Annotated in this window: 48 protein-coding genes (2 of these 48 cut by a window edge); 30 read left to right on the top strand and 18 right to left on the bottom strand. The window is 41.2% G+C overall.

What is annotated here, in order from left to right; genetic code table 11:
- From apf to AC6UDG_RS05590, 8 genes are all read left to right on the top strand, one after another.
- Window positions 1-464, top strand: partial view of an aggregation-promoting factor gene (gene apf, locus AC6UDG_RS05625; RefSeq protein ID WP_500706761.1) — the 3' portion only. 373 nt of this gene lie to the left of the window's left edge; the window shows 464 of its 837 coding nt (coding positions 374-837); the start codon falls outside the window, past its left edge; it ends in the stop codon at window positions 462-464.
- Between the two features lie 329 nt (window positions 465-793).
- Window positions 794-1,474, top strand: a complete 681-nt coding sequence (locus AC6UDG_RS05620) for a WxL domain-containing protein (RefSeq protein WP_500694122.1) — start codon at window positions 794-796, stop codon at window positions 1,472-1,474.
- A gap of 96 nt (window positions 1,475-1,570) precedes the next feature.
- The gene (locus AC6UDG_RS05615; protein ID WP_500697010.1) at window positions 1,571-2,659 is read left to right on the top strand and encodes a DUF916 domain-containing protein; all 1,089 of its coding nucleotides are present in this window, start codon (window positions 1,571-1,573) and stop codon (window positions 2,657-2,659) included.
- Window positions 2,660-2,679: 20 nt separating this feature from the next.
- On the top strand, window positions 2,680-3,081 hold the full coding sequence (locus tag AC6UDG_RS05610; protein WP_500706760.1) for an LPXTG cell wall anchor domain-containing protein: 402 nt from the start codon (window positions 2,680-2,682) through the stop codon (window positions 3,079-3,081).
- A 46-nt stretch (window positions 3,082-3,127) separates the two neighbouring features.
- A complete protein-coding gene (locus AC6UDG_RS05605; RefSeq protein WP_500706759.1) occupies window positions 3,128-4,057 on the top strand; it encodes a WxL protein host-binding domain-containing protein in 930 nt (309 codons plus the stop codon).
- Between the two features lie 87 nt (window positions 4,058-4,144).
- Window positions 4,145-6,511 carry a hypothetical protein gene (locus AC6UDG_RS05600; protein WP_500706758.1) on the top strand — a complete coding sequence of 789 codons (2,367 nt, stop codon included), beginning with the start codon at window positions 4,145-4,147 and terminating at the stop codon, window positions 6,509-6,511.
- A 191-nt stretch (window positions 6,512-6,702) separates the two neighbouring features.
- Window positions 6,703-7,488, top strand: coding sequence for a TMEM175 family protein (locus AC6UDG_RS05595; RefSeq protein ID WP_500706757.1), 786 nt, complete (start codon window positions 6,703-6,705; stop codon window positions 7,486-7,488).
- Between the two features lie 133 nt (window positions 7,489-7,621).
- On the top strand, window positions 7,622-8,002 hold the full coding sequence (locus tag AC6UDG_RS05590) for a hypothetical protein (RefSeq protein WP_500706756.1): 381 nt from the start codon (window positions 7,622-7,624) through the stop codon (window positions 8,000-8,002).
- A 71-nt stretch (window positions 8,003-8,073) separates the two neighbouring features.
- Here the strand turns inward: AC6UDG_RS05590 and AC6UDG_RS05585 are convergent, their stop codons facing one another.
- From AC6UDG_RS05585 to AC6UDG_RS05575, 3 genes are all read right to left on the bottom strand, one after another.
- Complete coding sequence (locus AC6UDG_RS05585) at window positions 8,074-9,660, bottom strand: L-lactate permease (protein WP_500706755.1); 1,587 nt, start codon at window positions 9,658-9,660, stop codon at window positions 8,074-8,076.
- Between the two features lie 143 nt (window positions 9,661-9,803).
- Window positions 9,804-11,288 carry a glutamate/gamma-aminobutyrate family transporter YjeM gene (gene yjeM, locus AC6UDG_RS05580; protein WP_500706754.1) on the bottom strand — a complete coding sequence of 495 codons (1,485 nt, stop codon included), beginning with the start codon at window positions 11,286-11,288 and terminating at the stop codon, window positions 9,804-9,806.
- Window positions 11,289-11,380: 92 nt separating this feature from the next.
- Window positions 11,381-13,126, bottom strand: coding sequence for an ABC transporter ATP-binding protein (locus AC6UDG_RS05575; RefSeq protein ID WP_500706753.1), 1,746 nt, complete (start codon window positions 13,124-13,126; stop codon window positions 11,381-11,383).
- Window positions 13,127-13,237: 111 nt separating this feature from the next.
- Here AC6UDG_RS05575 and AC6UDG_RS05570 point away from each other — a divergent pair, with 111 nt between their 5' ends.
- On the top strand, window positions 13,238-14,074 hold the full coding sequence (locus AC6UDG_RS05570; protein WP_500695847.1) for an aldo/keto reductase: 837 nt from the start codon (window positions 13,238-13,240) through the stop codon (window positions 14,072-14,074).
- A gap of 68 nt (window positions 14,075-14,142) precedes the next feature.
- Here the strand turns inward: AC6UDG_RS05570 and AC6UDG_RS05565 are convergent, their stop codons facing one another.
- Both AC6UDG_RS05565 and AC6UDG_RS05560 read right to left on the bottom strand, forming a co-directional pair.
- Complete coding sequence (locus tag AC6UDG_RS05565; RefSeq protein WP_500706752.1) at window positions 14,143-14,646, bottom strand: TetR/AcrR family transcriptional regulator; 504 nt, start codon at window positions 14,644-14,646, stop codon at window positions 14,143-14,145.
- Between the two features lie 180 nt (window positions 14,647-14,826).
- The gene (locus tag AC6UDG_RS05560) at window positions 14,827-15,663 is read right to left on the bottom strand and encodes a DegV family protein (protein WP_500694108.1); all 837 of its coding nucleotides are present in this window, start codon (window positions 15,661-15,663) and stop codon (window positions 14,827-14,829) included.
- 279 nt (window positions 15,664-15,942) lie between these two features.
- On the opposite strand from AC6UDG_RS05560, the gene AC6UDG_RS05555 reads away from it, so the two are divergent.
- From AC6UDG_RS05555 to AC6UDG_RS05545, 3 genes are all read left to right on the top strand, one after another.
- Window positions 15,943-16,065, top strand: a complete 123-nt coding sequence (locus AC6UDG_RS05555; protein WP_500694107.1) for a hypothetical protein — start codon at window positions 15,943-15,945, stop codon at window positions 16,063-16,065.
- Window positions 16,066-16,185: 120 nt separating this feature from the next.
- The gene (locus tag AC6UDG_RS05550) at window positions 16,186-17,379 is read left to right on the top strand and encodes an MDR family MFS transporter (RefSeq protein WP_500696997.1); all 1,194 of its coding nucleotides are present in this window, start codon (window positions 16,186-16,188) and stop codon (window positions 17,377-17,379) included.
- An 11-nt stretch (window positions 17,380-17,390) separates the two neighbouring features.
- Window positions 17,391-19,664 (top strand): ATP-binding cassette domain-containing protein, encoded by a 2,274-nt coding sequence (locus AC6UDG_RS05545; protein WP_500706751.1) that lies wholly within the window; start codon window positions 17,391-17,393, stop codon window positions 19,662-19,664.
- Between the two features lie 45 nt (window positions 19,665-19,709).
- On the opposite strand, the gene AC6UDG_RS05540 is transcribed toward AC6UDG_RS05545, so the two are convergent.
- A complete protein-coding gene (locus AC6UDG_RS05540) occupies window positions 19,710-20,471 on the bottom strand; it encodes a hypothetical protein (protein ID WP_500706750.1) in 762 nt (253 codons plus the stop codon).
- 194 nt (window positions 20,472-20,665) lie between these two features.
- Between AC6UDG_RS05540 and AC6UDG_RS05535 the strand changes: the two genes are divergently transcribed.
- On the top strand, window positions 20,666-21,082 hold the full coding sequence (locus tag AC6UDG_RS05535) for a hypothetical protein (RefSeq protein WP_500694103.1): 417 nt from the start codon (window positions 20,666-20,668) through the stop codon (window positions 21,080-21,082).
- A gap of 366 nt (window positions 21,083-21,448) precedes the next feature.
- A complete protein-coding gene (locus tag AC6UDG_RS05530) occupies window positions 21,449-22,627 on the top strand; it encodes an aminotransferase class I/II-fold pyridoxal phosphate-dependent enzyme (RefSeq protein ID WP_500706749.1) in 1,179 nt (392 codons plus the stop codon).
- Window positions 22,628-22,700: 73 nt separating this feature from the next.
- On the opposite strand, the gene AC6UDG_RS05525 is transcribed toward AC6UDG_RS05530, so the two are convergent.
- The 4 genes from AC6UDG_RS05525 to AC6UDG_RS05510 all read right to left on the bottom strand — a co-directional run bounded on the left by AC6UDG_RS05525 (window position 22,701) and on the right by AC6UDG_RS05510 (window position 29,247).
- On the bottom strand, window positions 22,701-24,047 hold the full coding sequence (locus tag AC6UDG_RS05525; protein ID WP_500706748.1) for an FAD-dependent oxidoreductase: 1,347 nt from the start codon (window positions 24,045-24,047) through the stop codon (window positions 22,701-22,703).
- Between the two features lie 108 nt (window positions 24,048-24,155).
- The gene (gene nrdI / locus AC6UDG_RS05520; RefSeq protein WP_500699661.1) at window positions 24,156-24,641 is read right to left on the bottom strand and encodes a class Ib ribonucleoside-diphosphate reductase assembly flavoprotein NrdI; all 486 of its coding nucleotides are present in this window, start codon (window positions 24,639-24,641) and stop codon (window positions 24,156-24,158) included.
- A gap of 129 nt (window positions 24,642-24,770) precedes the next feature.
- The gene (locus AC6UDG_RS05515; protein ID WP_500706747.1) at window positions 24,771-27,806 is read right to left on the bottom strand and encodes a YfhO family protein; all 3,036 of its coding nucleotides are present in this window, start codon (window positions 27,804-27,806) and stop codon (window positions 24,771-24,773) included.
- A 58-nt stretch (window positions 27,807-27,864) separates the two neighbouring features.
- Complete coding sequence (locus AC6UDG_RS05510) at window positions 27,865-29,247, bottom strand: hemolysin family protein (RefSeq protein WP_500706746.1); 1,383 nt, start codon at window positions 29,245-29,247, stop codon at window positions 27,865-27,867.
- 335 nt (window positions 29,248-29,582) lie between these two features.
- Between AC6UDG_RS05510 and AC6UDG_RS05505 the strand changes: the two genes are divergently transcribed.
- The 3 genes from AC6UDG_RS05505 to adhE all read left to right on the top strand — a co-directional run bounded on the left by AC6UDG_RS05505 (window position 29,583) and on the right by adhE (window position 35,363).
- A complete protein-coding gene (locus AC6UDG_RS05505; protein WP_500694098.1) occupies window positions 29,583-30,005 on the top strand; it encodes an Hsp20/alpha crystallin family protein in 423 nt (140 codons plus the stop codon).
- A gap of 160 nt (window positions 30,006-30,165) precedes the next feature.
- Complete coding sequence (locus AC6UDG_RS05500) at window positions 30,166-32,517, top strand: HAD-IC family P-type ATPase (RefSeq protein WP_500706745.1); 2,352 nt, start codon at window positions 30,166-30,168, stop codon at window positions 32,515-32,517.
- Between the two features lie 227 nt (window positions 32,518-32,744).
- Window positions 32,745-35,363 carry a bifunctional acetaldehyde-CoA/alcohol dehydrogenase gene (adhE, locus tag AC6UDG_RS05495; protein ID WP_500694096.1) on the top strand — a complete coding sequence of 873 codons (2,619 nt, stop codon included), beginning with the start codon at window positions 32,745-32,747 and terminating at the stop codon, window positions 35,361-35,363.
- Window positions 35,364-35,410: 47 nt separating this feature from the next.
- Here adhE and AC6UDG_RS05490 read toward each other — a convergent pair whose 3' ends face one another.
- Window positions 35,411-36,301 carry a LysR family transcriptional regulator gene (locus tag AC6UDG_RS05490; RefSeq protein WP_500706744.1) on the bottom strand — a complete coding sequence of 297 codons (891 nt, stop codon included), beginning with the start codon at window positions 36,299-36,301 and terminating at the stop codon, window positions 35,411-35,413.
- 119 nt (window positions 36,302-36,420) lie between these two features.
- Here AC6UDG_RS05490 and AC6UDG_RS05485 point away from each other — a divergent pair, with 119 nt between their 5' ends.
- From AC6UDG_RS05485 to AC6UDG_RS05470, 4 genes are all read left to right on the top strand, one after another.
- Window positions 36,421-38,076, top strand: coding sequence for a malolactic enzyme (locus AC6UDG_RS05485; RefSeq protein WP_500706743.1), 1,656 nt, complete (start codon window positions 36,421-36,423; stop codon window positions 38,074-38,076).
- Window positions 38,077-38,092: 16 nt separating this feature from the next.
- On the top strand, window positions 38,093-39,064 hold the full coding sequence (locus AC6UDG_RS05480) for an AEC family transporter (protein ID WP_500696983.1): 972 nt from the start codon (window positions 38,093-38,095) through the stop codon (window positions 39,062-39,064).
- A 133-nt stretch (window positions 39,065-39,197) separates the two neighbouring features.
- The gene (locus AC6UDG_RS05475) at window positions 39,198-40,169 is read left to right on the top strand and encodes an AEC family transporter (protein ID WP_500706742.1); all 972 of its coding nucleotides are present in this window, start codon (window positions 39,198-39,200) and stop codon (window positions 40,167-40,169) included.
- 79 nt (window positions 40,170-40,248) lie between these two features.
- The gene (locus AC6UDG_RS05470) at window positions 40,249-40,890 is read left to right on the top strand and encodes an HD domain-containing protein (protein ID WP_500695835.1); all 642 of its coding nucleotides are present in this window, start codon (window positions 40,249-40,251) and stop codon (window positions 40,888-40,890) included.
- Window positions 40,891-40,924: 34 nt separating this feature from the next.
- Here AC6UDG_RS05470 and AC6UDG_RS05465 read toward each other — a convergent pair whose 3' ends face one another.
- Window positions 40,925-41,425: an aminoacyl-tRNA deacylase gene (locus AC6UDG_RS05465; protein ID WP_500696981.1), complete on the bottom strand. Its 501-nt coding sequence runs from the start codon at window positions 41,423-41,425 to the stop codon at window positions 40,925-40,927.
- Window positions 41,426-41,537: 112 nt separating this feature from the next.
- Here AC6UDG_RS05465 and AC6UDG_RS05460 point away from each other — a divergent pair, with 112 nt between their 5' ends.
- The 4 genes from AC6UDG_RS05460 to AC6UDG_RS05445 all read left to right on the top strand — a co-directional run bounded on the left by AC6UDG_RS05460 (window position 41,538) and on the right by AC6UDG_RS05445 (window position 48,281).
- A complete protein-coding gene (locus tag AC6UDG_RS05460; protein WP_500694089.1) occupies window positions 41,538-43,142 on the top strand; it encodes an Nramp family divalent metal transporter in 1,605 nt (534 codons plus the stop codon).
- 113 nt (window positions 43,143-43,255) lie between these two features.
- Window positions 43,256-43,981: a GntR family transcriptional regulator gene (locus tag AC6UDG_RS05455; protein ID WP_500694088.1), complete on the top strand. Its 726-nt coding sequence runs from the start codon at window positions 43,256-43,258 to the stop codon at window positions 43,979-43,981.
- Window positions 43,982-44,131: 150 nt separating this feature from the next.
- Entirely contained in the window at window positions 44,132-45,637 is a 1,506-nt protein-coding gene (gltX, locus tag AC6UDG_RS05450; RefSeq protein WP_500699589.1) for a glutamate--tRNA ligase, read from the top strand.
- 235 nt (window positions 45,638-45,872) lie between these two features.
- A complete protein-coding gene (locus AC6UDG_RS05445; protein ID WP_500695833.1) occupies window positions 45,873-48,281 on the top strand; it encodes a phosphoketolase family protein in 2,409 nt (802 codons plus the stop codon).
- 56 nt (window positions 48,282-48,337) lie between these two features.
- On the opposite strand, the gene AC6UDG_RS05440 is transcribed toward AC6UDG_RS05445, so the two are convergent.
- Together AC6UDG_RS05440 and AC6UDG_RS05435 are read right to left on the bottom strand one after the other, a co-directional pair.
- A complete protein-coding gene (locus tag AC6UDG_RS05440; RefSeq protein WP_500706741.1) occupies window positions 48,338-49,222 on the bottom strand; it encodes an RluA family pseudouridine synthase in 885 nt (294 codons plus the stop codon).
- Window positions 49,223-49,275: 53 nt separating this feature from the next.
- Window positions 49,276-49,716, bottom strand: coding sequence for a universal stress protein (locus AC6UDG_RS05435; protein WP_500694084.1), 441 nt, complete (start codon window positions 49,714-49,716; stop codon window positions 49,276-49,278).
- 136 nt (window positions 49,717-49,852) lie between these two features.
- Here AC6UDG_RS05435 and AC6UDG_RS05430 point away from each other — a divergent pair, with 136 nt between their 5' ends.
- Window positions 49,853-50,272, top strand: coding sequence for a hypothetical protein (locus tag AC6UDG_RS05430; RefSeq protein ID WP_500706740.1), 420 nt, complete (start codon window positions 49,853-49,855; stop codon window positions 50,270-50,272).
- Between the two features lie 15 nt (window positions 50,273-50,287).
- Window positions 50,288-50,761 (top strand): hypothetical protein, encoded by a 474-nt coding sequence (locus AC6UDG_RS05425; protein ID WP_500706739.1) that lies wholly within the window; start codon window positions 50,288-50,290, stop codon window positions 50,759-50,761.
- A 190-nt stretch (window positions 50,762-50,951) separates the two neighbouring features.
- On the opposite strand, the gene AC6UDG_RS05420 is transcribed toward AC6UDG_RS05425, so the two are convergent.
- Both AC6UDG_RS05420 and AC6UDG_RS05415 read right to left on the bottom strand, forming a co-directional pair.
- Entirely contained in the window at window positions 50,952-51,797 is an 846-nt protein-coding gene (locus AC6UDG_RS05420) for an SAM-dependent methyltransferase (protein ID WP_500706738.1), read from the bottom strand.
- 9 nt (window positions 51,798-51,806) lie between these two features.
- Window positions 51,807-52,214, bottom strand: a complete 408-nt coding sequence (locus AC6UDG_RS05415; RefSeq protein ID WP_500694080.1) for a helix-turn-helix domain-containing protein — start codon at window positions 52,212-52,214, stop codon at window positions 51,807-51,809.
- 130 nt (window positions 52,215-52,344) lie between these two features.
- Between AC6UDG_RS05415 and rny the strand changes: the two genes are divergently transcribed.
- On the top strand, window positions 52,345-53,937 hold the full coding sequence (gene rny, locus AC6UDG_RS05410) for a ribonuclease Y (protein WP_500706737.1): 1,593 nt from the start codon (window positions 52,345-52,347) through the stop codon (window positions 53,935-53,937).
- 43 nt (window positions 53,938-53,980) lie between these two features.
- On the opposite strand, the gene AC6UDG_RS05405 is transcribed toward rny, so the two are convergent.
- The gene (locus tag AC6UDG_RS05405; RefSeq protein ID WP_500706736.1) at window positions 53,981-55,525 is read right to left on the bottom strand and encodes a bifunctional metallophosphatase/5'-nucleotidase; all 1,545 of its coding nucleotides are present in this window, start codon (window positions 55,523-55,525) and stop codon (window positions 53,981-53,983) included.
- 202 nt (window positions 55,526-55,727) lie between these two features.
- Here AC6UDG_RS05405 and spx point away from each other — a divergent pair, with 202 nt between their 5' ends.
- Together spx and AC6UDG_RS05395 are read left to right on the top strand one after the other, a co-directional pair.
- A complete protein-coding gene (spx, locus tag AC6UDG_RS05400) occupies window positions 55,728-56,126 on the top strand; it encodes a transcriptional regulator Spx (RefSeq protein WP_010022968.1) in 399 nt (132 codons plus the stop codon).
- A 61-nt stretch (window positions 56,127-56,187) separates the two neighbouring features.
- The gene (locus AC6UDG_RS05395) at window positions 56,188-56,997 is read left to right on the top strand and encodes a Cof-type HAD-IIB family hydrolase (protein WP_500706735.1); all 810 of its coding nucleotides are present in this window, start codon (window positions 56,188-56,190) and stop codon (window positions 56,995-56,997) included.
- A gap of 64 nt (window positions 56,998-57,061) precedes the next feature.
- Here the strand turns inward: AC6UDG_RS05395 and AC6UDG_RS05390 are convergent, their stop codons facing one another.
- Window positions 57,062-57,671, bottom strand: partial view of a nucleoside hydrolase gene (locus AC6UDG_RS05390; protein WP_500706734.1) — the 3' portion only. Its footprint extends 350 nt past the window's final position; only the last 610 of its 960 coding nucleotides appear in the window; its start codon lies beyond the right edge, outside the window; its stop codon occupies window positions 57,062-57,064.

Here is a 57,671-nt window from a genome sequence, read left to right as displayed (position 1 = left end):
CACCAAAGGCTAATGTACAAGCCCCAGCCCCAGCAGCACCAAAAGCTCAAGCTCCCGTACAACAAGCTCCAGCTGCACAACAACAAGCTAATACTCAACCAACCCAATCACCAAAGGCTAATGTACAAGCATCAGCTCAAAAGAGTACTCCAGCTCCAGCAGCACCACGAACTAACCAAAGAACTTACGCTGTACAAACTAACACTGTTAAACCATCTAACGTTAACTACTCAAGCAACGGTGGTGATGATGCAGCCAAAGCTTGGATCACTGCACGTGAATCAGGTGGTTCATACACTGCTTCAAATGGTAACTACTACGGTAAGTACCAATTATCTAAGTCATACTTAAATGGTGACTACTCAGCTGCTAACCAAGATCGAGTTGCTAACCAATACGTAACTTCACGTTATGGTTCATGGTCAGGCGCCCAATCATTCTGGCAATCACACGGTTGGTACTAAGATAAATTTATACTAACTAATTAATAAGAATTAATTGAAGTCACGGTGATCAAATTGGTCACCGTGACTTTTTTTAGCTTGAAAAATAATCCATTTATAAGTTATACTAATAGTAGACTTTTGCATGAAGCCAGGATTATATTAGGATATTGTGAAAAGAAGTGGGTGTTGTGAAATTTTTCCTATTTTTATTGCACAAGGATTTTATTCTATGGTATAATGTCTTTGTGAAAGATGTTATTAGATTGCGTGTCTGTGGTGCTTTATCACCATTACAAACATACAATTTATTAGCAATAAAATAATATATTTTTTGGAGGTAGTTTTTTATGGAAGCAAATATTGGTAAGAAATTAGTTTTAGGTGTGGCATCATTAGCAGCCGTTTTAGGTTTGTCAATGGCCATTGAGAACATTAATGTAAACGCTGCTCCTGTTCATCTTCCAGCAGACACTAGTGCAACTCCTAATGACACTACTGGTTCAGTACAAGGACAATCAAAAGCTCACGTTCAAGTAAGAACCGGATACTTAACTTTACAAGAAGTTCCAGATTTAAACTTCGGTGAAGCAGCCAACAACAGTAACCCACAATTTGGGATTCCGTTGCATGATAACCAAACCGGTAATGGTAAACCACAATTAGTTGTTGTTGATGGTCGTACCGTCAAAGATCAACCAAATGGTGCTGGTTGGACTGTTTCAGCTGCTTTAGGTCAATTCAATGATCAACCAGGTAATGGTTGGGGTGTTCAATTGAACCAAACCGCTGTTAAAAACAGTATTGGAAGTGCCGCTCAAGTAAATACTCCATTGTTGAATGCTGGCGCTGATAATTCTTCCCAAGTTCTTTCAGCTAATGCTGGTCAAGGTTTAGGAACGACTTCAGTTGACTACTCAAAGAGTACTGACGCTAGTTTGAATATGCCAGCTAACGTTACTCCAGCTGATTACAACGCACCAATTATTTGGACTCTTAACGCACAAGGCCCACAAAACCCAACTAACTAATAGTTCTCTTTACGGGTGTGTATTGTATAACCAAGAAGACAGACCACGTACGGTTTGTCTTCTTTTTAGTAAATTAGAAAATTAATTAAGTAGGACGTGATTGTAATTTTATCAAGGTTGAAGAAATTCTGGTTACCGTTTTTACTTGCCGTTGCAACCATTCTTTTGATGATTCCGATACTTGGAACCTTAAAAACAAATGCAGCCCAAGGTCCATCAATTGCGGTTAAACCGAATTACACTAAGAATCAAATTAAGCAAGATGGAGTGATCTTTGTTCAAACCAAGCCGGGTCAAACCCAACAAATTAGTTTGAGCATCGTTAATTTATCCAAGTCACCCCAGTCCTTTAGCATTGAACCAACAACTGCTTTTACTTCCGGTGGTGGTGCCATTGCGCTCAATCCGACTAATAAGTTTCCAACTGATAAAACTTTGAAGTATAAATTCAAGGATTTAGTCCAAGGAGACAAGAAGCAGACGATTAACTTAGCTCCTAATAAGGGAACCAACGTTAACTTTAACGTAAAAGCTCCTGACAAGACTTATCAAGGTGTCATCATGGGTGGACTGTACGTTAGTCCACAATTGCCACCTTCTGCAGCTAAATTAAGGGGGGTCAGCGTTAATAATAAGTTTGCTTTAGCAATGCCCGTCTATCTTCGTGACAACACTAATCAAACCATTAAACCAAAGCTTACGGCTCAAGGCATTAAACCGGGGAAGGTAGCTAGTGAACCGGTGATTTATACCAAGTTGGCAAACGAAAAGCCCACGACGGTTAGTCAAATGCATTTAAAAGACAAGATTTACCGAAAGAGTAATCCAAAGAAAGTCTTGAGTAAGGCCAACCAGAGTGGCTTAAGTATGGCGCCTAATTCCAACTTTAATTTTATGAATAATTTTGGCAAAAATGCGTTGTTACCCGGTAATTATCATTTGAGTTTGCAGGCTTCAGACATTAACGGAAACAAGTGGGATATTGAAAAAGATTTCCATATTTCAATTGCTCAGGCAGCAATTAATAATGCTAATAAAAACTGGTGGTGGATCATCCTATTGATTATCTTGTTAATCTTAATCTTGATCTTATGCTACGTTTTGTACCGTCAACACAAAAAACAAAAGGATTTGATTGCCGCACAGCAAGCAGAACTTGATAAAAGAAACGATCAATCTAAATAACTAGGTTGGGAGATGTACAAATGCGAATACAATGTTCTAAGTTTTTAAGGATGGTACTGTTAACTGGATTAACTATTTTAATAGCCGTTGGGTTAGAAGCGAATGCATCTTCGTTTGCGAAGAGTGAATCTAATTCAAATACCACAATTCGAATTGGTAGAAACGTAACCCCAGCACCCAATGGACAGGGTGGTCAACCTGAAGATATGTCTAATAAAACCCCAGGTCCCTCTGAATCAGAAGGCACTAAAATTCCGCCAACCATTGCTGTTAGTGGGGAGCAACAAGGTACGTTACCTCAAACAGGACAAATGCTTCAATGGGGCACAATGGTAGCCGGAGTGATTTTTCTCTTTATCGCTTTTCTGATTATATTAAACCGTCATTTTATTAAAAAATTAGAATTGAAGAATTCGAAATAAAATTCAAATGCGAAAACTAATTAAAATTATAATTTTAGTTGGAGTTTTGTTGATTGAACTGTTTGTGCCAATGACTTCCCAGGCCAATTCGGATGATTATCCGTCATTTTCTGCCACGCCGGTTTTGGGTGGACTTCCACTTCAAAAGGGCAAAGAGTATTTTGCGATTCAAGCTAAACCGAATCGGGAATACCAGCTCCCGCTTCTTTTGAAAAATCACGGAGACCGTCCCATTAAAATTAGGTTAACGCTGAATAATGCAACGACCACGTCGAGTGGCAGTATTTCATACGCTAATCCAAGCGTGCTTAAAAATGATCAGAATTCGGTTTCTAGACAAGTTGTTGGAAAACTTAAAAGAGAAGTGAATTTGGCTCCGGATGCAAGTAAGGTAGTCAATTACCAAATCAGGACAAATTCACGAGTTATGGGAACAGAACTTGCTGGCATCACTGCTACTGGAGTGGTTCCTTCCGTTTCAAACGAGAAGGTTAACAGTTTAGCCAGTTACGTTATTGGAGTTTCGTTAAGTGGACAGGATGGATTGAAATTAGATCGTTTAAAAATTTCAAACATTGAGAGTGGAAATTATGATGGATTAAATGCGTTTAAAGTTACGATTAAGAATAATTACCCACAGCTGATTCAACATGCGAGGGTGCGAGTCAAAGTTTTTCATAACGAAAAATTGGATACGATAAAGGAATATTCGGATGTCAGTATTGCCCCGAATACTCCTTTGGTGTGGACAATTCCCTATCAAAAATTGCAGCCTGGTAGGTATCGGATGGATGTTATGATCCATTCTGACAAGCAAACGGTTCGATTGCACAAGACGTTTACCCCACTAAAGTTATCAAACCAAGTAGAGTCATACGTACCGGTTTTAATTGCGGTATTTTTGACCATCGAAATTTGGATTATTTTTTGGATTTGTCGGATGTTCTATCACAAAAAGAAAAATAAAAAGAATTGAGAAAAAATGAGAATAAAAAGAGAAGTACTTTATAAGCTATTAATAGGAGTGGTTTGTACTGCTGTATTTATGATTTGTGGCGCAATGATGAGTGTTAGGGCGGATCCAGATAATCCGTATAACATTCCTGCACCACCAGAATCAGGTCCGTCAATGGATGAATTTATGTTTGCTGGGGTTCAACCGAATGAAAGCGTTCAAAAAAGATATCCCAACGTTCAGGTGGTAACTGATAATACTGGTGATGATCATTCTGCTCAAACCATGTGGTGGAAGAACCAAGTTGATTTACAAAAACCGTTTACAATTAAGTTTTACGTTTATATGAAAAACCCGAAAAAAGTTAAAACATTAGCTGATGGACTGACCTTTACCCTGCAAAATGACAATCCAAATGCCATCGGATCATCGGGTGAATCACTCGGTTCATATGGAAATGTCCGAACCGCTTCAAAGGCAATTGACAATGATCATGTTAATCCTAAAAAGGCATATTTGAGGACCCAATTTATTCACAATGCTTTATCGTTTGAGTTTGATCCATACTACAACGGAGATTATAGTGACCATAAATTGCCGCGAAAGATTCCGCATACGGCGTTCATTTATCCAAATGAATTCACTGGTCCATTTGACTGGCACGATAAAGATCATATTGGAATCAATCACCATGATTATAGTCAGACGCCATCTTTAACGGCTAATCAGGGAACATGGATCCCGGTGACTTACAAGTGGATGCCTAATGACTGGCAACCAGATAGTAACGCCAGGTCGGATCATGCCACCGCAACGGTTACTTATAATGATCCCAAGTCTGGTCACTCAATTGACGGAATTGATCAGCATACCACTACTGAAAATGTTCCTTTGAGCCAATTTCAAGGTGACTACGCATGGTGGGGATTTACTGGTGCAACTGGTGCGTTGAACATGGTCAGTGCCATTGCCAATACCGAAATTCCTCAGATTCCTGGGGTTAAAAAATTAGTTTGTGATTTAAGTGCACTTCAACGTGAGGGGAAGTATAAGGATATTAATCCCTACGATAGTGATACCGGTGCCGCAAATGACATGATTAAGGAAATCGATCCAAGTGAATTTAAGGACCTTGTCACTAACGCTAAGGTTGGAGACGTGATGCTTTATAAGGTCGATACCTACAACTACAAAGATAATGGTTTAGGAAATACCTGGGATAACGTTAAGGTTACGGATGACATGACCAATCTAGGGATGCGTGGTCTGGACGATAACGATCAAATCGTGGCGGAATACCCCAACGGAATTGAACCCATCGACGATGATGGGAAACCTGACTCAGTTGGATTTCGAACGATTATTACTGATCCAGATCCTAATACTAAGCAGAATACGGTAACCGCTAAGGGAAGTAACTTTACGGCACCGGATGACGGAGTGGTTAAGTCAAGTCAGGCGACCGTCGAAATGTCGAATAACCCGTACGACAACGTTAAACCACGGGTTATTTTACAAAACCAGATGTCAAATGACGGTGGTAATACTTGGACCAATAATCTGACCGACGTCAAAGACGGAAGTGAGGTTCAGTACAAGATTTCCCTTCATAACATGATTGAAGGCACGCAGTTTAAAGATGGTTCGTATTCATTTGTGGTTCCAAGTATTAAAGACATCAAGAACATTGATGTTAACGGAGAACCAATTAGTAATAGTGATTATACGGTCAGTGACACCACCGATTATGAGATTAGTGGGAAAGACTCCAACTCTAACTTTAAGAATGCTAAGAAGATTACAATTAAGAATCTTCCAGACATGAATGGTCGAGAGGTAACTAATATTACCGCTGACCTTCAACTCGGTGACAATAATCCTGATAATATGAGTTCAATCCCTGAATTGACGGGAACCGATCGCAACCAGGATTCACTTAAGTTTCAAGGACGAAAAGAGACCTATAATTTCTACAATGGATCGGTTGTTTTGAATCAACCGCAGGATTTAGACTACGGCTTTCAAAATGACTACTTCTTTAAGGATCAGTACATGCAACCGAGAAACCTCGGTAAGAAAAAGACCCCGATTGACATCAACAAAGGATACGAGATTGCTAGTTTAACCGATGATCGTCGTGTTAAGAGTCCGTACAGTGTCTGGCTCTCTCAGGAGAATACTCCTGAAAATCCGCATGAGATTGGGAGACCCGGGTCACCATTTTCACTGGCTTACTTTGCCTTAAACAGCAAGCAACCAACCATTTTGAATCCAGGAACTGGCAACGTTCAGGTTTACAACTATCCTGGGAAAAAGGAAGATGGTAAGATTACGACTCCAATTAAATGGAATGCTAATCAAGGACTTGATTTAAGGATGAACCAGAGTGGAAGTGCCGTCGGTAGTACCGGAGGATATGACGCTACGCTTAACTGGAGCATCAAGTATGGTTCAAAAGATAGTGGAACACCATAAGGACGGTCAACAGTGATTGTAGTTATGATATGTTTTGTCAAATGAAAGGCTATCAATAATTTGATAGCCTTTTTTGTTGCATGTAAATTTAAACATGACGGTAGTAAATGTGAAACGCTTTTTTGATGTGCTTAAAATCTCCATAATGGCGTGCTATAATTAGCGTAAATCTATCAAAGTGAGGAAACGTTATGGGTGAAATCAAGAAAAAAATGAAAGATCGACTTGATGCCTTCAGTGACGCCATTATTGCCATCATCATTACCGTAATGGTGTTGGAACTGCCGATTGAGAAAATGGGTGGAAACGTTGAGTATCTGGTTCTATTTCGTGCCATTGGAATTTATGCCGTTAGTTTTTGTTTTGTTGGGAACTTGTGGTACCAGCATGCACAAGTATTCAACGATACCGAAAAAGTCGCCAACAAGACGGTTGTCATGGACCTGGTGTTTCTCTTTTTCATGTCGTTAATCCCAACTTTTACAAAGCTTATGACCGACGATACATCGCAAATCACGGTGATGCTTTATGGCGCTCTTTCACTAATTTTATTGGTGGTCTTTCGCATCATTGTGTCGCAAATTGCTGAAGTCAAGTACCGAAAGCACTCCAAGCAACATGAAGTTTTCAACTATATTTTTGCCAGAAACTTTAACTATTCAATTGCGGCGTACGTCATTTTGATTATTTTGGCGTTTTTCTTTCCTAGAATTGCTTTGACTTTATTTATCATTATCCCAATTTGGTCGTTTATTGAAAACAGCCACGAGCACGGGACCTTGAACTTGGCTAATCAAGGAATGGAAGAGAGCCAGCTTAATTTAACCGAGTCGGTTAAAAATTTGACAGCTGATCAGAAAAAATCCTTAAAAGCCAAGTTAGCTTCGACGATTAAGGCGTCAAAAGGTACTGATGATGAGGAAGAAAAGCATGAGATTTGGACCCAGTTTGCCAAGTGGGCCGCTGATCAGAGGTAAAACTTAAAGCATTGCTATAAAATATTTTTAGGGATTGACATCAATGAACAAATGATGTTAGTCCCTTTTTCTTCAACATTTTTCTTTCAAAGTTAAATATATGTTAAAATTTATCTAAAGGTAGGTGTTAAATATGAAGAAAAACGCATTTACTAGTCGTATCAGTTTACTGTGGACGGCCATGGCCATGATCTTGTTTGGAACCAGTGTGGTTGAAGGCATCCAAGAGATTATCTATGGTTTTCCCATTGGTTTCATTGACTGGATTTTAATTATTTTAAGTGCCCTCTGTATCATTATTTGGGTTGTCACTTTATTTATTAAGAATCCAGCAATGGAGATTGCGGGTGAAATTACTCCAAAGCAACGTATTTGGGGTGGGATTGTGACCCTGCTTGTGTTTCTTTTGGTAATAATTGGAATTTCTCATCTTTCCGTCATGTGGACTGATTTAATCCTGATTCTAGGGTTTATTGGCTTTTTACTTAACGAAGTATGGACGTTTAAAGATTAAAAATTTTGATAATTAAATCTGAAAAAAATCCATTCCAAAATTAGTTGGGATGGATTTTTGTTTACCTATAATTATTTGAATATGAAGATGGAGATAATGAGAAAAAAGAGATAAGCGGCTGCTGGAATGGCAGTCTTCCGCATTACCGTCCCCTCTTGTCCCTTCAGTCCAACTACGCCACTCACGGAAACAATGTTGTAGACACAAATCATGTTTCCAACGGCGGCGCCGATGACCTGACCGGCGAGGATGAGAAATTTATCTAAGCCAGCGTCCATGGCGACATCAGCCTGAATTGACGAGAAAGTCAAGGTGGAGACGGTCGTGCTTCCGGTGACAAATGATCCCACTGCGCCTAAGATTGGTGCGATTGCTAACCAGACGCCATGCAGGTGAGTAGCCATAAACGATGCCAAGTAACCGGGCATGCTGTCTAGTTTGGCGCCGTTAAAATTGGTGTTAGTAAATACCTGAACCATGATTAAAGTCACAATTAAGGTCAGAAGCGTGGTCTTCATTGACTTCACCACGTCCCACGCTTCGTGTGAAAACGAACGAAATGATTCTTCACGAAGAAGGACCGTTAGTAGGGCAACAATCAAGAGGACGGTTCCCGGTGAAGCTAAAAGGAGCCAGCTCGAGTCAATTGCCTTAAAGCCAAGAATGTTGGTTAATGATAGGTTGACGTGGCTGTTTAACCAGTTATGGACCGGTTTGACGAGTTTAGGGATTACCAGTAAAACGACCACGAGGACGTATGGTAACCACGCTCTAATTAGTGAAATGTCGGTTCGGGGCTCTTTGATGGTTACTTTTTCGGATTGTTTCCATGGATTTTTCTTGATATCTTTTGGTAGTAAAATGTTGAACTTAATACTTAAGATGGCAAAGATCAACGCAATGATGGGGCTGATGACGGATGTTAATTCGTATCCCAGTAATAATTGACTGATAATGGTTGAAATCGAGTAAATTAATCCAATGGCAATGCACCATGGTGTGACCTGTAAAACTGATTTGAAGCGGTTTTTGGTGTATTGGTTGGGAAGTAAAAAGACCAGCATCACGATTAAGATTATTGGAACAAGAGTTCCACTGATTAACTCGAGGTTAGCAATCTTTAACCCGACTTTGCCCATCTCAGCGGGACTAACGGTGTTACTTAGACCAACAGTTATTGGAGTTCCTACGGCTCCAAACGAAGCAGCCGTTGAGTCGGCGACAAGGGCTAAAACGATTGAAGAGAGGGGCTTAAAGCCCAACGCAATTAACAGTGGAGCGGTGACCATGGCTGGAGCACCGAAGCCCGAGACTCCCTCAATTAGGGACCCAAACAGAAAGACAATCAGGATGGCTTGCAGGCGCATGTCGGTGGTTAAATTGGTGAAGCCAGCGTTAATCCGGTCAACTGATCCGGTGTATTCCAGTGCTCTTAGTAATAACAGTGCCCCAAGGAGAATCCAAGCAATCGTCAGACTTTTGTGGACTCCCTGAATGGCTGAGGCTGCCAGAGCTTTCATTGGCATCTTCCAAACCAATAAACTAGCTAAAATAACAAGTATTGCCGTTACACTCATTCCCTTTAAAGCTGGCATGTTTAAAAAGCCCAGCAGAATTATTGGGACTAGTATCGGAAACATTGAAACTAATAATTCCATATAATGTTTTCTCCTCTTAGTGCTTTGCGGTAAACGATGTCTTGTAACTATTATACATGAGTCACCGAGTTCAAGCTAAGGGAGATCGAACAGTTCAAACGTAAAAAGAGACGCCCCTCACCAAAGGGACGTCTCATTTTTGCTTATTTACTTAGATATTTCTTTTCGTAGTGGTGGTACAAAAGATAACCTACAATACCAAACAAGACAGGCCCAACGACCATCCAGATACTGCTTACGTAGTTGCCACTCAAAGCGGGAGCGATAATCGTAAAAATAATGGCAAAACCGACCGTTAGCATTACGACACAGACCGCTAATTTGGCGACCAGTGAATTCTTGTAGAAGACAAAGGGCTTCTTGATTTTCTGGTTGGCTTTAAAACCAATGAACGAGAAGGCAATGAACAGGTACGGAATTACCATGGCCACGTTGGTCATCTGAACCAAAATGTTGAAGAAAGCTTTGGCACTTTGTCCTCCAAACGAGATTACGAGGATGAATAAGATGACTAAGAGTCCCTGAATCACCATGGCATTGCCTGGTACGTTGTGTCGGTTGATTTTGGTAAAGAACTTCGGCCAAATTTCCTTGGGAGTACCCTCCACGATCGTCTTGATTGGCGAAATAACGAGCGTAATGAATGCCCCACTTAACGCAAGAAAAATGGAAACCCCGACGTAACGACTGACCCACATCCCGATTTGAACGGAGACGCCGTGAGGAAAATTCAGGGCGGTCCCCAGTTGATAACCAAAGTTATTCATGATGACAAAGGGGATGTTGACTAGGTTAATGTTGTGTTTTGAACCCAAGACCTGTTTCCAGTTCGTAAAAGCTCCGACCATGAAAATCCCAATCGAATAGACGACGGAAATGGTGATGGCCGAGATGGTAATTCCTTTAGGAAAAGTCTTTTCGGGAGTCTTGGTTTGATCGACGAGGCCCCCAATGGTTTCTAGTCCACCGTAGGCAAAGATTGCGTATACGATAAATCCGAGGACGTTAATTAATGAATCGTATTGCGGATTGGGTGATACTAAGACGGCTTTCCAGGAGAGCGGCTGAAAGGTATGTCCGTTAATTAAAAGGATGATGGCTCCACCAACAATGAGGATCACGTTGGTCAGCATGGCAGCGAACCCACCGATGGAAGTGACCTTCTGAATTTGACTGATTCCACGTGTAGCAATGAACGTAATCACGATCATCAAAAGGACGGCTAAAAGGCCGATGGTTTCAACGCTTGAAAGCCCAAAGAGGTGAGCATCTGACGTTTTATCAACGCCGAAGATTGCATTTGAAAGTGGGACCCAGATGGCGGAACTGGTGTTGACCATCCAGATGATGGCGGAAGCATACCACATGGAGATTCCCGTGAAGGCGAATTTAGGGTTAACTGATTCGCTCATCCAGGTGTAGATGCCACCGTGCTTTTCTGAAAAAGCCGCACCAAACTCCGCAATCATGAACGCAAACGGGATGAAGAAGCAGAGCGCTGCCAGGATGTACCAGATGATTGAGGCATACCCCATTAGGTAGAACGCTCTGGAAATGTTCGCTGATCCGAAGACGGATGTAAAGATCATTAAGACTAACGCAAATAATGATAACTTTTTATTGTCCATCAAATGTAACCTCCAATTTCTTAAATAATTCTTAAAGTATAACAGGAAAATCCTGATTTGTGACACAAAAAAAGAATTCATTGCTGAATTCCTTATTTTTTGAATTGAATTTTAACGTATTCGCGATACTTGGGCAAAGTCTTGATTAACTCTTCGTGAGTCCCGTGTCCACTGATTTCACCATGGTCAACAAAGTAAATGTCGTCTGAATCAACGATGGTACTTAAGCGATGAGCAATAATGAGGGTAGTACGACCCTTCATGAGTTGATGAAGCGCTTTTTGAACCATGGCCTCTGATTGTGAATCAAGACTGGCCGTGGCTTCGTCAAGCATCAAGATTTTTGGATCTCGCAAAAAGGCCCGAGCGATCGCGAGTCGTTGCCTTTGGCCACCACTGACCTTGATTCCTCGTTCACCAACTTGAGTGGAAAGTCCGTCGGGCATCTCTTTCACAAAGCCCTCCGCGTACGCTAGGCTTAGGACGTGCCAGAGTTGGTCATCGGTAAACTGCTCGTCTAGTCCATAGGTCAAATTATGGCGAATCGTCCCCGCCATGATGGCTGAATCCTGACTAACCAGTCCGATTTGATGCCGCCAGTTGGAGAGGTTAATGTCCTCGATGTTTTCCTTGCCAATTGTAAGGGTGCCAGACGTTGGTTGGTAGTAACGTTCAATCAAACTGAAGATGGTTGATTTTCCACTTCCAGAAGGTCCAACGAAGGCCGTAGTTTGATTGGGCTTGGCGGCGACGTTGACTTTTTTTAAGACCGGTTCATCGGGGTCGTAGGCAAAACTAACGTCATTGAGGCGCAACGTTTTACCGCCAATATCATCCGAGAAGCCTGACGCAAAGTCTTCTTCGGGTTCAATGAGGAGTTCTCGGACGTGTTCAGTAGAACCATTGGCTTTAGAGAGGTCAGTGACAAAACGACCCAGCATGCTAACGGGACCAATGATTTGAAACAGGTACATTAGAAAGGCAAACATGGTTCCGATGGTCATAGCTCCAATGGCAACCCGATGAGCGCCATATGCCAAGATTCCAACAATCATAGCCATCATGACCGTGTTCAGAATTGGTCCCGCAATGGAGTCATAGACCGACTCTTTGAGGCCGATTCGATACAGATTGTGAATCAAGTTAGAACCAGCGTTGGTTTCGTACGGTTCGGCATTTGATGATTTAACTAAGCGAATTTCGTTTAAAGTTTCCTGCGCCTTTCCGCTGAAATCAGCCATTTGGTCCTGACGCGATTTCCCAATCTGACTCGACTTGTGAATGATTGGTCGCATCACGGTCATGACGATGGGAATGGCAATAAACATGATTAAGGCCATTCGCCAATCCATGATGAGCATGATGATTAAAGCCCCTATTAGTTGAAAGATCGACGTAATCGTGTTGGGAAATGAAACTGACAGTAAGTCTTTAATCTGATCTGTGTCACTCACGAGCCGCGAGGTCATTTTTCCGGTCTTCACGCTATCAAAATAGTGAACGTTTAACTTCACCATTTTCTCCCATAGTAGTTCTCGAAGGTTAGCCACTACGTCTTCACCGAAGAACCCCAGGAGCGTTCCTGAGCCCGCGTTAATTAGGGCACTCAAGACAAATAAAATAACCATAGCAAAAATCAGGACTAGACTCACGCCCTTGGCGAAGTCGTTCACCATGACCTGGGCAATCTTTGGGACCGTTAGTTGGGCTCCGGTAGCGATTAGTCCCAGGATCAGTCCGACCATTAGTTGCCAGTAGTGGGGTTTAGTTTGTCGAATTAAATGGAAGAATCCCCGAAAGTTAAAGGATCCGTTATTTTTTTGGTTTTTCTTTTTCACGTTATCACTCCTTAAATCGTAACTACTATCCTATCACAAATCGACTTGCTTGAAACGAATATTCATTCCGCTTATCCTAATCGTAGAAACACATTGAGAGGAGTTCTCATCATGGAATATGAGTATTATACGTTAAATAACGGAATGCAGGTTCCAAAGATTGGTTTTGGGACCTATCTTTTAAAGGGTTTTGAAGGTGCAATGGCGATTACTTCTGCCATTCATAAGGGTTATCGATTAATCGACACTGCCTACAATTACGAAAACGAAGGGGCAGTTGGTCGTGGAATTGAAAATTCGAACGTGCGCCGTTCTGATTTGTTGGTAACTTCAAAGTTGCCAGGCCGTTACTACGACCGAAAGAGCGCCATTAACGCCATTCAAGAGTCACTTTATCGGGCTGGCCTAGACTACTTTGATATCTACTTGTTGCACTGGCCTAATCCTAAAGAGGGTAACTACGTTGAAGCATGGCAAGCACTGATTGATGCTCAGCAGTACGGTTTGATTCGGACGATTGGTGTCTGCAACTTTCTACCAGACTACTTGGACAAGTTAGTTGATGAAACTGGTGTCATGCCATCAATTAATCAAATTGAACTTCATCCCTACTTTAATCAGGCTGATATGCGTCACTATGATGAAGAACACGGGATTTTAACCGAAGACTGGAGCCCACTTGGTCGTGCGAGTGAGATGTTAAAGAACCCAGTTCTGGTTGATATGGCCGCTAAGTACCATAAAAACGTTGGTCAATTGATTTTACGCTGGGAGATTCAGTTAGGAACCCTGCCAATTCCTAAGTCAGCTCATCCTGGTAGACAGAGTGGTAACCTGAACGTCTTTGACTTTGAGATTACTCCTGAAGATATGGAAACGATTGATTCGTTAACCAAACCAGATGGTCGAACTCACAACCAAGATCCAGCCACTTACGAAGAATTTTAGATTAATTAATGATTGAAATCAATTAATAAAGGAGACCCACTTCTGGGTCTCCTTTTTGTACGGATTAATTAATAAATAATTTCAAGAACTTTTTGAAGCCGATGAAGTAATTTTTCGGAATCACTGGGAGATTCCATGGCTTCTTTAATCGTCTGGTGGCACAGAACGGTAATGGCCCACCGTTTGGCTGGCAGCTTAATGATTGCCGAATCATCAATGTTTTTCTGATTATGCAGGATGTCCATCTGAATAAATTCAAAGTATTCACTTTCAGCACTATCTTCTAGAAAGGAACGGGCGGCATCAACGTAGTCGCTCGGTTTCAGTTCATCAAGCTTTTTATTTGTGAAAGGCCGGTGAATGGTTGATAAAACTAGTCTACGGGTGTAATCATAGCCACCCTTTAAGGTAATGAAGTATTTGTAGTAGGCTCCACGTGAGATTTTGGCATCCTTGATGATCCTGGCAACTTGGGCGTCAGCGAAGGGATGAGCGGAGAATTCATTTAAAAGGGCACTGTTGATGCGATCCTTTTTTGCCTGGGGGAGATTTACAAAAGTTGACGATGGCATAAAAAATCCTTCCTTCTATGTAATAATTTAATTATACCCACATGTTGACACGGTGTTAACCGCTAATTTACCATAATTGATTCATTAGAAGTCCGAATAAACAGGCGATGATTCCACGATTTCCTCTTTTCATAATAAAAGACCGAACATAAATGTCCGATCTTAATTGTTAGGATTAAGTTATGCGAAGATGTAGCCAAATCCACCGGGACCGACGTGGGTCATAACGATGGGACTTGTCAGACGGCAAGTGACGTCGATGTCAGGTCTAGCTTCCTTGATCTTAGCGGCAATTTTCTTTGGGGCCGTTCCGTCGTCAACGTATGAAAGACCAACTTCGGAAATATCCTTATTATTAATGATTTCATCGGTGACCTGATTGGCAATCTTGGTCATTTTCTTGATGCCACGGCACTTGTACTTCAGTTTTAAAGTTCCCTCAGTCAGTTGAATTACGGGCTTTAGTTGAATTAGTGAGGAAATAAAGCCAACCGCCCGGCTAGCACGCCCACCCTTGACCATGTAATCAAAACTGTTGATGAAAACGTAGGTCATGATGGTTGGTACAAAAGCCTTTAAATTGTCCATAATTTCGTTAACAGACTTGCCTTGATCGGCCAATTTTTTAGCGCGTATGACGGCAAAAGTAAGACCACTATCAGTGGAATCACTGTCTAGGACTGAGATGTCTCCGCCCACTTGTTTGGCAGCGGTCCTAGCCGTCTCAACCGTTCCGCTTAAAACCTTGGTTAAATGAATGGAGATGATTGAAGCGTCTGGATCTTCTTTTTGAATTTTTTCGTAGGCTTGAATGAATTGACCCAGAGAAGGTTGACTGGTCTTCGGAAATTCTTTGTCGTTTGCAAGATGATCGGAGAATTCTTTTCTGGTAATGTCAACACCATCTTCATAAGTTTTACCATCAATGGTAACCTGAAGTGGTACGACCGTGAGATTATTTTTTTGAATTTCATCTGGGGTTAATTGAGCAGTTGAATCAGTAACAATATGAATCATGTGTTTCTCCCTCCAATTAACGTTTCGTTAATTTGCCTTATGGACCTTAATTATAGTAGAAGGATCGGTTTTTTCCCAGTTAAAATTGGATTTAATTTTAGCCAGGGACGCTGTTTATTACAGTACTGGTAATTTGATGGTTACGAGTGCGGTTACACAGTGTGAATGGTGTAACCGGTTGGAAATCACATTATAAAAGTTATAAATTAGAGAAAGAAGTAGCTTTTTTGTTGCAAACAAGATATAACTATATTAGGGAGAAAAGCAGGGAGTTTCATCATGAAAAATAAAATGAAAATCCTGTTAACCAGTGTTGTTTCGGTGCTGGTAGCGGGTTCGATGGTAGCCGGATTGGTTGCCAAAAAGCGTGATAACGAAAAGAAGCATGCGACAAAAAAGTAAGCATTGCTGATTATTAGGGGGATTTCAACTACGGTTGAGTTTCCCCTTTTATTATGGTCGATCGTGTAAGCGTTGAAATTAAAGAAAAAATTAAAATGAATAATGAAGTGAGGCAAGCAAATGGTAAAAGGAAGAAAAAAAGAATTAAGGTTGAGTACCGTTTTAATCTATTCGTTACTATTAAATACCGGGTCATCCTTTATGTGGCCGCTAACCACGGTCTACATGCATAATTACCTTCATGAATCTCTGACAACGGCCGGCATCGTGCTGTTTGCCATGTCAATGTTCATGATTATTGGGAACTATCTGGGTGGTTATCTTTTCGATCGCTGGTCACCATATAAGACCGCCATCATCAGTGTCCTAATTACGATGACTTCGATTGTGACTTTGATCTTCTTTCACGGCTGGCCCATTTTTGGAATTATGTTACTGCTGTACGGACTGGGTAACGGCTCCAGCATGACGCTCTTAAATTCGTACGCATCGATGATCACCTCTAAAAGTACGCGATACGTTTTTAATTCGTTGTACGTGGGGCTTAATCTGGGGGTCGTTGTCGGAACCGCGTTGGTTGGTTTCTTGATGAAGTACGGGATTTCGATTGTTTTCATCGTGGCAACGGGTTTTTACATTGTGTTGTTGTTGATGACGATTTTTGAATTTAACATTAAATTACATCGACCAGAACCGACGGCCGTTAAGCGTTCACAAGATGACGACGATGTTTCTGAGAAAAAGAGTCGCGGTTTAAAACTGATTTGGCTAATCTGCATCATGGTTTTTTGTATTTATATGAGTTATACGCTCTGGGAAAGTGTCATGTCAGTCCACATGACTCAACTAGGGATCTCATTTGAAAATTACAGTTTCTTGTGGACGATTAATGGGTTATTGATTGTTTTCATTCAACCGATTATTAATAAAATTGGGGCTCGGTTTAAGATGAGTCGTCAGATTGCCTTTGGGGTAATCATTTTCGCGCTAAGCTTCTTTATGTTAATATTTGCTAGACAGTACGCCGTTTTCGTAATTATCATGGTTATTTTGACCTTTGGTGAGATGAACGGATTGCCGGGAATTCCGGCGTGGATTGATACGTTAGCGGACCCCAGACAAAAGGGGAAGTTTCAGGGACTATTTAATATTTTTATGTCACTTGGAAGGGCTGTGGGCCCACTCTTTGGTGGATTAATGGTTGAATTTTTCAACTATCCCGCTTTATTTATTGTATCCGGCGGACTGATTTTATTCGCATTGTTCTGTGTGATGAGCGAATCAAGAAAGTTAAGTAAAACACGTCAAGATTAGTGAGGTAAACCATGGTCGACACTTATTATAAGGATTCAATTGATGTGTCTGACGCACACCAAAATAATTTAAAGCACGTTAACGTCAAACTCCCTAAACACGAAATCACCGTTTTTGTCGGTGAGTCCGGATCGGGGAAATCGTCGTTAGTATTCGACACGATTGCGGCCATGTCACGTCGTGAACTAAACGAAACGTTTCCTAGTTTTTCCCAACAGTATCTCCCAAAGTACGGGCAGCCGCACGTTGGTGACATCAAAAATTTGCCAGTTGCCATTGCAATTGAACAGAAACAACTAACCGGCAACGCCCGGTCGACGCTTGCCACCTATACGGGAATCTACTCGTTATTACGGCTCCTGTTCTCACGGGTTGGAAAGCCGTTTGTGGGATACTCGGAGGTCTTTTCGTTTAACCTGCCACAGGGGATGTGTCCGTACTGTCAGGGGTTAGGATACGTCGATGAAGTTGATGAATCGAAGCTAATTGATCCAGAAAAGTCACTTAATGACGGAGCGATTACCTTCGTTAGTTTTGGACCCGGAACCTGGCGTTGGCGGGGATACGGTTACAGTGGTTTATTTGATAATGACAAACCAATTAAAGATTATACTCCCGAAGAGTATGACTTGTTGATGCACGCGCCACAACAAAAACTGTCCAATGCGCCCGCTTACTACAAAACGAGCCAGTACGAGGGGGTGGTTCCCAGAATCAAACGTTCAATCATCAACAGTCGTGAGGGTAAGCACCACAAAGAAGCCATTAGTGAGATTGTGACCCGGGAAGTTTGCCCGGTATGTAAGGGAGCTCGACTTAACCCCAGATCTTTGAGTGTTAAGATTAATGATTTTAACATTAACGACGTTTCTAAGATGGACCTGGTTCAGTTCTTGGACTTTTTGGAGTCCATTAAAGATAACCTTGGAGATGAAATCATCCGGGGTTTAGAGTCTAAGATTAAACCTTTAATCGACATTGGATTAGGGTACTTGACCCTCGATCGGACCACCAGCACCTTATCAGGTGGTGAAGTGCAACGTATTAAGATTGCTAAACATCTGACTAATTCATTATCAGATATTCTGTACGTTTTTGATGAACCAAGTGTGGGTCTTCATCCCCACGACATCGCTTTGATAAAAAAAGCCATGATTAACCTAAAGAAAAAGGGTAATACCATCTTTATCGTTGACCACAACCCAGAGATCATGTCGATTGCCGATCACGTGGTCGAAGTGGGACCAAAATCTGGTGCCGACGGTGGTAAAATCACCTTTACTGGAAGTTATCCAGAAGTGTTGGATTCTGACACCCTGACCGGAAAATGGTTAAGGGCACCCCATCACTTCGCCAAACCACTTCAACCTAAGGGATTTGTAGACTTGAAGCACGTTCACATGCATAACATTGACGACGTGAGTGTCAAGGTGCCAACCGGGATTATGACCGTTCTGTCGGGAGTTGCCGGTTCAGGTAAGAGTTCACTAGCGGAGGCCATGAAGGACCATCTAAACGGCGATTACGTTGATCTGACGCAAAAACAAGCCGGCATCAGCATTCGTTCCACTCCCGTGACCTATCTCAACATTTTAAACCCAATTCGAAGACTTTTTGCGAAGGCCAACAACGTTTCGACCCAACTCTTTAGTTACAACGGCAAGGGTGCTTGTCCGCGTTGTAAGGGGAAAGGAGTCACAATTACCAACATGGCCTTTATGGATCCGGTCGTTCAGACCTGTGAGTTGTGTCACGGAAAACGCTACAGTCAGGAAGCCTTAGGATATAAGTATCACGAACAAGACATCGCTGACGTTTTGTCAATGTCGGTTGCTCACGCGGCTGAGTTCTTCAAGGATGTCCCTGAAATCGCCAATCCGTTGAAACAGATGAGCGAAGTCGGATTGGATTATTTAGCGTTAAATCAGGCTTTGACCACGCTATCTGGTGGTGAACTGCAACGACTACGATTAGCCCAGATGCTAGAAGAGAAGGGCAAGATTTACTTTCTTGATGAACCCACGGCCGGTCTCCACATGAATGATACGCAACGATTGCTGAAGTTATTTAAACGAATGGTTGCTGATGGCGATTCTCTTATTATCGTTGAACACAACCTTGATGTAATCAGTCAGGCTGATTGGTTGATTGACATGGGACCTGGAGCCGGAACGTACGGTGGAAACGTCCTGTACAGTGGAATTACTGAGGGATCGGAAAAAGTTCCCCAATCATTTACCGGAAAAGCCCTTAAAAAGTACATGTTGCCTTATAAAGAAAGATAAACAAAAAGAGATCATCACTGATATCAGTGATGATCTCTTTTTGAATTAGAATCCGATGAAAGACTCAATGTTGGCTTTTATCATATTGATACCATCTTGGATGGTCATGATAATTTGTTGAAGAGCATTATTATCCCGTTCACTAGCATTTTGTTCGATTTCTTGTTTGGCTTTTTCAATGACATCTTGAGTTTTTTGGTTAGCTGCATTACTGCCATTGTTGCCACCATTATCAGCGTTGTTCTGGGGTTTATTGTTATAATTTTTAACCACCACGGGCGGATTTTGTTTAACCTGTTGCTGGGCACTCTTTCCTGAACGGTATAAGCCAAAGATTCCCAACAAAATGATAATTAAGAAAATAATGACGATCCAGCGGAACCAGTGGTGTGTCTTCTTTTTTAGAGCACTTTGGTACTGCGTTTGATTGGGTGCTGTTCTATCAACACCCAGGGAAACCACCTGTGCACTTGGTGCGTACACCAAGTTGTAAGTGAGCGTTCCTCTTGCAAAAGTTCCGTTGATATTCTCGTTCGGATTGACGGCCACAACCCTACCCATGTTTGCCGGATAATCAACGTTTCGTTTAAAGGTGACGTTAGTGAGGTAACTGACGGCATTCTGATCACCACTAAGTCCCTGAACGACGTATCCCTTTAGGTCAGGGACTTCGATTGAAAATGCTTCCCCGGGAGTTTGCGAATATTTTAATGGGTTAGTCAAATTTTGACCGTTTTTATCAACAACGTTAATAACTACGTTTCCGACATTGCGGTCCATTCGACTACCAACTGTTTCATTGTTCATTGATTGAGTGCTCCTTTAATCAGTTTATATGCATTATCTTACCATTATTTCTCAATCTCACAAAAAGAATCCAATCCAATTTCCCGCACCTTAATGGGGGATCAGGTGTCGATTAGTCGCTTCAAATGTGATATCATGATTACTGTAAGTGATAGTCATTAACTATCAGACTGAATATTGAGAGGAAGAATGACATGAGCGAAAAAAAGATTATTGAAAAACTCGATGACATTAAAGATTACGAAGACAAAATGGCTGATTTAGTATCAGCAATCTTGACTGACCAACCTTGGGAACAAACTGATGAAGTTCGAAACGTTTACTTCTTGGATGTAACTGATTTTGGGAAAGACCTTCAAGACGTTTTGGACCAAATGAACGTTTTGCGTGACCAATACGATGAAACATTACACTCATACTTGGGTGTTCCATTCATCCCTTACGTTCCACTATCAAAATTAACTGATGCCGCTTTTCAAACTTTAGTTGACGTTGACCCAACGGACAACATCACTAAGACTAAGAAGAACAGTGTCTTTGTTGATTCACGTGTTATTGATAGTAAAGATGGTAAGCACATTAGCTTGGACTTACAATTTAACGAACAATAAGATTAAGTGTAAAGAGAGTTGACACCTTGGTGTTAGCTCTCTTTTTTATGGCGTTTTTGAAATAAATATTTTAAAAATGATTGACAGAAAGTGATTTGAGTTGTTTAATTAGTGGCAATTAAAGAAGAGGAGGAATATTCCATGAATAATCATATTGATCATCAAAACGACCTTTATACTTACTTTACTTGGTACAAGTGCGTATCTAAGTAAGGTTGTTTTGAGGGCCTAATTAGATACCGTAAGGATACTAACTAGGCTAATTACAGATTATCGTTGGATATTCCTAATAACGAATGTGTTTTTAATCCCAGTTAGCATCGAATGTTAACTGGGATTTTTTTGTCTATCGAAAGGAGAATTAGAATGTCAAAAGCATTAATAAGTAAAATGAATCAAGAAATGCTGCAGCTATCACCATCGTCGATTTTAAAATTTAATGATGAGGTGAGTCAGATTCCTGATATTATTCCTCTAACGTTAGGTGAACCAGACTTTAACACCCCTGAACACGTTAAGGATGCCGCAATTAAAAGCATTCAACAAAATGAGAGTCACTACGCTCCCACGAAGGGAACTAAGCGACTTCGGGATGCAGCTGCGCACTTTTTACAAAGTAAATACGATTTAAACTACGACCCGGAGACGGATATCATTATGACCGCTGGAGCTACCGGCGGAATTTATACGGCGTTAACATCGGTTTTAAATCCCGGGGATGAGGTTTTAATTCCAACGCCGATTTTTCCACTCTACTTTCCGATTATTAAACTGCGGGGAGCCACCCCGATTTTTATGGACACCGCTAAAACTGACTTTGTCCTCACTCCAGAACAGTTAGAACAAAATTTAAAGGATCACCCCAAAACCAAGGCGATTGTCTTGAATTTTCCCACTAATCCCACTGGCAAAACTTATCATCCTGATGAACTTCAAAAACTGGCCGATGTGATTAAAAAGCATGATATTTTTGTGATTTCTGACGAAATTTACAGCGAACTGACTTATGATGGCAAACACGCCTCAATCGCTAAATATCTTCCCGAACAAACCATTTTATTGAATGGAGTTTCAAAGTCACACGCGATGACCGGATGGAGAATTGGAATCATGGCAGCGCCTAAAGACATCACCAGCCAACTTGAAAAAATCGATCAATTTACGATCACTTCAACCACCACAAATGCGCAAGCTGCGGCCGCCGAAGCACTTGGAAACGGAATGAATGATACTGATGCCATGAAGAAAGAGTACCGAAAGCGACGTGATTTTGTTTACGAGAAATTGAATGCGATGGGCTTTAAGATGGCCAATCCCGATGGCGCTTTTTACATTTTCGCTAAAATCCCAGCTGGCTTAATTCAAAATAGTATGGACTTTAGCTATGATTTAGCCCGTAAAGCTAAGATAGCCGTCATTCCCGGAAGTTCGTTTGGCCCAGGCGGCGAGGGTTACGTCCGCATTAGTTATGCTACTTCAATGGAAAATTTGAAAGAAGCAATGGACCGAATTAGTCAGTATGTCGAAAAAGAAAGAGAAAAATAATTGTGACACCAAAGCCCTTAACTACTTACGATAGTTAAGGGCTCTTTTGCGGTGTATTTTATTTTACTTACAATTACTTGTTTTGGGCTTCTTTTTCCTGAGCCGCTTGCCCCAAGATGTTGAGGTAGTTAAACGGACGGTCAAAGTTTGGTTGAAACAGCATGTCAACCATAGCCAGGTCGTCAATGGTGTTTTCGTTTTGAATGGCAACCGAAAGCACGTTAGCGGATTGTGAGATGTCGTAAAGACTGGTCAATGCGCCACCCAAGATTTTGCGGGTGTCAGGACTGTAAACCAGTGACATTAGCACAGGAGTCGTGGTGGGCATGAATTCAGGACGATAGTTGTCTTCAACAATTACTTGATGAGCGTTAATGCCTTGAGCCTTAGCGGCACTCATGGTTAAGCCAGTTGAGGCGAGGTTTCGGTCGTACAACTTCAGACCAGATGAGGATTGCGTTCCCATGTATTTTTCGGTGTCGTTTTTGATGTTCTTTCCAACCAAGATTCCTTGACGAACCGCATTGGTTGCCAGCGGAATGTAGGCGTTTTTGTGGGTTGGATTGTAGTGAACGGCGGCACTGTCACCAGCGGCAAAGATGTCCTTGTTAGAAGCATGCATGTAATCATCGGTGATGATTGCACCGTTTTCAAGCATGTCAACTTGACCCTTGAGTAGACTCGTGTTGGGTTTGAAACCAATGCACAAAATAGCTAGGTCAGCCGTAAATTCGTCACTGCTGGTCTTAATTGAGACCGTATCACCGTTATCAGTGAACTTTTGCACCATTTGGTTTCCTTCAAACTTAACGCCATGGTCCTTGTAGTCTTTTTCAACGATGTCAGTAAACTTAGGGTCATAGTATTTACTTAAAACCCGGTCAACTCCATCAATCAGAGTGACCACATGGCCAGTCTTGGAATAGGCTTCGGCTAGTTCGGCCCCGATGTATCCAGCCCCAATGACAGCGATTCGTTTAGCGTCCTTGGCGTCATCGAAAAGTACCTGAGCGTCGGTCCAGTTCTTACAAAGCTTGACGTGATCGCTATGAACGCCCTCGATTGGAGGAACAACCGGAAGGGAACCACTGGTCATTACAAGCTTGTCGTAATGTTCGGTCTTGCTTTCACTGGATTCTAAATCCTTAACGGTGATTTCCTTGTTATTCGAGTCGATGTTAGTGACTTCGTGCTTCATTTGCACGTCGGCGCCAAGTCCCTTTAATTCCTTTGGATCAGAATAGAACAGGCCTTTTGGATCCTTAACTTCGCCACCTAAATAAAGGGCGATTCCACATGATAGAAATGAGATATTGTCATTTTTTTCATAGACAGTTAAGTCATAATCGGGATGCTCTTTTAAGATTTGTTTAACCGCAAAAGTTCCCGCATGGGTACAACCAACAACAATAATTTTCATGATGCAACTTACCTCCTAGTGTGAAACAATATTCATGAATTATAGGTTATCCTACCAGATAAAATTGTGAAATGCTAATCAATACACTCATAAAATGGTTCTTATTTGTTATTTTTTGAAAGCGACTTCATTACTATATTCTCTGGCTCTTTCACACATGGTTTGATAAATGCGAACGACATCACGATCGGTGCCCCTTAATTCGTATTCTGCAATTTCAGGGACGCTAAAACGTTCCGCATATCTTCTGGCTGTGAGACAAAATTGGACGTTAAAATTGCGATTACCACTGCCGACGATTCCCATGCAGTAGTTAGCGTTATGGTCGTAAGCAACGTATTCGCCCATGGTGTTGGTCATGAGTTCTTTGACCCCGTTATCAATTCCGTTGCCACCGTCAAGATAGGTCGGCACGAAAACAAAGTACGGTGATGTTTCGTCAGCAAAGTCACTTTGATCTGAGATTTCGGTTGGTTCAATTAGTGGGTTACCAGCATCTTTTTGGTGCTGGGCTTCCGCGTAGTCCTCTAAATTTTGCACGAAGTTGCGGGTGTTACCGGCAATTGAGATGTATAAAATGCGAATCGGTTTGATGATTACTACCTCCTTAAATATGAAAAATAGTCACTATTAGTGTAACCTCTAACAAGTTTAAATGCACAGAATCTTAGAAGTCAAAGCAGCCAAAAAACGCACGGAATTAGTTATCCGTACGTTTTTAATTTAATTTCGTTTCTTTACGATCCAGATGACGATTCCACTGATAGCGAGGATTAAAATTCCGAAGGCACTCGCAATTGATCCTAATAGCAGTCCGGGAGTTTGGTATTTCAGTTTAATCCGATGTTTACCAGCTTGAATGGGTGCTCCGACAAAGCCAGTGTTGACCCGGGTAGTGGGTACCTGTTTACCGTCGACGAAGAGTTTCCATCCCGTTGAATAGGGAATGGAAGTGGTTAAGACGGACTTCTTCTTGTTATTACTGATTCCTTTGACTTCGTTCTTTTTAACCTGAAGTTTTTGGAGACGGTTGCGTTGAAGTTTTTGAATCTGTTGTTCATACGAATTGCCAAACGGAACGGCGATAACCTTTACGTGTTTAAAATTAATCTGGTGGACACCGTCAAACGTTAACTTAATTTGATTACGGCGTTTGGTGGAATACCCTAGGTTAATCAAAGCATTTTTCTTTTGCGTGTAGTTTGAAAGATTGTCGCGTCCATACTGTGAGTAACCGTTCTTCATTCCTTTCGTTGCGGCATTTAAGGAGTACTGACCGACAAACGGAGTGTGGAGGTTCTTTCGTTTCTCGTTTAGTTTCATCATCCGTGTGTACGGTTGATTTTTGATGGCGTGTTGGCGCTTGGTCATGCTTTCCTTTGAGGCCGACGAGTAATCGTGACTCTGAATGCCCTCTAATTGTAAATAAATTTCGGCATTTTTGGTGCGGTTAGGTTGCTTAATCTTAAGAAAATACGGGAATGATTTACCGAGGGCATCCTTAGTTACCACGTGGAGACCGTCTTGATTTTGCTTCTTGGTGTCATTTTCTAATTGGACGTTTTCGGAAAGGATCTTTAAGGCGGTCTTCTGAGACGTGTGATTAATGGTTGGTTCGTTGTACTCAATACTCTTAGAATTGTTAGTGAATGCCGTTAATTTATCGTAGTTATCAAGGGTCTTTTCGTAGTCCGGTTGCACCTCATAACTAAGTTGTTTTTGGTTCTGTTTTAGCTTGGCTGATTTGATGCCCTTAATTGGCGAATCAACGTGGACCCCACTGATCATTGCTTGTTCACGTGCGGTTGGGGATAGTTTTTGGTACTGCCGGTTTGAGATCGTTTGATCCTGGGTGTAAGCAATTGGAAGTGCGTTCTTGTTTTTTAAAACGTAGGTTCCATCGGGGTCCTTTTGGTTCACGAGCGGGTTGTCAGACGCAAACAGGAGCGGCTTTTTGTCCTTACCCTTGACCATCTTGAAGCCAAAGGGTTGTGATTTGTTTTGTTGGCCCGTGCGAATAAAGAGGTACTTGACGCCCATTAGATTATCAAGGGTGGTGCGGTAGTCATTTTGAGCGACCGGAGCGTTAAAGGTCCGTTGGTTATTTTGAACAGAATTTTCAAGTTGGCCAATGGCCCCATTTTCCACCGTCAGATATGATGAAATGTCACGGGTCGAAAATAACATTGGGATGTTGGTATTGATGTTAGAGTAGTTCGACAAGTTGACGTCATTTTTCCCAGCATAGTGGTATCGGTTGCCAAGTGAGGTCCGATATCCACCTAACCGTGGTTCAACGTACTGATCGGCTCCGTCGTAGAAATTATTGATGAAGTTAGTGGCAACGTGTTTATTAAGCATGCCCTTTGAAAAGCCGGCAACGTTGGGACTGTAGTAGCCAATGCCAAGTGAGATAAGGTTAACGATTAAAACCGCGGTCACACTTCCAATGGTTGTCACTGGCTTTAAATGAAAGAGCTGACTACATAGGATGACTCCCATTAAAATCAGCAGGAGGACAATTTCACCGTAGTCATGCGCACTTAGCTTCATGATGAAGCCGCGAGAAGCCCAAATAAGCACAATGAGAGCGATGATTGCGACAATCATGACTTCCACGTCACGTTTAGTTAACGTGGTGAGATGATCTGAAAGAATCGTGGCAGCCATCCCAATTGGAAGTAATCCTAAACACATCCACCGGTTTGATGGGGTCGATATGGCGTTAAAGACGGCTCCAAAAGCCGGAATCAGGGCACCAATGAAAACCACCAACAGGCCGATGTTTAGGTAAAGGTATTTTTTGAAGTGAGTCATCGTGTAAACAATGCCCAAAAATCCGAGTCCACTAATCCCAACAATGAGCCAGAAACTAATGGTCAGGTAGCCATTTCCGAGAATTTTACTTGGAATGGAAAGGTAATAGTAGAGGGGATAGAAAAGATAGCCGTTCGCAAAGGTCGAAGTGGTCCTCGTGGAACTCATGGCAAATAAAAGCGTCGGAACGAAAATGACGGCACTAATCAAGATTCCCGCTAGAATGGCCGCAACCATTTTGACCAGTGCAATCACAAAATGAAAATCAGGATTTTTACGAAGGCTGAAATACCTAATGACGACGTAGATAATACTGCCAAGTCCAATGATGTAGGCAAAGTAGAAGTTACTTAAAAAAGTTAAGGAAACGGCCAGCATCAGTGGAATGAAGGAATGGTTATAAATGATGCGTTCGACGCCGTAGCAAATCAGTGGGAAGAAAATCATCGGTAGAATAAAAAAGGGATGGTGCATCCCCGAATAAAGGGCGTAACCCGCAAACGTGTAAGTTAAAGTTCCGAGTACGACACTGTATTTTTTAAAATGAAATTGTTTGATGAATAGTAAAAAGGCCAATCCAGCAACGTACAGGCGCAGAATTACCAGGAGTCCGTAACCCAGTTCCAGTAAGTGGTCTGGAAATAAAACGATCAGGTAGTTGAAGAGATCACCGACAACGTAGTACGAAAAACTGGTTAACTGATCAGCACCGAGGCCAATGTTAAACGACCAGTTGGTAAAGCCGTGACTGGGATGGGCAAGAAATTCAGTTAGCATGTGTTTAAAGTTTACGAGGATGGGGTAGTGTTGGGCAATTCCGTCCATTCCCCAGATTAGTGAGTTACCGGTTAAGTAAAACGTCCAGATGTAGGCCATGATAATAATCAGAAAAATTAGACTGTAAAAAAGCCAATCCGGACATTTTTTTAAAACTGTTTTCATTGTTTCTATTACCCCTATGTATTAGTAAAGCCGAGGGACAGCCTCGGCTTTATTGATATTAGTTATTTGTCTTTTGATCGTCATCTGCGTCTGATTCATCATCAGTTGGTTCCAGTTTATTGACCTCTAGCCAGTTAATGAACGAGTTCTTGTAGTCAAGAACCTTAAACTGAAAGCCATCAATTGTAACAACGTCACCCACTTTAATGTGAGGGTTTTGTTCAATGATGAAACCAGCAATCGTAACGATGTCAGAGTCGTCAAAAGCAGGCATCTCAACGTCGAAGTACTTTTCAAAGTCATACGTGTTTAATTTTCCGTTCACCTGGAAGGTGCCATTGGGCTGTTTAAAGATGTATTCGTTAACCTGCGGATCGATTTCGTCTCGAACGGTTCCAAACAACTCTTCGTAGATATCCTTATCGGTAATTAAACCAGACGTTCCACCGTATTCGTCGATGACCACGACAATCGGTTGGTGCATCTTAATCATTTGTTGAAGCACCATCGTAATGGGAGTGGTTTCGGGGGTGGTACTAATCTTTCGGATTAACTTTCCGACCTTGACGTTGGAATCGACCTGCGATTGTCTGACCAAATCGTAACTGTAAACGTACCCCAGAATATTATCCTTATCGTTGTCTTTAACAACGGGAATTCGACTGAATTTCTTTTGAATGTAAACGTTAATGGCGTCTTGAACCGTGTCGTTGATGTCAATCGTTACCAATTGGGTCCGGTCAATCATGATGTCCCTGGCCACTTTGTCGTTTAATTCAAACGATCGTTGCATGTACAGATAGTCGTTTCGCTCCAGGTCACCGTTTTTAACGGCATCCTTTGAAAGACTCAAAATTTCTGATTGTGAGAAGGCCTCGTCGTTTTCGTTTGCCACGGGGATTCCCAGTAACTTAACTACGCCAGTTGCTGACACATTTAGTAACCACACAAATGGATAGAATAAAATGTGAAAGAAGTGAAGCGGACCAGCAATCACGCTCAAAACCTTCAGTGGCATGTCAATACTAATATTTTTAGGCACAATTTCGGTAAAGACCACTTCTAAATAGGTAAGTAAAAGTACCCCAACAATCGCACCAACACTGTGAGCGGTAGCAGGATTAACACTGAAATCCTTTAATTCCATGATGGAAACCAGGATTTCAATCACGAATGATTCACCAATCCAACCAAGAATGATTCCTGCAAGTGAAACACCTACTTGGGTTGTCGAAAGATACTCATTAAGGTTGGTTACCATTTTCATTTCACGATTAACTTTTTTCTTCTTTTTGTCACTGATATCTTCATCATCCAGTTTTTCTTGGAGGGCACTTGGCCTTGATTGGACCAGTGAGAACTCACACGCGACAAAGAATGCAGCAAAGAAGAACGTTATTAAAATAATTATTAGATCAAGTATTATCTGACCGGTATTCAAATTTCATTCCTCATTTCAAAATTTTAAACAATAAATATATTATAACGTACTTATCCATTTTTTTAAGTATTTAAGATGAGCGGCATAATTAATTGATTTTATCATAAAGCCGCTTGAATGGAAGCAATTTATTAAAATAAATTCCTTATTATGTTACGAAAAATGTTTGATTTTACGGTTTCGAGGAAAAATTAACGGTTAATACGAAAGTTATTTTGTAAGTAGCACTTTTTACCCCAATTATGAGCTAATTTCTTGTGTGAAAGGGACGATCCATCCTAGTATAGAGGGTGCTAAGAGATTAGCAAATAAAATAATAAAAAGGGGTTTTAGTTATGGCAAACGATTTAAGAAAAGCTAGTTATGATCCAATGGATGACTTTTTTGGCGACTTTGGCAAGAGTTTATTAAACTCAGTTGCTGGAAGCAACAGAATGAAAACTGATGTTTTAGACCAAGGCGATGACTACGTCGTAAAGGCAGAATTACCTGGCTTTAGAAAAAATGATATTGACATTAGTTATGATAACGATACCCTATCAATTCATGCTGTTCATGACATTGACAAGGAAAATAAGGGTGACAATGGTCGGATCTTAAGTAGAGAACGTTCATCAAGTGACGTTAACCGTTCGTTTTACATCCCTGATGTTGATGAGACCAAGATTTCAGCTGATTACGATGGCGGTGTTTTGACCATTACTTTGCCAAAATCACAAGATGATGAAACCCAAAACCATCACGTTGAAATTGACTAATTTAATTTAGACTAAGTGTTAAGAGATGATCCGGTTGGACCATCTCTTTTTTTAACTATTTTTAAAGCTTTGCGCTTTTCTTTCATTAGTGGTGCAAAATTTAATTCCTTCTTATACAATATTAATTAGAAATGAATTAATTACATAAGGAGGTGTAACTGTGGCAAGTGACCAGATCGATATTAATAACGTGAATCCGAGTGAGGGACTAACGAGTACGGAAGTTAAACAACAGGTGGCAGACGGTTATAAGAATACGGCGCCTAAACCACTAACGAAGTCTGTGAAACAGATCTTGGTGGAAAACATCTTTACGCTGTTTAACGTAATCAACGTAGTTCTTGGTGCGCTAGTATTCTATACCGGTAGCTATATCAACATGTTGTTCTTGGTGATTGCCATAGCGAACACTACCATCGGAATCTTTCAGGAGATTCGTTCTAAGCGCCAGGTTGACAAAATGGCGTTGTTGTCTCAGAGCAAGATCAAAGTTCGACGGAACGGAAAAATTGAACTTATTCAACCGGACCAGATTGTTTTAGGAGACATCGTTGAACTGGATCGTGGGGACCAGGTACCGGTTGACGGAGTCGTAAAACAAACCAAGGGGATTGAGGTTGATGAGTCTCAAATCACCGGTGAATCCAATCCAATTGAGAAAACCACCGGAGATGAACTGACGTCTGGCAGTTTTCTGGTTAGTGGAAAAGCCTTCATGCTTGCAACTAAAGTTGGCGATGAGACCTTTGTTAACACGATTACAAACCAGGCTAAGACCGACAAGAGTAAGAACAGTGTCTTAATCTCACTGATTAAAAAAATCATCAAAATTCTGACGTTTATTATCATTCCACTTGGAGTAGCACTTTTTGTTTCCCGTTTGATGCACGGGGTGAACGTTAATAATGCCATTCTGGGAACCGTGGCGGCCATGATTGGGATGATTCCGGAAGGATTGGTTCTTTTGACGTCAGTGACCCTCGCAATTTCTGCCTATCACCTGGCCAAAAAACGGGTCTTAGTCAGAGACCTTTCTTCCATTGAAACTCTGGCACGGGTGAACACGATCTGCCTGGATAAAACCGGGACGATTACCAGTGGCGAATTGAAATTTAAACAGATGGTGAAAGAAGCACCTAATTACACTGATCAACAAATTGCCGAAATCATGGGCTCTTTGGTCCATGAAATTGATGACAATAACGAGACCGCTTCAGCGCTTAAAAATGAGTTCAAGCAGCACCCATACGCTGCTAGTATGATCGTGCCGTTCTCTTCAGCGAGAAAGTGGAGTGGGGCTGAGTTAGACGACAAAGGCAAATACGTCTTCGGAGCACCTCAGTTCATTTTGGATCTAACTGACAAGCAACAACAAGAAGTTAAACATTACGCCGAACAGGGTTTTCGGGTCATTGCGCTCGCAAAAGTGGACCAATTAAACGAGGATAGTATCGCTGGTAGTGAACTGATTGCCTTAATCTTGATTACAGACGTCATTCGACCGAACGCTTCTGAAACCCTGCAGTTTTTCTATAACCAGGGGGTCGACTTAAAGGTCATTTCTGGCGATGATCCGGTCACCGTTTCAAGCATTGCCAACCGGGTCGGCATTCATAATTCCGATGATTACGTTGACATGACGACGATTGAAGACGACGCCGACTACCGTGATTTGGTCAAGCAGTACGTGGTGTTTGGAAGGGTCAAACCCGACCAGAAACAATGGCTAATTAAGGCGTTACAAGAAAACGGTCGGACGGTTGCCATGACTGGTGATGGGGTCAACGACTTACTGGCCTTAAAGCAGTCAGACTGTGGAATCGCAATGGCATCAGGATCTGAAAGTGTCAAGAGTATTGCCGATTTTGTGATTATTGATTCCAACTTCGACGCCCTCATTAAAGTGTTAAACGAAGGTCGAAGGGTTATTAACAACATTGATAGCATCGCCTGCCTGTACCTGATTAAGACCATGTTCTCGGTTATGCTCAGTGTGCTCTTTCTGTTTTTTGCCAGAAACTATCCGTTTCAACCAATTCAACTCACGCCGATTAATGACTTAATGGTCGGAATCCCATCGTTTCTCTTGGCGCTTGAACCGAATTATCGAGCTTTAAAGGACCGCTTTGCTTCTAACATTTATGAAATTTCACTTCCAGCCGCACTAAGTGTCGTTTTCTACATTTTAGTGATTGGTGTGATTGGCGATATTTTTGGACTATTCACCTCAATTACTTCATCACTGAGTGTTTTGATTACTGGGGTCATCTGTTGGTTGGCTTTGACAATGGTTTGTCGACCATTTAACCGCTACAAACTAACCATCGTCGTTTTGAGTATCACACTCTTTTTGGCGGTGTTCATCTTTCTTGGTAAAATTTTCTCGTTGGTCACGATCTTTACGTGGTCAGTCGGAGGAATTGGATTATTATTAGCTCTTACAACTGATTTCACATTTGTTGGGGTGCAAAAGTGTGTCAGATTAGTTAGACATAAACTTTTTAACAAATAAGGATTTAGACAGATAGCGTCATGAGGGCGTTATTTGTCTTTTTAATTAACAGTTAGTGCATTATTTAACAATAGCATTCGTCAAATTAATTAATTATTTTTTAAGAGTTTAATAACCGTCAGAATAATAAGTGATAAAAATAACAATGAACCATTGCTTTTTGAAAAAGATGATGATATGATATTAGTTGTGAAGAAAATAACAAGAAAATATTGGAGGCTGGAAGTATGACAGATGCAAAGCAACAACCCAATGTTGAAGAGATCGATAAGAATATTGATGCCAAAGTTCAAAAAGCACGTATTGCCGTAGATGAGATGAGTAATTTCGACCAGGATAAGGTTGATAAGATTACCCACGCCATGGTACTTGCTGGGGTTAACGCCCACCAAAAATTAGCTAAGATGGCTTATGAAGAAACCGGACGTGGTGTTGAAGAAGACAAGGCCATTAAGAACTTGTTTGCCACCGAAGAAATTTGGCACGATATTCGTAATGATAAAACCGTTGGGATCATCTCAGAAGATTCTGAAAATGACCTGATTAAAGTTGCTGAACCACTCGGTGTTATTGCTGGAATCACTCCAGTTACTAACCCAACCTCAACTACTTTATTCAAGGCAATTATTTCAATGAAGACTAGAAACGCCATCATCTTTAGTTTGCACCCACAAGCCCTTCAATCGTCAATTGAAGCTGCTCGAATCGTGCGTGATGCTGCGGTTAAAGCTGGTGCACCTAAGGACGCCATTCAATGGATTGAAAAGCCTAGTCGAGAAGCTACGAACGCTTTGATTCAGAACCCTGGCGTTGACATTACCCTTGCAACTGGTGGTCCTGGATTAGTTAAGGCTGCTTACTCCGCTGGGAAACCAGCTTTAGGAGTTGGTCCTGGTAATGGTCCCGTTTACGTTGAAAAAACCGCCAACATCCCACGTGCCGTTAACGATATCGTTTTATCAAAGACCTTTGATAACGGGATGATTTGTGCCACTGAAAATAGTGCGGTGATCGATGCCGATATCTATAAAGATGTAAAAGAACAACTCGAATTAAACCGGGTTTACTTTGTTCCAGAAAAAGAAAAACAAAAATTAACTGACGCCATGTTTGACAGCAAGCGTCTTAGTGTTAAGGGTCCAATTGCTGGTGCCACTGCGCAACAAATTGCTGACATGGCTAAGATCAAGATCCCAGAAGACACTCAAGTGCTTGCCGTTGAGATGACCGGAATTGGTCCTAAGTACCCAATGTCAGGGGAAAAGTTATCACCAGTTCTTTCGGTCTACAAGTCAAAAGACCACAAGGATGCTTTCAGAATTTGTGCTGAACTTCTAAACTACGGTGGATTAGGTCATACCGCAGCAATTCAAACCTCAGATGATCAATTGGCCGTTGACTTTGGGGTGGCCGTTAAGGCTTCGAGAGTGATCGTTAACTCACCATCTGGTCTTGCTGGAGTTGGTAACTTGTACAACAACATGACCCCATCACTTACGCTTGGAACTGGATCATGGGGTAAAAACTCAATCTCCCATAACGTTACTGATTATGACTTGTTGAACATTAAAACTATCGCAAAGAGAAGAAATAATATGCAATGGATTAAACTACCTCGAATCTACTTCGAAAAGAACTCAGTTCGCTACCTCCACGACATGCCTGGTATTAAAAAGGCCTTTATTGTTACTAGTCCTTCTATGGTTAAATATCACTACGTTGACAAAGTCTTAGATGAATTGAACCGAAGAGAAGATGACGTCCAATACTACATCTTCGATGACATTCATGGTGAACCAACAACTGACATGGTGAATGCTGGGGTTACCCAAATGAACGCCTTTAAGCCTGACACCATCATCGCCCTTGGTGGAGGATCACCACTTGATGCCGCTAAGATGATGTGGTTGATTTACGAAAACCCTGAGACTGACTTCTTCGGTGCAAAACAGAAGTTCTTAGATATCAGAAAACGTGCTTACAGATACAACAAACCAGAAAAATCACAAATGGTTGCCATTCCAAGTACTTCTGGAACTGGTTCAGAAGTAACGCCATTCTCAGTTATTACTGATTCAAAGCTTCACGTTAAGTATCCATTAGCTGACTACGCTTTGACACCTGACGTTGCCATTGTTGATCCACAGTTTGTTAAGACGGTACCAAAGGGCACCATTGCTGCCTCCGGACTTGATGCCTTAACTCACGCGATTGAGTCATACGTCTCAACCATGGCTTCAGATTACACTCGTCCAATGTCACTTCAGGCCATCAAGATGATTTTTGATAACTTGACTGACTCGTACAACGGTAACATGGAAGCTCGAGACAAGATGCATACCGCCTCAACGATCGCCGGAATGGCATTTGCGAACGCTTTCCTTGGAATTACCCACTCAATTGCTCATAAGATTGGTGGACAATTCGGGATCACCCACGGGCTTGCCATCGCCATTACTTTGCCACACGTTATCAGATATAACTTCAAGAAACCAAAGAAGATTGCCACATGGCCTAAGTACGAATCATTCAGAGCCGACGACGATTACGCTAACATCGCTCGCTACCTTGGTCTTCCTGGAAACTCCAATGAAGAATTGAAGGAAGCCTTGGTTCACCGCTTCATCGAATTAGCTCACTCGGTTGGAGTTGAACTTGATCTGAAGTCACAAGGTGTAAGCAAACAAGAGTTAGAAGCAGCTGCCGATCATCTTGCCGAACTGGCATATGCTGATCAATGTACAACTGCTAACCCGAAAGAACCACTAATCGCAGATCTCAAGAAGATGATTCTTGACGAATACGAAGGTGTTGGGGTTGAGACTCAAACTGACAAAGAAGTTTAGTTTCTAAGTCATTACAAAATTAAAAGTAGGAATTCCAAACGGAATTCCTACTTTTTTTGTGCAATTGATTTGGTTAAAACGTTGATTAATTCTTGCTCTTCGGGTGAAAGAACGTGACTTTTACGAAAGGCCACCGAAACATAAAACGGGGGTAAGTCTTCATCATCAATGGGGATGGAGACGAGGTTGTCGAAAGGTTTAATGGCCTTACTAACCAAAAAGGTGATCCCCACGTCTTCAGAGACTAATTGTTTGGCTAGCTCAATGTCAGACGTTTGATACTTAATTTTGGGGTGAATGGCGTGAAGCTTAGACAGATCCGAAAAGACCTGAGTGTGAACGAAGTCACTGGAGAGGCCCACAAACTCTTCGTTTTTGAGGTCAGCAAATTTAACGGAGTGAGCGTCTGCCAGTGGTGACTGTCGATTCACGACCAGCATGAAGTGGTCTTTGGTTAAAACCGTCGCGTCAATCTCGTTACTTTCAAGCGGTTTGGATGATCCTAAAAGTGCTAAGTCGATTCGACCGTCTTTTAATTCCCCTAAAAGCTTTTTGGAACCACTCTCTGAGTTATCAAGATCATTTAGGATCCCAAGTGAAAATAGCTCGGACGCCAGCTTGGGAAAATAGTAGTTGCCAATGATTGGTGGAAGACCAAAGCGAATGACATGGTCACTGATGCTGCCCATTTCGTTGTTAATTTTGTCTACTTCCTTCATAATTACCTGGACGTGTTTTTCAAGGTCGGCGCCGGCCTTAGTGAGTTTAATTTGGTGGTGGGCCTGATTTCGATTAATTAATTCGACGTTGAAGTTATCCTCTAAACGCTTAATGGCCATGGTAATCGTGGGCTGTTTAACGTGATAATACTTAGAAACGTCGGTGTAATTTTTAAGCTCGGTTAACTTGTTGAAGTACATTAAATCTTTTAGCTTCATGATGACCTCATATAAATTAAATTTATGAATAAATCGTGTTTGACTATCTTTTTGATAGTGAATTAGTATTTAAAAGAATCAATTACAGACTATTTTACTACAAAAAGGAGTCTTAAAATATGGCTAAAGGTGAAGAAATATTGAACAATCCCTTTATCAATAAAGGGACTGCATTTACTGATGATGAACGAAAGACATTAGGACTGGTGGGGATGCTTCCACCGAACGTTCAAACTTTGGGCGAACAGGTTGAAAACGTTTATGACGAATACCAACACAAGGGTAGTGACCTTGAAAAACGCATCTACTTGATGAGTATTTTCAACGAAAATCGGGTTCTATTCTATGCTACCTTCGCTAAACATGTCACTGAATTCATGCCAGTCGTTTACGACCCAACGATTGCTGACTCAATTGAAAACTATTCCAGATTGTACGTTAACCCACAAAACGCGGCGTTTTTATCAATCAATCACGATGACCCTGAAACGATCCGTGAAAGTTTAAAGAACACTGCTTCCGGACGCAATATCAAGTTGATCGTTGTAACCGATGGCGAAGGAATCCTTGGAATTGGTGACTGGGGAACTCAAGGAATTGACATCCCGGTTGGTAAATTAATGGTTTACAGTGCCGCTGCTGGCATTGACCCATCTGAAGTCCTACCAGTGGTCTTAGACGTTGGAACTACTAACAAGAGTTTACTCGACAATCCACTCTACCTTGGTAATCACCAGAACCGTGACTACGGCCAAAAGTACTACGACTTCGTTGACAAGTTTGTAAAAGAAGCAGAAGACTTGTTCCCTAATTTATACTTACACTTTGAAGACTTTGGGCGTGCCAACGCTTCAAACATCCTTGATAAGTACAAGGATGATTACTTGGTCTTTAATGATGACATCCAGGGAACTGGAATTATCGTCCTTGCTGGTGTCTTAGGTGGCCTTAAGATTTCTGGTGAAAAGATGACCGATCAGAAGTACCTGTGCTTTGGTGCCGGAACTGCCGGCGTCGGAATTGCCGAGCGGGTTTGTGAAGAGATGGTGCAAGCTGGCTTATCCGAGGAAGAAGCTAAGAAGCATTTCTACATGGTTGATAAGCAAGGCCTCTTGTTTGACGACATGTCCGACCTAACTCCTGGACAAAAAGAGTTTGCGAGAAGTCGTTCTGAATTCTCTGACTCAGAAAACCTGACCGACTTACTCTCAATTGTGAAGGCTGTTCATCCATCAATCATGGTTGGAACTTCTACTCAACACGGCGCATTTACTGAAGATGTTATTAAGGAAATGGCCGCTCATACTGACCGTCCAATCATCATGCCAATCTCAAACCCAACTAAGTTGGCTGAAGCAACTGCTTCCGATTTGATCAAATGGACTGATGGTCGTGCCTTAGTCGCTACCGGTGTTCCAAGTGCACCCGTTGAATACAACGGAGTTAAGTATGAGATTGGACAGGCTAACAACGCCTTAGTCTACCCAGGAATTGGGTTAGGTGCCATTGCTGCCACCGCCACTAAACTTAACGACGACATGATTAGTGCTGCTGCTCATTCCCTTGGTGGAATTGTGGATTCAACGGTTCCTGGGGCTGCCATTTTGCCACCAGTTGACCAGTTAACCGAATTCTCTGAGACCGTTGCGATTGCTGTTGCTCAAAGCGCAGTTGATCAAGGGATTACGCGCGAAAAGATTACGGACGTTAAGTCGGCCGTTGATGATGAAAAATGGTATCCCGAATACCCAGATTTAACTAATTTAAACAAATAATTGGAGGAATGTTACATTGGCAGCGTTTATTACTTCACTAGAAAGTGTTGCTGAGATTGTCATTGTCATTGCACTTGGATATTTCTTGAGAAAGTCGGGAAAATTCGCCGACAGTTTCAAGGGAAACATCTCATTCTTAATCATGAATGTGGCTTTGCCTATTTCAATCTTCGTATCAGTATTAGATAATTTGACCCGCGGAAAGTTAGTTGGGCTAGCTGGCGGACTGTTATACACCGTAATTAGTTTTGCGTTAGGTTACATTGTCGCCATTGCCCTAGTCTACATCCTAAAAATTAGAAAAGGTCGTAGGGGAACTTTCATTAACATGGCGGTGAACGCCAACACCATTTTCATTGGGCTGCCCTTGAACTTGGCACTATTTGGAACTTCTGGGATGACTTACTTCCTGATTTACTATGTAATGAACACCATCTCAACTTGGGCCATCGGAATCTTCTTCATCTCAGGAGACGATCCCACCAAGAAGAAGGGTGAAAGCAAGGGGAACTTTAACTGGAAGAAGTTGCTTCCAGCTCCACTGATTGGTTTCTTGGTTGCGTTAGTTTGGATTCTGATTGTTAACGTTAAGTTGCCAATGTGGATTGACAAGACTTGTAACATGATTGGTGGTCTTGTAACACCATTATCCTTAATCTACATTGGGATTATTTTGGCCGATGCCGGTCTTTCATCAATTCACTTTGATAAGGATTCCATTGCCGCACTACTTGCTCGTTTCGTGATTGCTCCGGCAATTATGATTGGAACCTTACTGGTCTTCATGCACACCGGTGCTGGGATTCCAAACATCGAATTTGGCACCTTAGTAATTCAATCTGCCACCCCTGGTTTGGCTGTGCTTCCAATTCTGGTTAGTCAGTCCCATGGTGACGTTGATTACGCTACTAACCTGGTTGTAACCAGTACGATTCTGTTTGTGATCGTCGTTCCAATCTTGATGGCCATTATCAACTTCATTGTATAAGTAAGTAATTAATAAAGAAGTCAGACGTTCAATCTGGCTTCTTTTTTGTGTGCCATGCCACGGTCCCGGTTTGAAAGTGGTAACGTAGAAGTATGCACAATTTCATTTATTAATTAATTGGAGGGATTAAACAGTGACCGCATTTATTGCCTCACTAGAGAGTGTCGCTGAGATTGTTATTATTATTGCTTTAGGGTATTTTCTTCGTCGTTCCAACAAAATGACGGATGGTTTTAAGGGAAATGTTTCGTTCTTAATTATGAACATTGCCTTACCAGTTTCGATTTTTATTTCCGTTTTGGATAATTTGAATCGGGGAAAATTAGTTGGACTAGTTGGCGGACTACTATACACGTTGATTAGTTTTACCCTGGGTTATGTAATCGCAATCGCATTGGTTTTTGTTTTAAGGATCAGAAGGGGTCGAAGAGGGGCCTTTATCAACATGTCGGTCAACGCCAACACGATTTTTATGGGATTACCCTTAAACATTGCGTTGTTTGGAAACGCCGGGATGACGTATTTCTTGGTCTACTATGTGATGAACACCGTCTCAACCTGGGCGATCGGAATCTTCTTCATTTCAGGAGATGACCCAACGAAACAAAGGGGAAAAAAGAAAAAGAGGGTTACCCTCAAACAGATTTTACCGCCGCCACTGGTTGGATTTATCTTAGGTTTGGCGTGGATTTTGATCGTGAACGTCAAATTGCCAGCTTGGATTGATAAGACCTGCAACATGATTGGTGGATTAGTGACACCGTTGGCATTGATCTACATTGGAATCATTTTAGCCGATGCCGGCTTATCTTCAATTCATTTTGATAAGGATACCATTGCCGGACTGGTAGGAAGATTTGTGATTGCGCCAGCAATCATGATTGGAACCCTCTTAGCGTTTATGCATTTTGGCGTGAACATGGCCTTTCCAGAGTTTGGGACGTTGGTAATTCAGTCGGCAACGCCCGAACTAGCGGTTTTGCCGATTTTAGTTAGTCAATCCCATGGGGACGTGGACTATGCCACTAATTTAGTGGTAACCAGCACCGTGCTGTTCGTTATCGTGGTTCCGATCCTGATGGAAATTATTAATTTTATTATGTAAGTAAAAGAAGCTATTGGATGGCTTCTTTTTTAGTTATATATTTATAATGTGGGAAATTATTTTAGTAGGAGTGAGAGACATGAACGATAAAATTGCAAAGGTAAAAGAGTACGCCAAAGAGAACATGAGTAAGGATAAGAGTGGACACGGATTTGACCACATCCAACGGGTCGCAAACATGGTCTTACAATTGATGGGGACCGAACCAGCTAACGGTGAGATTGCCCTTTCAGCTGCTTACTTACACGACGTTTTTGACGATAAATTGGTGGATGATCCGGACGCTAAAAGAGAGGAAGTCAAAGAGCGGTTAGCAAAATTTGGCTTTAGTCCTGATGAGATTTTGCAGGTGATGGACATTATCAACCACATGTCTTTTAGTGACAACATTGAACACAAACAACCGTTATCAAAAGAGGGTCAAATCGTTCAAGATGCTGATCGATTAGATGCTCTGGGTGCGATTGGAATTGCGCGGGCCTTTCAGTATGGTGGGGCACATCATCGGACCATTTATGATCCGACAATTAAGCCGCGGACTTTAACTACTAAAGCAGATTATCGCAACGCAACTGACGATACCACCATTAATCATTTTTACGAAAAGTTGTTTAAGATTGCTTCCGATTTAAATACCGATGCTGCTAAACAAATTGGAAAGAAGAGAACCCAGTACATGCGTGAATTTGTTGCTGAATTCAAAAACGAGTGGGATGGATAAAAAAACGCCGATCCGAACGATCGACGTTTTTAGTTTATTCGGTAATATCAGCAAAGGTTCCGTTGACTAATTGTTTGACGTCTTCAGCATTTACTTTAACAGAACGACCAATCTGACCGGATGACACAATGATGTCACCCTGTTTTTGGGCTTCTTCATCGATGTAGATGGGATAACCCTTTTGTTCATAAATTCCGATGGGGGTATTTGCACCGTGCTCATATCCGGTCGTATTAACTAAGTCTTTTAGGGGAACCATGCCCACTTTTTTGTTGCCAGAAGCTTTGGCTAACTTTTTGTAACTTAAGCGTTCATCTAAAGGAACCACTCCAATGACGGGACCAGTTGTTTTTCCAGTCAGCGCTAACGTTTTGTAGATTAAATGTTGATCAACGTCAGCTTCGTTAGTGGTGATTTGTTGAACGTCTCCCTCTTGATGGGTGGCAAAAATCATCTGTTGAAAAGGAATATTGTGTTTTTCAAGGATTTGTTCGACTAAGGTTTTGTGGACTTGATTCTTTTTTTTCTTTGACAAATGGCTCACCTCTCGGAGATATTTTATCATATTAATAAAATATAAGTAAAAATTTCATTTACTTTTAATTCTTATTTATGTAGAATCAACGTGGAAGGAGATGCAAAGGAAAATGAGTGAGAAAGATGAAAAAAAAGCACCAAAGAAAAAGCATGCCCTAATTGAGTATGCGAATGGTAAATCCCTCCAAGAAATTAACGGAAGCGTTGATGTCCCTGAAGGATTAGGATTTTGGAAAACATTATTCATGTATTCAGGACCAGGAGCGTTAGTTGCGGTGGGGTACATGGATCCCGGAAATTGGTCAACTTCAATTACCGGTGGTCAGAACTTTGGATACTTGCTGATGTCAATTATCTTGATTTCAAGTTTGATCGCGATGTTACTTCAATACATGGCGGCTAAACTTGGTATCGTGACACAAATGGATTTAGCGCAGGCGATTCGTGCAAGAAGTAGTAAGACATTAGGGGTTATCCTTTGGATAACAACTGAGTTAGCAATTATGGCGACCGATATCGCGGAAGTTATCGGGGCAGCGATTGCGTTGTACTTGCTATTCCATATTCCATTGTTGATTGCCGTTTTAATTACGGTTCTTGATGTTTTGGTACTGTTACTACTTACAAGTATTGGATTTAGAAAGATTGAAGCCATTGTTGTTTGTTTGATTTGTGTCATCTTCTTGGTATTTGCCTACGAAGTAACTCTTTCAAACCCACAGTGGTCAAAGGTTTTCTTAAACTTAGTTCCAAACATCAAAACCGTTCAAACCCATCCATTTGTAGGTGGTCAAACTCCGTTAAGTGGTGCCTTAGGTATCATCGGAGCCACCGTTATGCCGCATAATCTATACTTACATTCTGCCATTTCGCAAACCCGTAAGACTGATAATAACGACGAGGATTCAGTGGCACGCTCAGTTAAATTTTCAGCTTGGGATTCCAACATCCAATTAACAATGGCGTTCTTTGTTAACGCATTGTTATTGATTATGGGGGTTGCGGTCTTCAAGTCTGGTGCCGTTAAAGACCCATCATTCTTTGGTTTGTTTGCTGCCTTAAAGAATCCTGATTTTATGACCAACCCATTACTAGCAAGTGTTGCCAAAACCGGAGTCCTTTCAATCCTGTTTGCCGTGGCTTTGCTTGCTTCTGGTCAAAACTCCACTATCACTGGTACTTTGACTGGTCAGGTTGTTATGGAAGGTTTCATCCATATGAGAATGCCTTTGTGGGCTCGTCGTTTGGTAACCCGTGTCATTTCAATCATCCCAGTTGTTATTTGTGTACTTTTGAGTAGTGGAAAACCAGCCATTGAAGAGCATGAAGCGCTTAATACTCTGATGAACAACTCACAGGTCTTCTTGGCGTTTGCTTTACCATTCTCCATGTTGCCGCTTCTGATCTTTACCGATAGTAAATTTGAAATGCGTGGAAAACGGTTCGTTAATGCCCTTTGGGTTAAAATTGCTGGTTGGGTATCTGTGATTGCTTTGACTTTCTTGAATCTGTATGGTTTGCCAAGTCAGATTGTCAGCTTCTTTGGTGATAATCCAACTCCAGCTCAAACCGATATGGGGAACTGGATTGCCTACATCTTGATTGTTTTAGTTCTGGCCCTCTTGACTTGGGTCGTTTGGGACTTGTACAAGAGTAATAAACGATTCATGGAGGAACATAAGAACGCGAAAAAAGAAGTCGATCAGTACGAATAATTAATTAGAAAAATAGAACTTCGATTTGATCGGAGCTCTATTTTTTTAGCCAAAATTTATTATTTTTAATATGTTAAAATAATGGGTAAGAAACGTCTAATAAGGAGTATTGAATGGCTGATCTAGTTTATAAACGGGTAATGGATGATTTAAAAAAGAAGATTGATTCCAACTATTTCAATAATAATCGTTTACCGGATGAACGGACTTTAAGTTCAAAGTATCACGTCAGTCGGAGCTCGGTTAAGCAAGCTTTAGGTATCCTAGCGGAACAGGGAATTATTTTCAAGAAACGTGGCTCTGGGACCTTTATTAATCCACTTTATTTGAAGAATAAATCTATTTTTAGTTACGAGGGATCTAACCTTGGAATTACCAATAATCTGAAGGTTGAGGGGTACGATCCAAAGATTGATTTACTGGAATTTAAAGTTGTTGCCCCCACCCCTGAGATTTTAGAAGATCTGTTTCTAAATCAAGGTGATGAAGTGTATGAGATTAAACGGCTCCGCTCGGTTGATTCGACACCTATTATTATCGAGTCTGGTTATATTCCGGTTAAAGTGGCGCCCAAGATGAGTAAGCGAGTGGTTAAGGGTTCGATTTTTAACTACTTAGAGGAAAAGCTAAACAAGACGGGAACCAAATCCTACATGTCGATTGAAGCCCAACCGTCCACGATTGATGATCAAAGACTATTGAACTTAAAGCCTGATGAACCAGTCGTGGTCATGGGTGGGATTTTCTTTTTAGACGATGGAACCCCGTTTGAAATTTCCAACATGCGCATTCATTATAAGTACTTTAATTACAACACGTTTGTTGATTTGAATAACTAGAATCGACTTTTACTCAATTTTTTGAGTTAGTTTAAAAGTGATATAATGGAATTGTTGTAAGCACGTACATTGGTTCGGAATTAACGTAATGTAAGAATGTACGAAGAGATTTAAAAGAGTGCCAATGCTGGCAAAAAAGGAAGTATTAAGATGGCGAAAAAGAACGTTAGAGTTAGATATGCACCAAGCCCAACTGGTTTTTTACACATCGGAAATGCACAGTCTGCTTTATTTAATTATCTGTTTGCAAAACATTTCGGCGGAACGATGGTTCTTCGAATCGAAGATACTGATTTAAAGCGTAACGTTGACAGTGGTGAAAAAAGCCAGATGGACAATTTACGCTGGTTAGGGATTGACTGGGATGAAGGCCCTGATAAGCCTAATCCGAAGTATGCTCCCTATCATCAAACGGAGCGAAGAGCTTTGTATGATAAATACATCAGTGAATTAATGGACAAGGGTCTGGCATACAAGGACTTTGCCACTGAAGACGAACTAAAAGAGATGCGGGAAAAGCAACGGGCAAATAAAGAGGCTCCACATTACGATGGACGTTGGTATGGTGCTTCTGAAGCTGATATTCAAGCCGCTGAAAATAAGGGATTACCTTACACAATTCGTTTACATTTACCAAAGGATCATACCTACGAATGGGACGACATTGTGAGAGGTAAGGTTGAATTTAATTCTGACAATTTAGGTGGCGATTTTATCATTCAAAAGAGTGATGGATTACCAACCTATAACTTTGCTGTGGTGGTCGATGATCACTTAATGGATATTACTGATGTTTTAAGAGGTGACGATCACATTGCTAACACCCCTAAGCAAATGGCCGTTTATGATGCATTAGGATGGCAGCACCCTAACTTTGGTCACATCTCATTGATTTATAATCCGAAGACCGGTAAGAAATTAAGTAAGCGTGACAAGGATACTTTGCAGTTCATCAGTGAGTACAAGCGTGAGGGATACTTACGTGAAGCAATCTTTAACTTCATTGCCTTTCTTGGGTGGTCACCGGTTGGTGAAAAGGAAATCTTTTCAAAGGACGAACTGATTAAGGCGTATGATCCAAAGCGAATGTCAAAATCGCCAGCTTTCTTTGACCAACACAAATTAGACTGGATTAACTCGCAATACGTAAAGAGCATGCCATCAAGTGAACTTGCCGATCGAGTGGTCGAACTCGTTGACGAAGGGCAGACTGACATTGCCAAGAAAATTCAAGAAGATGACATTCCCAACCTGCACGATTACGCTGAACAGGTGATTGATATTTACAAACACAGTGTGTTTAAGTTGACTGAAATCATGGAATACATGGATTTCTATTACAATATTTTGGGTCAAAACATTGATTACTCAAAACTCAGCGACTTTTCACACGATGATTTGGAAAAGTTATTCAATGCTTTAGAAGACAAGATTCATGAGGCCAGTGAAAACGGTCAAAATAAGGGACTTGATTATGGTCCAATTGTTAATGAGGTTGGCAAAGAAACGGGGATGAAGGGTAAACAGCTTTACTTCCCACTAAACGTCATCTTTACTGGTGACACATCTGCTCCCCAAGTTGCGCAGATTATGGGACTATTTTCACCGTCAGTTATCAGTGCATTAATTAATAAAGCACTTCGTGGAATTGAATAAAATATTTTAAGTCTCCAATTGAAAAATTGGAGACTTTTTTAGTGCTTAAAATTGCTTGAAATTAGGGTTTTTAAGGGCTTAAAATTGGTTCGTATCAATTGTCGAAATGGTTGACATTTCACCAAAAGTCTTTATCATAGTTGTTGTAGGTAAGCCAATAAGTTTGGCGCTTTCAAAAACAGATTAGATCCAGCTCGAAAACGAGCTGCCGATTATTTAAAAGGAGTGTTATAGCATGGCAGTAGATTATGATTCCAAATCATATTTTGAAAAAATGCAACAATACTGGAATACTGCGAATTACTTGTCAGTAGGTCAGCTATTTTTACGTGCTAATCCTTTGCTTAAGAAGCCTTTGACTTCTGAAGATGTAAAGGTTAAGCCAATTGGACATTGGGGAACAATTGCCTCACAAAACTTTGTTTACACCCATTTGAACCGTGTCATCAACAAATATGACCTTAATATGTTCTATATTGAAGGTTCAGGTCACGGTGGCCAAGTTATGGTTTCAAATTCTTACATGGATGGAAGCTACTCAGAAATCTATCCTAAGATTTCTCAAGATGAAGCCGGAATGGCTCGCCTGTTCAAGCAATTTTCATTCCCTGGTGGAATTGCATCACATGCTGCACCTGAAACTCCAGGTTCAATTCATGAAGGTGGAGAATTAGGTTATTCACTTTCACATGGTGTTGGTGCAATCTTTGATAATCCTGACGTTATCGCTGCCGTTGAAATCGGTGACGGTGAATCAGAAACTGGTCCTTTGGCTGGTTCATGGATGTCAAGTAAGTTCATCAACCCTGTTACTGATGGTGCTGTTTTACCAATCATTAACTTAAACGGATACAAAATTGCTAACCCAACTGTCTTAGCTCGTATGACTGACGAAGACATTACTAAGTACTTTGAAGGTATGGGCTGGAAGCCTCGTTTCGTTGAAACCAACATGCCTTATGGTACCGACCAAATGGAAACTCACGAAAAGCTTGCTAAAGTTATGGATGCTTCAATTGAAGAAATTAAAGCCATTCAAAAGAACGCTCGTGAGAACCAAACTGCAGAAACTGCTACAGAACCAAAATGGCCAATGATCATCTTCCGTTCACCTAAGGGTTGGACTGGCCCTAAGAAGAACGCTGAAGGTCTTCCAATTGAAGGATCATTTAGAGCTCACCAAGTTCCAATTCCACTATCAGCAGATGACATGGGTACTGCTGATGAATTCGTAGAATGGATGAAGAGTTACAAACCTGAAGAATCATTTGATGAAAATGGTACTTTAAAGCCATACCTTAGAGAATTAGCTCCTAAGGGTGACAAACGGATGTCAACGAACCCAATCACTAACGGTGGTATCGATCCTAAGCCATTAGACTTACCTGACTACCGTGATTACGCTCTTGATATCAAGACTCCAGGTGCTACTGAAAACGAAGACATGGTTGTTTGGTCCGAATGGCTACGTGACGTTACTAAGAGAAATCCTAATAACTTCCGTGGATTCGGCCCTGATGAAACATGGTCTAACAGATTATGGCACTTATTCGATGTTACTCGTCGTCAATGGTTGCCAAATATCAACCCACCATATGATGAGTACATGGCTCACTATGGTCGTTTGATTGATTCACAACTATCAGAACACCAAGACGAAGGTTGGCTTGAAGGATACACCCTTACTGGTCGTCATGGATTCTTCGCAACTTACGAAGCCTTCGGTCGAGTTGTAGATTCAATGCTTACTCAATACTTCAAGTGGTTGAGAAAAGCTTCTGAACTCGAATGGAGAAACAAGTATCCTGCATTGAACTTCATCGATTCATCAACTGTATTCCAACAAGATCACAATGGTTACACTCACCAAGATCCAGGTATGATTACCCACTTGTCTGAAAAGAAACCTGAGTTTATCCGTGAATACTTCCCAGCTGATGCAAACACATTATTGGCTGTAGGTAACGAAGCATTTGATAGTTACGAAAGAATTAACTTGATTACTACTTCAAAGCACCCACGTCCACAATGGTTTAACATTGACGAAGCTTCAAACCTTGTTAAGAACGGTCTCGGCTACATTGACTGGGCTTCAACTGACAATGGTGAAGAACCTGACGTTGTTATGGCATCTGCTGGTGTTGAATCAACTCTTGAAACCCTTGCTGCAATTTCAATCTTGCACAAGCGTTTCCCTGAAATGAAGATTAGATACATCAACGTTGTTGATTTGCTTAAGTTACGTAACCCAGAACTAGACCCTCGTGGTATTAGTGACAAGGAATTCGATCAACTCTTTACTAAGGACAAACCGGTTGTATTCGCATTCCACGGTTTCGAAGATATTATCAGAACCATCTTCTTTGATCGTCACAACAAGAACGTTCACGTTCATGGATACCGTGAAAATGGTGACATTACTACACCATTTGACATGCGTGTCTTGAACCAATTAGACCGATTCAATTTGTCTAAGGAAGTTGTTTCTGATATTCCAGAATACGCCCTTAAGGGTACTGGATTTATCCAAGAAATGAACAACATGCTCGACAAGCACGACCATTACATTAGAGAGTACGGTACTGACTTGCCAGAAGTTGAAAACTGGAAATGGGAACCACTTAAAAAACCAGCTAAGAAATAATTAATGTAACCAATTAATTAGAAAAGAGTGAACTCATATGAGTTCACTCTTTTTGTTTACATATTGAATTCAGGCGGTAGTGGGACAGTAACTTCAAGTGGTTGATGGTAAAACGGTGTCATCATTTGGACCCGCCAAGAATGAAGCAGCATGGGATGATCATGATGACCGTTCGGGTCGTACAAAGGGTCGTCAATAATCGGATGACCAGTGGAAGCCAAGTGCACCCTGATTTGATGGGTTCGACCGGTCTGAAGTTGAAGGGCCACGAGGGTTTTGTCTGGATCCGTTTTTATGACCTTGTAATTTGTGATCGCTGATTTAGAATTTGGTCCGTTAATTTTGCGTTTGCGCTGGTCGTAAGGATCAAAACCAATTGGCTGATTGATTACTCCCAATTGATTTTTAAAATGACCATGAACCCAGGCCAAGTAAGTTCGCTTGACTGCTTTAGTTTCAATCATTTTGACTAAGATGGGGACCACGGCTGGATTCTTGCCGATGATAAGTGCACCACTGGTTTGTTGATCTAAGCGATGAACCATGTAAGCGTCGTTTTGGGGTTGAAGGTAGTTGGCAGCAAAATTAAGGGTGGATCCCATTTCGTGAGGTTGATTGGCATGAGTCTTGTCGCCGCGATTCTTGTTAACAATTAAAAAGTCAGAGTTTTCGTAGACAACGTTTAGTGGTTTCGATGAATCTGATGAAACGTGTGGGAACGGGGCTTTAAAATCGGCAGCAATAAATTCGAGTGTGACTCGATCATTTTGCTTGACCAGAAAGTTCATGGGCAGGTATTGACCGTTAATTAACACGCGATGATTTTTTCTTAGTGAGAAAATCAAATGCTTGGGAATTAAGAGATATTCGTGCAGATACTCCCGGACGGTTTGTTGATTAAATGATTTGGGAACGGTTAATTCATATTTCCATTTCTTCATAAAATTCCTCAAAATAAAAAAACCCACTCAATAAGTGGGTAGAGATTTTGTGACTATTTGACTACTAAGACGTCTTGAGTAGCAGCACGTGTGACGTAGCTAGTGACCGAGCCAACCATCAAACGTTCAACGGCTGAAAGACCAGTAGCACCGATGATGATCAGGTCATCATGGTGATCGCTTGGAAATTCCTTGGCAATGACTTTCTTGGGATTACCAAAACGCATATGAATTGATACGTCGGTTACCCCAGCGTCAATTGCTTGTTGTTTCAAAGTTTCAAGAATCTTCTTTGTCTTGTCAGTTAACTGGTAAACAGCGTCGGCGGTAATTGCATCCCCGTAACTACGGTTGAATTGGTTAACTTCAATTACATTTAAAATATCTAAGTGACTGTCATTTTGTTTAGCCATTGTGATTGCACGACTCATAACAGGCATTGTATCTTCAGCACCATCCACCGGTGCTAAAATCCTCTTGTAATTCTTGGCCATTTAGCTCACCTCATTTGTTTTCTTATACACTAACTATACCATGTTTTAAGAATTTACGTAACGAATTTAGCTAAAACAAAAATTGTTGGTATCAAATTGAGAAGTTCGTTATACTGAAGCTAAAAGGATGAGTAAAATGAAAAGAAAACAGACGTTAACGTGGGCGTTTATTTCACTGATATTGTTCTGGATTGTAAACATTGTTATGACGATGCCAATCATGAAATTAACGGTCAAGTCGAGTGTCAGTGGCCTAGTTCGCACGTCAGCCATTGCAGCCATTATGTATTTGATTCCGATGATTCTGGTTGCGTTTAAAAGTCGTTTAGGATATTATTTGTTGGCAGCCGTTCAGGTTATTTACACGATTGGGTTAATCGCAGCGATTATTGCGATGATTACCATTAGTCATGCAACATGGCCACTTCGAATTGCCGTCATTGTGCTGGTAATTGGTTCCATTGGTGTAAATATTTACTGGTTCACGATTGCTTATCAGGTCCGAAAGGCAACGACGAAAGAACGTGTGGCTCATTATATGAAGTTTAGAAAATAAAGTTAGGTGAATGAAATGAAAATTGATGAAAAAGAGTTTGTTGAAGTGGCTGGAAATGATGATTTTCAGAAACAGGTGTCGGAAATGTCCCTTAAAAAGTTGCAATCTGACTTAAAGGGAAACTTGAAGAAGATGACTGATTTTATCGCAAGTAATCTGAAAGAAGACAGGATTGCCAGCGCGGAAATCACCGTTTCTGATCATGACATTCAGCTGAAACTGCAGACCTCGGTCATTAATTTACCGCTAGACTACGCTAAAAACATTGCTAAAATAACGGTGGGAGACGGGATAAAATCAGTCAATGTGTACATGATCATTGCTTCTCCCAACGTCAACCGTTCTAAAATGCGAATTGATGAGTTGGCGGATTCAACTAGTTTTGAAAAGGAGCCCGATGGAACTTATTTGGCGCATTTCGTTGACTGGACTCAGGATAAATTAGATCAGATTGCGGCTAATGAACAGGATGATGCAAGTTCCAAATAGCTTTTAATTGCAAATTATGATACAATACAAGGATGCGACGAGCCGAGCAGACTTTTTAGTCTGATTGTGGGAACCATGTTTATCTGCCGGATTGCAGATGGTTTGATTAGCAGGTGATGTGAACACCTAGTTAGTCCGTCTGACTTGTTCAGATGCCAAAAAGAGCTTCCAACAAAAGTTGGAAGCTCTTTTATTTTGCTAAATAAACGTGATCTTGGATTAAATCGAAGTTTGAATAGTGTTGATTCAGGTTCTTAATGCCCTCGTCATCGTAAAGTTGTGCGTTTTGCCAGAACTCTTTGGAGTCGGTGGCCCCGTTTCTCTCACCAATGACGATTAATTTGATATCACGATTTGACTTTCTGATTGCTTCAAGAAGTTCATTATCGATTGGAATGCCATCTGGAGACCACGACATAATTACATAGTCAATCTGGTCCTGATACTTGTGAAATGCGTCGAGAGCTGATAACTTTTCCACGTTAATGACGGGATGTCTGCCAGTTTCGTTCTCGTTTTGCCAATCTAAACTGTCAGTTGCGATGACGTTTGCGTGGTTATCACGGAGTCCCTTTGAGATGTAGCCGTTACCTGCCATCACTTCAAGGGCAGCATGACCATCTAAGTATTTTGCAAGATGGTAGGTAAACGATGAGGAGATGTAGGCCCACATCCCGTATTGATTTTCGAGATAATCACGAAAGTCACGCAAATGCTTGTCAAGATCAGAAAGATCGCCTGAAAGCCGGTTCCATTCGGAATCACCGCTACGATCATTCATGGCGTACTTGGAATTGATTTTTTGATAAATCTGGTCCTGAATGTCATCAGGAAGAATCAGCTTGGGCAAATCCTGAGGAAGTCTACCAGCCGTAAGTAATTGATTGGCTGCTAAGACGTTGTTAATTAAGTATTTAATCTCAGGATACTCCCGATACTCGTCACGATATTGTTCCATTTGATGAATGTAAGACGGAGTTGCCCGTTTCAACTGATGACGTTTTTTGAGTTTTTTTCTGAGTTTACGTTTATCCATTTAGTGTCCTTAGTAGTGTAAATCAAGCGATTCTTGGTGATTTTTGTGGTCATCGTCTCTGTTTTGTTTACCGTGAAGGTAACCGTTGATAAGTTGAAAAATCTCGTACCGATCGTTGTTATTAATGGCTTCGCCGTTAAAGAAGAGTTGCTTTCCAGAGATAAATAACTTGGAAAGATCGGATTCTTCATGGTCAACTCGGCCACTCAAATAGTCCATTGACACCCCAAAAAATTCAGCTAATTTTTTGACTTCAATGTAAGAAGGATTACGGATTCCACGTTCCCAATTGCCGATCTGTGAGGCGGTATTCTCATGCTCTTTGTCAGTGGGAAACATTGTGTTTAATCCGTTTGCAAGGTCAGTCAATGTGATTTTCTGACCGGTTCGTAAAGCTCTGAGTCTTTCAGGAAACATAGAATCACTCCTTAATACCATTATACTTCATGATATCATCAAAAAGCACGAGTGACTTATTTTAAAATAAAGATTTAAATGTTATTATTTAAATAGATTAAAATGAATTGAAAAGAAAGGAAGTGTCAAATTGATAGCTTCCATTGCAATTATTATTGCACTCTTACTTGGAGCAGCATGTGGCTACTACGCACGAAAAAAACACGTCTACAAGGGACTGACAGCTGCCAGAACTGCTGCTAGTAAGATTAAAGATAATAATCAAGTTAAGATTAATGATACTAAAAGAAAACTTGAAGATAAAAGTAAAACAGCAGCTGAAAATTATCGTAAAGAAGAAGAAACTGAACTCGATGCCCAAGTTCAAGAAAATGAGAGCCGCAAACTGCGAATTGATCATAGAGAAAAAAGCTTAGAGACTTCCGTTGCCCGCTTGGACAAGTCAGAGGCCGCTCTGACAATTAAAAGGAACAGTAATCACCTTCTAGTTGAAAACCTCAAAAAGGCTCGTAATGACGTCTTAGAACTTGAGAAGCAAAGAAAACAAATCATCCACGATCGGGGTGAATTAACTGAAGGTCAGGCCAAACAGCTCGTTTTGGCCACTCTTGAAGCTGATTTAAAACGTGACTTTGATACTACCGTTAAGGAAAATAATGACTTAATGGCATTTAATGCTGCCAAACAGGCCCGTAATCTTATGATTGAGGCAGTTCAAGAGGGGCCAGTTGATGTTCCTCGTGACCACATTGAGCGCTCAGTTATTATTCCGGATGCTGGAATGCGCACCAAGATTGCTGGCAAAGATGACCAACGATTACGATTGATTGAGACCCTTACCGGGGTTGATTTAATTTTTGATCCAGAACACCCGGAAACGTTAATCATTAGTACCAGTGATCCGGTTAGAAGAGAGATTGCGCGCAATTCCATTAACGATCTGTTGGCCGTTAAGCAGGTTAATAATGGTGTAATTGAAAATGAAATCAATCAAACCCAACAGGAAGTTTTGGATGAATTAAGAAAGACTGGTGAGATGACCGTTAGTCACTTGCACCTTGGTTGGGTTCATCCGGACCTAATGAAGACGGTGGGACGTTTAAAGTTTCGAACGTCGTATGGTCAAAATGTCTTAGAGCATTCCATTGAAGTTGCCGAACTATCAGCTGTGATGGCTGCTGAACTTGGTTTAGATGTTCGGATGGCTAAACGGACTGGATTATTCCATGATATCGGGAAGGCGATTGACAGAGAAGTTTCCGGAACACACGTTGAACTGGGAGTGAAGTTAGCTGAGGCTTATGGTGAAGATCCAATTGTCATAAACTCGATTGCGTCTCATCATGGGGACGTTGAACCAGATAACCCATACGCTATTTTGGTCGCAGTGGCTGACGGAATGTCAGGAGCTCGACCAGGTGCCAGAAGCGAATCGGTCGAGGAGTACATCAATCGATTAAAGAGTTTGGAAAAAATTGCGAATGAACATCCCGGCGTTAAAGATAGTTACGCCATTCAGGCCGGTCGTGAGATTCGAATCATGGTTGATCCAAAGAAGGTTAACGATACGCAAAGTAGTGAGTTAACCAATGAAGTAAAGGACCAAATTGAAAACGAATTGACCTATCCTGGTAAAATTAAGGTTACTACAATTCGACAGTTGCAAGCCGTTCAGTACGTGGGCGGTAAACCGAAAAACAATAAAAAGAAAAAAGCTGGATAAAAAAAGTTCTTCACCATTGGCATTTACGTGGTGAGGAACTTTTTTATTTAATGACTTTGAAGTTTTGTTGGTTGTTAGCGTCAACTACGGGATGATCTTGAAGGTACTTCGCAATCAAATTACTCATGGTAATGGTGTTATAGGAAATAATTTTACTTTCGTCGTACATGGGGTAGTGGCCACCACCAACGGCACGGTACGCGTTTAAGACGATCTTCAAGGGTTGATGGTCCAGAACTGGGCGACCGTGATAGGTTAAGTTAACGATTCTGGAACCAATCGGCCGGGAGACGTCAATAGTGTAATCAATGCCCGCGTACATGTCATAGTTATAGTCCCGGTGTTTCGGATAAGTATATACTGGATTGACGATGATTTTATTATCCTTTAAGGCAAAATAATCAGCAGTTTTTTCAAGGGCAGCTTTTAAGTCCGCTCCAGTAATGTTTAAGACTGCTAACGTGTTTGGATAGACGTAGTTGGTGATGATGTTTCTCATGGTGATTGGATTTTCGAATCCATGGGCTTCGTCGGTAAAGAGCGCGGTTGCCGAAATATCAACTCCCATTGTTTCCATTTGGACCCTTTGAATAAAATTGATAAAGGCCGATCCATGGGTTCGAACTTCGAAGGGATCTTTATATTTGAGATTACCTTTAATCTTTGAGAGTGGTTTTGAGAGCCATTTTTCAACATCTTGGTCGACTGGATCAACGACGTTTTTGGTCGGCTGAAATGGTTTGTTTTGAGCCGTTGAGATTAGTTTGGCGTTACTATCAACCACCGTTTTATCGTCATCATTAATATCAAGGGTAATTTGGCCCACGTAATCACCACGATGTCCCGGTTGAACGTATGGAACACCAAAGAGATGGTTAGCGAGCTTTCGGTGCTGGTGACCCGTCACTAAAGCGTCAATTCCGGGAACTTCTTTTAAAATTTGATAACTTTCGTTTTCACCAGTGAATTTTTCACTAAGTTTGCCTACTTTGTCTCTTTCAAAGCCCCCGTGATACAAAATAACCACCACGTCAGCTTTTTGGCGAAGAATTGGGACGTATTTTTTGGCCGTTTCTAAGCCAGATTTAAACTTAAGCCCTTTAACGTTGGCCTTATTCTCCCACTGGTTAATGGCCTGAGTGGTAAGACCTAATACTCCCACCTTTAGATCCCCAAAGTCTTTAATGGCATAGGCCGACCCAAAGGCTGGCTCATCTTTTTCGTTTAAGATGTTCGCGCAGATAAACTGGCGCTTGGTGTTTTTGATGGTATTTTTTAAGTAGCTTTGTCCGTAGTTAAATTCGTGATTACCGAGTGATCCAAAGTCATAGTCAATCGTATCGTATGCTTTATTAATCGCCTTAGCACTCGGAAGTTTTAAAACTTCGGCCGTGTAGTAGGCGAGAGGAGACCCCTCTAAAAAATCACCATTATCTAAAATTAAGGTGTGGTCGAAGCCTTCCTGTTCGTGCTTAATTGTGGTTGCTGCCTTTTCTAAACCAAAGGGCATGTTTTCATTTGGTTTAACGTAATTTGTTGGCGCTAAATAACCGTGAATATCGCTCGTACATAGTATTTTGAGTTTCATAGTTTGGCCTCTCCCTCTTATATAGTACAAATTATAATATTTATTAAGGAAAGTGTAAATAAAAGCTAGAAATCAGGCTTTATTTAAGTTTAAAATAACGTTGACGAAGTAATAATATATGATACAATTTAGTTGTTTAATAAGTACATTCGTACTAATTTAAACAAGTCATGTTAAATGTTAGACATGAGGAGGTTATTACATGTTGAATTTATATGTTGCACCAAGCAGCGCATCAAGTCGTAAAGCACGTGCTTGGTTGAAAGATCATAATATTCCATTTAAGGAACGAAACATCAATTCAAACCCACTTAACGCTGACGAAGTAAAACAAATTCTTCGTTTAACCGAAAATGGCAGTGAGGATATTATTTCAACAAGATCAAATGTTTTTAAGAAACTGCACTTGAACTTAGATGACTTATCTTTAACCGAGTTAGTTGACCTATTAGTAAAGTACCCTGACCTAATCAAGCGTCCGATCATTTTTGATGACAAACGTCTTGAAGTTGGCTATAACGAAGAAGAAATTAGACGGTTCTTACCGCGAGATGTTCGTGAAGCAGAATTGAGACAATTAGAGTCGAAGTTAACTTCTTAAGATATGAAAACGCCCGGTATGGGCGTTTTTTTATGAATAATTTAAATGATGAGGAATTAATATGATTAAAATGATCGCACTCGATCTTGACAACACACTGCTTACAGGTGATAAGAAGATCAGTAAAGTAAACGAAGACGAGTTAAAAAAGTTACACCGACAGGGAATCAAAGTGGTGCTCTGTACTGGACGGCCAATCAATGCCATTTGGAAGTACATTAAACAACTAGACCTTGATGAGCCAGATGACTATACCATCACCTTTAATGGTGGGCTCGTGGTTCGAAATGCCGATAAGTATGAATTATTTAAGCGTGGGATGAATCGAGATGCGTTCAAATTACTTTATGAATACGCTCAAAGAAACGGTCTCCCGTTAGATATTCTTGATTTTACCCAGGTCTATCCAATCTCCGATTTAAAACCATCGATTTATCAACAAATGTTGAATGCTGACATGCAGTTTGTACCAACTAAATTTTCTGAGATGCCAGACAAAAGCTACTCTAAAGCTGTTATCGCAGCCGAACCAGACGTTCTTGATAAAATTGTTAGTGACATGCCTGAAGATGTGAAAAAGCAGTATCACATTGTTCGTTCGCAACCCCAAATCCTAGAATTCTTGGCACCCAGTGTTGATAAAGCCTATGGATTAGGAGCATTGCTTAGTCACTATGGTGATGATTTTTCTAATCTAATGGCATTTGGTGATGCTGAAAACGATGCCGGAATGATTAAGAAGGCCAAGGTTGGAGTTGCGATGGCGAATGCTCAGAAACCAATCAAGAAAATTGCGACGGATGTGACTAAATCTAATGACGATGATGGCGTGGCAGTTTTTTTAAAGCAGTATTTTAAAGCTGATCAATAAATATAAATACAATCAAATAAAAATGAGCTAAACAATTATGTTTAGCTCATTTTTATATGGTTTTTTACATGGTCTCAAACGCATTATTCATATTTTTCATAAATTCTTTTAAGTAGCGTTTGGAGTCAACCGCTACAGCCACCTTAACGTTGGTGTTAGGATCATCTAATCGATTCTTATCACCGATTGTTCTAGCATAGTATGCGTCGGGTTTGGTGGTAACGATCATATTCATATCAATGAATTTTACGAAACTGGGGTCGACCGCTACACCAACGGCGAGTGGGTCGTGTAAGGAACAGCCGCCAAGTTCAGGATACATATCAGCGTAGATGTTGATGTAGAAGTCCACGATGTCAGCCATTTTCTTTCCAGCCATTGTCCCAGATTCACGCCACTTTTGGGTTTCTTGCTTGGTCAAAAGGGTTCGTAATGTAACGTCAAGGCCGACCATGTTGATATGGAGGTTACTGGTAAAAACTTCGTTTGCTGAAATGGCATCTTGGTTGATGTTGGCCTCGGCGACGGGGGTGACATTGCCCGGAACGGTTAAAGCACCACCCATTAAAGTCACATTGCCAACCTTCTCCATAGCTTTTGGAGCTTGTTTGATTGCTTTGGCTAAGTTAGTAAGAGGACCAGTTGGCACAATCGTTAGATCATTGCCGTACTTT

Source organism: Fructilactobacillus sp. X2R1C1 (genome assembly GCF_059901435.1).
Note: the sequence above shows the minus strand (reverse complement) of the source record. Positions and strands in the feature narration are given on the sequence as shown.

Bases quoted from the DNA above. Each gene is read 5' to 3' on its own strand.
- AC6UDG_RS05620 (WP_500694122.1), top strand. From the start codon at position 794: ATGGAAGCAAATATTGGTAAGAAATTAGTTTTAGGTGTGGCATCATTA.
- AC6UDG_RS05610 (WP_500706760.1), top strand. From the start codon at position 2,680: ATGCGAATACAATGTTCTAAGTTTTTAAGGATGGTACTGTTAACTGGA.
- AC6UDG_RS05600 (WP_500706758.1), top strand. From the start codon at position 4,145: ATGAGTGTTAGGGCGGATCCAGATAATCCGTATAACATTCCTGCACCA.
- AC6UDG_RS05595 (WP_500706757.1), top strand. From the start codon at position 6,703: ATGGGTGAAATCAAGAAAAAAATGAAAGATCGACTTGATGCCTTCAGT.
- AC6UDG_RS05590 (WP_500706756.1), top strand. From the start codon at position 7,622: ATGAAGAAAAACGCATTTACTAGTCGTATCAGTTTACTGTGGACGGCC.
- AC6UDG_RS05585 (WP_500706755.1), bottom strand. From the start codon at position 9,660: ATGGAATTATTAGTTTCAATGTTTCCGATACTAGTCCCAATAATTCTG.
- yjeM (WP_500706754.1), bottom strand. From the start codon at position 11,288: ATGGACAATAAAAAGTTATCATTATTTGCGTTAGTCTTAATGATCTTT.
- AC6UDG_RS05570 (WP_500695847.1), top strand. From the start codon at position 13,238: ATGGAATATGAGTATTATACGTTAAATAACGGAATGCAGGTTCCAAAG.
- AC6UDG_RS05565 (WP_500706752.1), bottom strand. From the start codon at position 14,646: ATGCCATCGTCAACTTTTGTAAATCTCCCCCAGGCAAAAAAGGATCGC.
- AC6UDG_RS05560 (WP_500694108.1), bottom strand. From the start codon at position 15,663: ATGATTCATATTGTTACTGATTCAACTGCTCAATTAACCCCAGATGAA.
- AC6UDG_RS05555 (WP_500694107.1), top strand. From the start codon at position 15,943: ATGAAAAATAAAATGAAAATCCTGTTAACCAGTGTTGTTTCGGTGCTG.
- AC6UDG_RS05550 (WP_500696997.1), top strand. From the start codon at position 16,186: ATGGTAAAAGGAAGAAAAAAAGAATTAAGGTTGAGTACCGTTTTAATC.
- AC6UDG_RS05545 (WP_500706751.1), top strand. From the start codon at position 17,391: ATGGTCGACACTTATTATAAGGATTCAATTGATGTGTCTGACGCACAC.
- AC6UDG_RS05540 (WP_500706750.1), bottom strand. From the start codon at position 20,471: ATGAACAATGAAACAGTTGGTAGTCGAATGGACCGCAATGTCGGAAAC.
- AC6UDG_RS05535 (WP_500694103.1), top strand. From the start codon at position 20,666: ATGAGCGAAAAAAAGATTATTGAAAAACTCGATGACATTAAAGATTAC.
- AC6UDG_RS05530 (WP_500706749.1), top strand. From the start codon at position 21,449: ATGTCAAAAGCATTAATAAGTAAAATGAATCAAGAAATGCTGCAGCTA.
- AC6UDG_RS05525 (WP_500706748.1), bottom strand. From the start codon at position 24,047: ATGAAAATTATTGTTGTTGGTTGTACCCATGCGGGAACTTTTGCGGTT.
- AC6UDG_RS05515 (WP_500706747.1), bottom strand. From the start codon at position 27,806: ATGAAAACAGTTTTAAAAAAATGTCCGGATTGGCTTTTTTACAGTCTA.
- AC6UDG_RS05505 (WP_500694098.1), top strand. From the start codon at position 29,583: ATGGCAAACGATTTAAGAAAAGCTAGTTATGATCCAATGGATGACTTT.
- adhE (WP_500694096.1), top strand. From the start codon at position 32,745: ATGACAGATGCAAAGCAACAACCCAATGTTGAAGAGATCGATAAGAAT.
- AC6UDG_RS05490 (WP_500706744.1), bottom strand. From the start codon at position 36,301: ATGAAGCTAAAAGATTTAATGTACTTCAACAAGTTAACCGAGCTTAAA.
- AC6UDG_RS05485 (WP_500706743.1), top strand. From the start codon at position 36,421: ATGGCTAAAGGTGAAGAAATATTGAACAATCCCTTTATCAATAAAGGG.
- AC6UDG_RS05470 (WP_500695835.1), top strand. From the start codon at position 40,249: ATGAACGATAAAATTGCAAAGGTAAAAGAGTACGCCAAAGAGAACATG.
- AC6UDG_RS05460 (WP_500694089.1), top strand. From the start codon at position 41,538: ATGAGTGAGAAAGATGAAAAAAAAGCACCAAAGAAAAAGCATGCCCTA.
- AC6UDG_RS05455 (WP_500694088.1), top strand. From the start codon at position 43,256: ATGGCTGATCTAGTTTATAAACGGGTAATGGATGATTTAAAAAAGAAG.
- gltX (WP_500699589.1), top strand. From the start codon at position 44,132: ATGGCGAAAAAGAACGTTAGAGTTAGATATGCACCAAGCCCAACTGGT.
- AC6UDG_RS05445 (WP_500695833.1), top strand. From the start codon at position 45,873: ATGGCAGTAGATTATGATTCCAAATCATATTTTGAAAAAATGCAACAA.
- AC6UDG_RS05440 (WP_500706741.1), bottom strand. From the start codon at position 49,222: ATGAAGAAATGGAAATATGAATTAACCGTTCCCAAATCATTTAATCAA.
- AC6UDG_RS05435 (WP_500694084.1), bottom strand. From the start codon at position 49,716: ATGGCCAAGAATTACAAGAGGATTTTAGCACCGGTGGATGGTGCTGAA.
- AC6UDG_RS05430 (WP_500706740.1), top strand. From the start codon at position 49,853: ATGAAAAGAAAACAGACGTTAACGTGGGCGTTTATTTCACTGATATTG.
- AC6UDG_RS05425 (WP_500706739.1), top strand. From the start codon at position 50,288: ATGAAAATTGATGAAAAAGAGTTTGTTGAAGTGGCTGGAAATGATGAT.
- AC6UDG_RS05420 (WP_500706738.1), bottom strand. From the start codon at position 51,797: ATGGATAAACGTAAACTCAGAAAAAAACTCAAAAAACGTCATCAGTTG.
- AC6UDG_RS05415 (WP_500694080.1), bottom strand. From the start codon at position 52,214: ATGTTTCCTGAAAGACTCAGAGCTTTACGAACCGGTCAGAAAATCACA.
- AC6UDG_RS05405 (WP_500706736.1), bottom strand. From the start codon at position 55,525: ATGAAACTCAAAATACTATGTACGAGCGATATTCACGGTTATTTAGCG.
- spx (WP_010022968.1), top strand. From the start codon at position 55,728: ATGTTGAATTTATATGTTGCACCAAGCAGCGCATCAAGTCGTAAAGCA.
- AC6UDG_RS05395 (WP_500706735.1), top strand. From the start codon at position 56,188: ATGATTAAAATGATCGCACTCGATCTTGACAACACACTGCTTACAGGT.